Annotated in this window: 43 protein-coding genes (1 of these 43 running past the window's edge); 22 read left to right on the forward strand and 21 right to left on the reverse strand. The window is 74.0% G+C overall.

Going from position 1 to position 57671, the window contains the following annotated elements:
* Window positions 1-208: 208 nt before the first annotated feature.
* From AB0C78_RS23150 to AB0C78_RS23180, 7 genes are all read left to right on the forward strand, one after another.
* Entirely contained in the window at window positions 209-895 is a 687-nt protein-coding gene (locus AB0C78_RS23150; RefSeq protein ID WP_360751109.1) for a dihydrofolate reductase family protein, read from the forward strand.
* A gap of 7 nt (window positions 896-902) precedes the next feature.
* The gene (locus AB0C78_RS23155) at window positions 903-1337 is read left to right on the forward strand and encodes a deaminase (RefSeq protein ID WP_360751318.1); all 435 of its coding nucleotides are present in this window, start codon (window positions 903-905) and stop codon (window positions 1335-1337) included.
* 122 nt (window positions 1338-1459) lie between these two features.
* Window positions 1460-2893, forward strand: coding sequence for an aldehyde dehydrogenase (locus AB0C78_RS23160; RefSeq protein ID WP_360751111.1), 1434 nt, complete (start codon window positions 1460-1462; stop codon window positions 2891-2893).
* Between the two features lie 185 nt (window positions 2894-3078).
* Window positions 3079-3993, forward strand: a complete 915-nt coding sequence (locus AB0C78_RS23165; protein WP_360751113.1) for an ABC transporter ATP-binding protein — start codon at window positions 3079-3081, stop codon at window positions 3991-3993.
* Between the two features lie 12 nt (window positions 3994-4005).
* Window positions 4006-4740 carry an ABC transporter permease gene (locus AB0C78_RS23170; protein WP_360751116.1) on the forward strand — a complete coding sequence of 245 codons (735 nt, stop codon included), beginning with the start codon at window positions 4006-4008 and terminating at the stop codon, window positions 4738-4740.
* 1 nt (window position 4741) lies between these two features.
* Window positions 4742-6001, forward strand: a complete 1260-nt coding sequence (locus AB0C78_RS23175) for a sensor histidine kinase (RefSeq protein WP_360751118.1) — start codon at window positions 4742-4744, stop codon at window positions 5999-6001.
* Entirely contained in the window at window positions 5998-6666 is a 669-nt protein-coding gene (locus AB0C78_RS23180; protein WP_360751120.1) for a response regulator transcription factor, read from the forward strand. Before AB0C78_RS23175 ends, AB0C78_RS23180 begins: the two co-directional genes overlap by 4 nt.
* Before the next feature lie 298 nt (window positions 6667-6964).
* Here AB0C78_RS23180 and AB0C78_RS23185 read toward each other — a convergent pair whose 3' ends face one another.
* The 3 genes from AB0C78_RS23185 to AB0C78_RS23195 all read right to left on the reverse strand — a co-directional run bounded on the left by AB0C78_RS23185 (window position 6965) and on the right by AB0C78_RS23195 (window position 14474).
* Window positions 6965-7879 (reverse strand): AMP-binding protein, encoded by a 915-nt coding sequence (locus tag AB0C78_RS23185; RefSeq protein ID WP_360751122.1) that lies wholly within the window; start codon window positions 7877-7879, stop codon window positions 6965-6967.
* An 81-nt stretch (window positions 7880-7960) separates the two neighbouring features.
* Entirely contained in the window at window positions 7961-9469 is a 1509-nt protein-coding gene (locus AB0C78_RS23190; RefSeq protein ID WP_360751124.1) for an AMP-binding protein, read from the reverse strand.
* Window positions 9470-9575: 106 nt separating this feature from the next.
* On the reverse strand, window positions 9576-14474 hold the full coding sequence (locus AB0C78_RS23195) for a LuxR C-terminal-related transcriptional regulator (RefSeq protein ID WP_360751126.1): 4899 nt from the start codon (window positions 14472-14474) through the stop codon (window positions 9576-9578).
* A 198-nt stretch (window positions 14475-14672) separates the two neighbouring features.
* Between AB0C78_RS23195 and AB0C78_RS23200 the strand changes: the two genes are divergently transcribed.
* The 6 genes from AB0C78_RS23200 to AB0C78_RS23225 all read left to right on the forward strand — a co-directional run bounded on the left by AB0C78_RS23200 (window position 14673) and on the right by AB0C78_RS23225 (window position 25589).
* Window positions 14673-15878, forward strand: coding sequence for a hypothetical protein (locus AB0C78_RS23200; protein WP_360751128.1), 1206 nt, complete (start codon window positions 14673-14675; stop codon window positions 15876-15878).
* Between the two features lie 2 nt (window positions 15879-15880).
* Window positions 15881-16717 (forward strand): hypothetical protein, encoded by an 837-nt coding sequence (locus AB0C78_RS23205; RefSeq protein ID WP_360751130.1) that lies wholly within the window; start codon window positions 15881-15883, stop codon window positions 16715-16717.
* A complete protein-coding gene (locus AB0C78_RS23210; protein WP_360751132.1) occupies window positions 16710-17366 on the forward strand; it encodes a hypothetical protein in 657 nt (218 codons plus the stop codon). The genes AB0C78_RS23205 and AB0C78_RS23210 overlap by 8 nt, the downstream gene beginning before the upstream one ends.
* Window positions 17363-20473 carry a chromosome partitioning protein ParA gene (locus tag AB0C78_RS23215; RefSeq protein WP_360751134.1) on the forward strand — a complete coding sequence of 1037 codons (3111 nt, stop codon included), beginning with the start codon at window positions 17363-17365 and terminating at the stop codon, window positions 20471-20473. Before AB0C78_RS23210 ends, AB0C78_RS23215 begins: the two co-directional genes overlap by 4 nt.
* A gap of 41 nt (window positions 20474-20514) precedes the next feature.
* On the forward strand, window positions 20515-23874 hold the full coding sequence (locus AB0C78_RS23220; protein ID WP_360751136.1) for a hypothetical protein: 3360 nt from the start codon (window positions 20515-20517) through the stop codon (window positions 23872-23874).
* 65 nt (window positions 23875-23939) lie between these two features.
* Complete coding sequence (locus AB0C78_RS23225) at window positions 23940-25589, forward strand: serine/threonine-protein kinase (protein WP_360751138.1); 1650 nt, start codon at window positions 23940-23942, stop codon at window positions 25587-25589.
* A gap of 60 nt (window positions 25590-25649) precedes the next feature.
* Here the strand turns inward: AB0C78_RS23225 and AB0C78_RS23230 are convergent, their stop codons facing one another.
* The 8 genes from AB0C78_RS23230 to AB0C78_RS23265 all read right to left on the reverse strand — a co-directional run bounded on the left by AB0C78_RS23230 (window position 25650) and on the right by AB0C78_RS23265 (window position 33948).
* A complete protein-coding gene (locus AB0C78_RS23230; protein WP_151544726.1) occupies window positions 25650-26498 on the reverse strand; it encodes an ATP-binding cassette domain-containing protein in 849 nt (282 codons plus the stop codon).
* Window positions 26495-27547: an ABC transporter permease gene (locus AB0C78_RS23235; RefSeq protein WP_151544727.1), complete on the reverse strand. Its 1053-nt coding sequence runs from the start codon at window positions 27545-27547 to the stop codon at window positions 26495-26497. Before AB0C78_RS23235 ends, AB0C78_RS23230 begins: the two co-directional genes overlap by 4 nt.
* The gene (locus AB0C78_RS23240; protein ID WP_360751141.1) at window positions 27544-28494 is read right to left on the reverse strand and encodes a sugar ABC transporter substrate-binding protein; all 951 of its coding nucleotides are present in this window, start codon (window positions 28492-28494) and stop codon (window positions 27544-27546) included. The genes AB0C78_RS23235 and AB0C78_RS23240 overlap by 4 nt, the downstream gene beginning before the upstream one ends.
* Window positions 28495-28606: 112 nt before the next feature.
* Window positions 28607-30457, reverse strand: a complete 1851-nt coding sequence (gene iolD, locus AB0C78_RS23245) for a 3D-(3,5/4)-trihydroxycyclohexane-1,2-dione acylhydrolase (decyclizing) (protein ID WP_360751143.1) — start codon at window positions 30455-30457, stop codon at window positions 28607-28609.
* Window positions 30454-31314 carry a 5-deoxy-glucuronate isomerase gene (gene iolB / locus AB0C78_RS23250; protein ID WP_360751146.1) on the reverse strand — a complete coding sequence of 287 codons (861 nt, stop codon included), beginning with the start codon at window positions 31312-31314 and terminating at the stop codon, window positions 30454-30456. The genes iolD and iolB overlap by 4 nt, the downstream gene beginning before the upstream one ends.
* Window positions 31311-32252, reverse strand: a complete 942-nt coding sequence (iolC, locus tag AB0C78_RS23255) for a 5-dehydro-2-deoxygluconokinase (protein ID WP_360751149.1) — start codon at window positions 32250-32252, stop codon at window positions 31311-31313. The genes iolB and iolC overlap by 4 nt, the downstream gene beginning before the upstream one ends.
* The gene (locus AB0C78_RS23260) at window positions 32249-33100 is read right to left on the reverse strand and encodes a TIM barrel protein (protein WP_360751151.1); all 852 of its coding nucleotides are present in this window, start codon (window positions 33098-33100) and stop codon (window positions 32249-32251) included. Before AB0C78_RS23260 ends, iolC begins: the two co-directional genes overlap by 4 nt.
* Window positions 33097-33948 (reverse strand): Gfo/Idh/MocA family oxidoreductase, encoded by an 852-nt coding sequence (locus AB0C78_RS23265; protein ID WP_360751154.1) that lies wholly within the window; start codon window positions 33946-33948, stop codon window positions 33097-33099. The genes AB0C78_RS23260 and AB0C78_RS23265 overlap by 4 nt, the downstream gene beginning before the upstream one ends.
* Window positions 33949-34404: 456 nt before the next feature.
* On the opposite strand from AB0C78_RS23265, the gene AB0C78_RS23270 reads away from it, so the two are divergent.
* Window positions 34405-35919, forward strand: coding sequence for a nitroreductase/quinone reductase family protein (locus tag AB0C78_RS23270; RefSeq protein WP_360751157.1), 1515 nt, complete (start codon window positions 34405-34407; stop codon window positions 35917-35919).
* Between the two features lie 114 nt (window positions 35920-36033).
* Here the strand turns inward: AB0C78_RS23270 and AB0C78_RS23275 are convergent, their stop codons facing one another.
* Window positions 36034-36507 (reverse strand): VanZ family protein, encoded by a 474-nt coding sequence (locus AB0C78_RS23275; RefSeq protein ID WP_360751160.1) that lies wholly within the window; start codon window positions 36505-36507, stop codon window positions 36034-36036.
* Window positions 36508-36746: 239 nt separating this feature from the next.
* On the opposite strand from AB0C78_RS23275, the gene AB0C78_RS23280 reads away from it, so the two are divergent.
* Entirely contained in the window at window positions 36747-38390 is a 1644-nt protein-coding gene (locus AB0C78_RS23280) for a GMC oxidoreductase (RefSeq protein ID WP_360751163.1), read from the forward strand.
* 157 nt (window positions 38391-38547) lie between these two features.
* Here the strand turns inward: AB0C78_RS23280 and lon are convergent, their stop codons facing one another.
* Entirely contained in the window at window positions 38548-40944 is a 2397-nt protein-coding gene (gene lon / locus AB0C78_RS23285) for an endopeptidase La (protein WP_360751166.1), read from the reverse strand.
* Between the two features lie 165 nt (window positions 40945-41109).
* Here lon and AB0C78_RS23290 point away from each other — a divergent pair, with 165 nt between their 5' ends.
* On the forward strand, window positions 41110-41577 hold the full coding sequence (locus tag AB0C78_RS23290; RefSeq protein WP_360751168.1) for an NUDIX hydrolase: 468 nt from the start codon (window positions 41110-41112) through the stop codon (window positions 41575-41577).
* A 39-nt stretch (window positions 41578-41616) separates the two neighbouring features.
* Window positions 41617-42264, forward strand: coding sequence for a hypothetical protein (locus tag AB0C78_RS23295; protein ID WP_360751170.1), 648 nt, complete (start codon window positions 41617-41619; stop codon window positions 42262-42264).
* A 6-nt stretch (window positions 42265-42270) separates the two neighbouring features.
* Here the strand turns inward: AB0C78_RS23295 and AB0C78_RS23300 are convergent, their stop codons facing one another.
* Window positions 42271-43551 (reverse strand): alkyl sulfatase dimerization domain-containing protein, encoded by a 1281-nt coding sequence (locus tag AB0C78_RS23300; protein WP_360751173.1) that lies wholly within the window; start codon window positions 43549-43551, stop codon window positions 42271-42273.
* Window positions 43552-43562: 11 nt separating this feature from the next.
* Window positions 43563-44843: an MFS transporter gene (locus AB0C78_RS23305; protein ID WP_360751175.1), complete on the reverse strand. Its 1281-nt coding sequence runs from the start codon at window positions 44841-44843 to the stop codon at window positions 43563-43565.
* Window positions 44844-44950: 107 nt separating this feature from the next.
* Here AB0C78_RS23305 and AB0C78_RS23310 point away from each other — a divergent pair, with 107 nt between their 5' ends.
* Window positions 44951-46213, forward strand: coding sequence for a helix-turn-helix domain-containing protein (locus tag AB0C78_RS23310; protein ID WP_360751177.1), 1263 nt, complete (start codon window positions 44951-44953; stop codon window positions 46211-46213).
* Between the two features lie 771 nt (window positions 46214-46984).
* Here AB0C78_RS23310 and AB0C78_RS23315 read toward each other — a convergent pair.
* From AB0C78_RS23315 to AB0C78_RS23330, 4 genes are all read right to left on the reverse strand, one after another.
* Window positions 46985-47908, reverse strand: coding sequence for a helix-turn-helix domain-containing GNAT family N-acetyltransferase (locus AB0C78_RS23315; protein WP_360751179.1), 924 nt, complete (start codon window positions 47906-47908; stop codon window positions 46985-46987).
* Between the two features lie 89 nt (window positions 47909-47997).
* A complete protein-coding gene (locus tag AB0C78_RS23320) occupies window positions 47998-48351 on the reverse strand; it encodes a DUF3817 domain-containing protein (protein ID WP_360751181.1) in 354 nt (117 codons plus the stop codon).
* Between the two features lie 89 nt (window positions 48352-48440).
* On the reverse strand, window positions 48441-48797 hold the full coding sequence (locus AB0C78_RS23325) for a hypothetical protein (RefSeq protein ID WP_190865303.1): 357 nt from the start codon (window positions 48795-48797) through the stop codon (window positions 48441-48443).
* A 70-nt stretch (window positions 48798-48867) separates the two neighbouring features.
* On the reverse strand, window positions 48868-50163 hold the full coding sequence (locus AB0C78_RS23330; protein WP_360751183.1) for a citrate/2-methylcitrate synthase: 1296 nt from the start codon (window positions 50161-50163) through the stop codon (window positions 48868-48870).
* Between the two features lie 67 nt (window positions 50164-50230).
* On the opposite strand from AB0C78_RS23330, the gene AB0C78_RS23335 reads away from it, so the two are divergent.
* The 4 genes from AB0C78_RS23335 to AB0C78_RS23350 all read left to right on the forward strand — a co-directional run bounded on the left by AB0C78_RS23335 (window position 50231) and on the right by AB0C78_RS23350 (window position 56167).
* Window positions 50231-51472 carry a hypothetical protein gene (locus AB0C78_RS23335; protein WP_360751185.1) on the forward strand — a complete coding sequence of 414 codons (1242 nt, stop codon included), beginning with the start codon at window positions 50231-50233 and terminating at the stop codon, window positions 51470-51472.
* Between the two features lie 50 nt (window positions 51473-51522).
* Complete coding sequence (locus AB0C78_RS23340; protein WP_360751187.1) at window positions 51523-52902, forward strand: SWIM zinc finger family protein; 1380 nt, start codon at window positions 51523-51525, stop codon at window positions 52900-52902.
* Window positions 52899-55550, forward strand: a complete 2652-nt coding sequence (locus tag AB0C78_RS23345) for a DUF6493 family protein (protein ID WP_360751189.1) — start codon at window positions 52899-52901, stop codon at window positions 55548-55550. The genes AB0C78_RS23340 and AB0C78_RS23345 overlap by 4 nt, the downstream gene beginning before the upstream one ends.
* A gap of 74 nt (window positions 55551-55624) precedes the next feature.
* The gene (locus AB0C78_RS23350; RefSeq protein ID WP_360751191.1) at window positions 55625-56167 is read left to right on the forward strand and encodes a methylated-DNA--[protein]-cysteine S-methyltransferase; all 543 of its coding nucleotides are present in this window, start codon (window positions 55625-55627) and stop codon (window positions 56165-56167) included.
* Here the strand turns inward: AB0C78_RS23350 and AB0C78_RS23355 are convergent.
* Together AB0C78_RS23355 and AB0C78_RS23360 are read right to left on the reverse strand one after the other, a co-directional pair.
* Window positions 56151-56756: a Uma2 family endonuclease gene (locus AB0C78_RS23355; protein ID WP_360751193.1), complete on the reverse strand. Its 606-nt coding sequence runs from the start codon at window positions 56754-56756 to the stop codon at window positions 56151-56153. The two genes, AB0C78_RS23350 and AB0C78_RS23355, sit on opposite strands and share 17 nt — an antisense overlap.
* Window positions 56757-56912: 156 nt before the next feature.
* Window positions 56913-57671, reverse strand: partial view of an oxidoreductase gene (locus AB0C78_RS23360; RefSeq protein ID WP_360751195.1) — the 3' portion only. 156 nt of this gene lie beyond the right edge of the window; only the last 759 of its 915 coding nucleotides appear in the window; its start codon lies beyond the right edge, outside the window; its stop codon occupies window positions 56913-56915.

A 57671-nucleotide genomic window follows, 5' to 3' on the forward strand; every position in this document is an offset into this window, starting at 1 on the left:
TGATTGGGCGAGCGCGAACTCGCTTCGCGAGCTTCCCGGTGGGGCTCGCCTTCGGCTTCGCCCCACCGGTCAGATAGCGCGCTCGCGTGACGGCTCGGGTCGCTGCGTCCCCGTCCAGCCGGGCTCGCCTTCGGCTTCGCCCGGCGTGCGGACGGGGGTTGGTGCTTGGGTGGCTTGGGGGTGGTGGGGGAGGTTTTAGGCTTGGGTGGTGGGTGATCGTCCTTACGTGCTGCTGAGCTGCGCGATGTCGGTCGACGGGTACATCGACGACGCGGCGCCGGAACGGCTGCGGCTGTCCAGCGCCGCGGACTTCGACCGCGTCGACGCGGTGCGCGCTAGCTGCGACGCGATCCTCGTCGGCGCCGGGACCGTCCGGGCCGACGACCCGAAGCTGCTGATCCGCTCGCAGGCGCGGCGGGAGCGGCGGGCCTCGCGCGGGCTGCCGCCCGACCTCACCAAGGTGACGCTGACCTGGAGCGGCGACCTCGACCCGGGCGCGCGGTTCTTCACCACGGGCGAGTCGCCGAAGCTGGTGTACGCGCCGTCCGGCACGGTCGCGGAGCTGGCGGGACGGCTGGACGGGCTGGGCGAGGTCGTCGACGCGGGCGAGCCGCTGGAGCTCGCGGCGGTGCTGGCCGACCTGTCGGCGCGGGGCGTGCGGCGGCTGATGGTGGAGGGCGGCGGCGCGGTCCACACGCTGTTCCTGACGTCGGGCGTGGTGGACGAGCTGCAGCTGGTCGTGGCGCCGTTCTTCGTCGGCGACCCGTCGGCGCCGCGGTTCGTCCGGTCGGGGGTGTTCCCGCAGTCGCCGGAGCGGCCGATGCGGCTGGCGGAGATCACCCGGATCGGCGACCTCGCGCTGCTGCGGTACCTGGCGGGGAGCGAGCGTGGCTGACGCGATCATGGACGACGCCGGGTGGCTGGCGCTGGCCTGCGACCTCGCGACGCTGTGCCCGCCGTCGACGACGGCGTTCTCGGTCGGCGCGGTGATCGTCGGCGCGGACGGCCGGGAGATCGCGCGCGGGCACTCGCGGGAGGCCGACCCGCACGACCACGCGGAGGAGGCGGCGATCGCCAAGTCCGGCGGGGTGCTGCGCGGCGCGACCGTCTACAGCTCGCTGGAGCCGTGCGGGAACCGCGCGTCGCGGCCGCGGCCGTGCGCCGAGCTGATCGTCGCGGCGGGGGCGCGGCGGGTGGTGTTCGCGTGGCGCGAGCCGTCGCTGTTCGCCGCGGGCACCGGCGCGGAGATCCTCGAGGCGGCGGGCGTGGAACTGGTGGAACTGCCGGAGCTGGCGGGCGCGGCGCGGGAGCCGAACGCGCATCTGCTCGCCGGATGAGACTCTAGTCTCATTTCCCTTGCCAACCCCCCTCGACCGCGTGCAATGCTGAGCCAAGCAAGCATTCGGTCAGCGGATGCGCTCCGGACTCTCCGCGGCACCCCGGCAGGAGGCACTTCAGCATGCGCGAGCACGATCGGCTGTTCATCGGCGGCGAGTGGACGGCACCGGCCGGCACCGGCACCATCGACGTCATCTCCCCGCACACCGAGGAGGTCATCGGCCGGGTGCCCGACGGCACCGAGGCCGACATGGACGCGGCCGTCGCCGCCGCCCGGCGGGCCTTCGACGAGGGCCCCTGGCCGCGGATGACCCCGGCCGAGCGCGCCGAGAAGGTCGGCAGGCTGTCGGCGATCTACGCCGAGCGGCAGCAGGAGATGGCCGACCTCGTCACCGCCGAGATGGGCTCGCCGATCCTGTTCTCGGTGTTCGGGCAGGCCGCGATCCCGCAGATGGTGCTGCAGTACTACGTCGACCTCGCCGGCACCTACGCCTGGGAGGACGAGCGGCCCGGCATGCTCGGCCCGGTCACCGTCACCCGCGAGCCGGTCGGCGTCGTCGCGGCGATCGTCCCGTGGAACGTGCCGCAGTTCACGCTGATGCTCAAGCTCGCGCCCGCGCTGATCGCCGGCTGCACCGTCGTCGCCAAGCCGTCCCCCGAGACGCCCCTCGACAGCTACCTGCTGGCCGAGTGGATCAAGGAGGCGGGCATCCCGGACGGCGTCGTCAACATCGTCCCGGCGGGCCGCGAGGTCGGCGCCTACCTCGTCGCGCACCCCGGCGTCGACAAGGTGTCCTTCACCGGCTCCACCGCCGCCGGACGCAAGATCGGCGCGGTCTGCGGCGAGCAGCTCAAGCGGGTCACCCTGGAGCTCGGCGGCAAGTCCGCCGCGATCGTGCTGGACGACGCCGACCTCGCCTCCACCATCGAGGGCTTCAAGATGGCGTCGCTGATGAACAACGGCGAGGCGTGCGCCGCGCAGACCCGGATCCTCGCGTCCCGCCGCCGCTACGACGAGGTCGCCGACGCGCTGGCGACCATGGTCGGCGGCCTCACCGTCGGCGACCCGGCCGACTACTCCAGCGAGATCGGCCCGCTCGTCGCCAAGCGGCAGCAGGAGCGCGTCGAGAACTACATCCGGATCGGCCAGGACGAGGGCGCCAAGATCATCACCGGCGGGCTGAACCGGCCGCACGACCGCGGCTGGTACGTCGCCCCGACCGTGTTCGGCGACGTCCGCAACGACATGCGGATCGCCCGTGAGGAGATCTTCGGCCCGGTGCTCGTCCTGATCCCCTACGAGGACGAGGAGGACGCCGTCCGGATCGCCAACGACAGCGACTACGGCCTCGGCGGCTCCGTCTGGACCGGCGACGTCGACCACGGCGTCGAGGTCGCCCGCCGCATCCGCACCGGCAGCTGCGGCGTCAACCTCTACAGCCTCGACCCCAACACCCCGTTCGGCGGCTTCAAGAACAGCGGCCTCGGCCGCGAGCTCGGCCCCGAGGGCCTGAACGCCTACCTGGAGCACAAGTCCATCCCGCGTCCCGCCTGACGCCCTCCCCCGGACCCGCGTGCCGTCCCGTGAGCGCCTTCACGGGACGGCACGCGACGTCTCAGCCCCATCCACCGATCGGCTGATGCGGCGGATCAGCCGCCGCGTGACCGGTCGGTCGATGCCCAGCCGAGGGCCGCTCCGCGAGCCTTGAGGTCGTAGCGAGACGACCTGAGGAGCACGCGTTGGCGATCATCGAGGTGGACGGCCTCACCAAGCGGTACGGCGGCCGCACCGCCCTGGACGGGGTGTCGTTCTCCGTCGAGGAGGGCGAGATCTTCGGCATCCTCGGCCCGAACGGGGCCGGGAAGACCACGGCGGTGGAGTGCCTGGAGGGACTGCGCCGCCCCGACGCGGGCACGGTCCGCGTCCTCGGCCTCGACCCGCAGGCCGACGGCCGGGAGCTGCACCAGCGGATCGGCGTCCAGCTGCAGCAGACCGGCCTGCCCGGATCGATCCGGGTGCGGGAGGCGCTGGAGCTGTACGCCTCCTTCTACACATCACCCCGCGACCCCGCCGAGCTGCTCACGCAATGGGGCCTGGAGGACAAGCGGAACACGCGCGTCCGCAGCCTGTCCGGCGGGCAGGCGCAGCGGCTGTACATCGCGCTCGCGCTCGTCGGCGCGCCGCGCGTCGCGTTCCTCGACGAGCTGACCACCGGCCTGGACCCGCAGGCCCGCCGCGCCACCTGGGACCTCATCCGCCGGATCCGCGACGACGGCGTCACCGTCGTGCTGATCAGCCACTTCATGGACGAGGCGGAGGAGCTGTGCGACCGCCTCGCCGTGTTCGACGCCGGCCGCGTCGTCGCTGCGGGCACCCCCGGCCGGCTCATCGAGGACGCCACCGGGGGCGGCGGCCGGATGCGGTTCCGCCCCGCCGGCGAGCTGGACCTCGCGCTGCTCGCCGGCGTGCCCGGCGTCACGGACGTGCGGCGGTCCGGCCGGCACGTCGTCGTCACCGGCCGCGGCGACTTCGCCACCGCCGTCACCTCCGTCCTCGCCCGCAACCACATCGTGGTCGCCGACCTGCGCATCGACCAGCGCACCCTCGACGACGCCTACCTCGCCCTGACCGGCGGGCCGTCCCCCCGCGACTGAAGGAGCCGCAGAATGCTCGGCAAGATCCTGGCCATCGAGTTCCGGATGCGGATGCGCGAGGTCCTCACCCCGCTGTTCGCCCTCGCGCTCCCCCTCGCCCTGCTGTTCGGCTTCGGGCTGATGCCGGACGCCACCAAGCCGTCCAAGGACCTCGGCGGGCAGAGCACCACCGAGTACATGGCCGTCCTCGGCACCGGGATCGCGTTCGCGATCCTCAGCCTCATCATGCTGCCCGGGGTGCTGTCCGACTACCGCGAGCGCGGCGTGCTGCGCCGCATGCGCGCCACCCCCGTCCGGCCGTCGGCGCTGCTCACCGCCCAGCTGGTGATCAACGCGGGGGCGGGCGCGGTGACCGCCGCCGTCATGATCGTCGTCGGTGCGGCGGCGTTCGGCACCCCCGCCCCGCGCGGCTTCGGCTGGTTCCTGCTCGCCGCCGTCCTGTGCCTGCTCGCGCTGCTCGCGCTCGGCTCGCTCGTCAGCGCCGTCGTGCCGACCGGACGGGCCGGCAACGCCGTCGGGTCGCTGCTGTTCTTCCCCAGCATGTTCCTCGCCGGCGTGTACATCCCGTACGACCAGATGCCCCACACCCTGCAGCGGATCTGCGACTTCACCCCGCTCGGCGCCGGCATCCGGTCCATGCGGGACGCCTGGATGGGCCACACACCGCATCCGTACCACTTGGCGATAATGGCGGTGTACGCGGTGGTCGCGACGCTGGCCGCCGCCCGGCTCTTCCGGTGGGAGTGACGTGCCTGACCAGCAGTACGACGTCGACGCCTGGGAGCGGCGGGAGCAGAGCGTCCTGAACGTCGTCCCGTACGTCTCGCTCGGCCTCGCGACGGCGCTGGGCCTGCTGGTGGACCACGGGTCGCCCGGCCGGATCGCGCTCCAGGCGGGGCTGAGCGCGGCGGCGATCGCGCTGGTGACGTACATGGCCGTCCTGCACCGGGACCGGCTGGAACGTCCCCGCGTCGCGGGCGCCTACTACGTCGTGCTGCTCGCCCTGATCGGCGCGCTGATCGCGATGAACGGGATGTACGGGTTCGCGATCATCACGGGGTACATGCACGCGTTCTGGCTCGGGCCCCGCTGGCGGGCCCTCGCCGTGGTCGTCTGCGCCGCGCTCGGCGCCGCGGCGCAGATGGGCGGGATCCTGCACATCGACCGCGGGGCGCTGCCCGTCTACCTGCTGGTCTTCGGGGTGAACGTGCTGCTGGCGGGCGGGATCACCCTGTTCGCCTGGCGCGTCAGCGAGGAGTCCGACCGGCGCCGGGACGTCATCGCCGAGCTCGCCGACGCCAACGCGAAGCTGGAGGCGGCGCTGGAGGAGAACGCCGGCCTGCACGCCCAGCTCCTCGCGCAGGCCCGCGAGGCCGGCGTGCACGACGAGCGGCAGCGGATGGCCGGCGAGATCCACGACACGATCGCGCAGGGCCTCGCCGGCGTCGTCACCCAGCTCCAGGCCGCCCGGCAGGCCCGCGAGCGCGACGGCGACTGGGAACGGCACCTCGACGTCGCGCAGCAGATGGCGCGCGAGGGCCTCGCCGAGGCCCGGCGGTCCGTCCAGGCGCTGCGGCCGCAGTCGCTGGAGGAGTCCGCGCTGCCGGAGGCGCTCGCCGAGGTCGCCGGCCGCTGGACGGCCCTGCACGGCGTTCCCGCCGAGGTCAGGACCACCGGTACCGTACGGATCATGCACCCGGAGGTCGAGGGGACGCTGCTGCGCACCGCGCAGGAGGCGCTGGCGAACGTCGCCAAGCACGCCGGCGCGTCCCGCGTCGCGCTGACCCTGTCGTACATGGGCGACCTGATCACGCTGGACGTCCGCGACGACGGCGCCGGGTTCGCGCCCGACCGGGTCGCGCCGTCGGCCGACGGCGGCTACGGCCTCACCGCGATGCGCCGCCGCGTCGCCCGCGTCGCCGGGACGCTGGAGATCGAGTCCGAGCCGGGCGCCGGCACCGCGATCTCCGCGAGCGTCCCCGCCGTCCCGATGGGGGACGCCGGATGACCGGCGGCACGATCACCCTGCTCATCGCCGACGACCACCCGGTGGTGCGCGACGGGCTGCGCGGCATGTTCACCGGCGAGCCCGGCTTCGAGGTGCTCGCCGAGGCCGCCGACGGCGCCGAGGCGGTCCGGCTCGCCGAGACCCTCCGCCCCGACGTCGTGCTGATGGACCTGCGGATGCCCGGCACCGACGGCGTCACCGCCATCACCCGGATGGCCGAGCGCGGCCTGCCCGCCCGGGTGCTGGTGCTGACCACCTACGACACCGACAGCGACGTGCTGCCCGCGATCGAGGCGGGCGCCACCGGCTACCTGCTCAAGGACGCCCTGCAGGACGAGCTGTTCCGCGCGGTCCGCGCCGCCGCGCGCGGCGAGTCCGTGCTGTCGCCGTCGGTGGCGACGCGGCTGATGAACCGGATGCGCACCGCCGCCACCCGTCCAGCCGCGCCCCGCGGCGACGAGCCGCTCAGCCCCCGCGAGCTGGAGGTCCTCGGCCTGATCGCGCGCGGCAGCACCAACCGCGAGGCCGCCGCCCGGCTGTTCATCAGCGAGGCCACCGTCAAGACGCACCTGCTGCACATCTACGGCAAGCTCGGCGTGAACGACCGCGCCGCCGCAGTAGCCACCGCCTTCACCCGAGGCCTACTCCCCCCCAACTCCCCCTAACCCCACCCCCGCACCCCGCCGCACCGCACTCCGCATCCCGGCCACCCCGCATCCCCGCCCCGGCTGCGCTGCACCCCAACGCCTTGGCCGCACCGCACCCCACGCCCTGGCCGCACCACACCCCACACCCTGGCCGCACCGCACCCCACACCCTGGCCGCACCGCACCCCACGCCCTGGCCGCACCGCACCCCACGCCCTGGCCGCGCTGCAACCGCATCGCGGGGGGCGCTGCGTGGCTGTGTTTTCGGCCGTGGAGCGGCGCGGGTTGCGCAGTGCGTGGGGCGTTGGGTCCGGGGTCAGGGTAGGGGCGCGACGGTCCAGCCGTGCCGGACGCGGCAGGCGCGCGCGGCCTCCGCCGAGAGCGGCCCGGCCACCAGGATCCGGACGCCGGGCATCGGGACGGCTCCGTGGTCGAAGGCCAGCGCGCGCAGCTTGGCGGGACTGACCACCGCGGCGGTCGCCTCGTACCGGAGGATCGCCTCCAGCAGGTCGCGGGCGTCCGGCTCCGGCACCCCGGCGAACGCGGCTCCCTGCACGAGGCACAGGTCGACGAGGCCGACCCACGTCCGCACCGGCACGTCCGCACCGCAGCAGACCAGGACGTCGTCCTCCCCGAGGGCGACGGCGCCGCCGAGGCGGTAGAGGTCCGCGAGCCGGTCGGCGTGCGTGACGTCCTCGCGCGGGCCGGTGAGCCGCAGGGACGCGTCGCGCAGCGGGTCCGGGGACGGCGCCTCGCCGGGCCCGGCGCCCGCGTCCAGCAGGCGGCCGAACGGGGTGGCGCCCGGCACGTCCCCGAACGCGAAGACCTGCCGCACGTACGAGTCGTCCGCCGCGGGCAGCGACCGCGCTGCGGTCTCCTCGCCCGTCAGCAGGAAACGCGCGCCCGCCTCGTTCATCATCGCGGCGAGTTCCTCTGCGGACGCGTCTGGCGGCAGCGGCGCGGGCACGGCCCCGGCCGCGCCGACCGCGTGCACGGCGAGCGCCAGGTCGCAGGCGTCCGTGAGGTGGATCGCGCCGACGTCGCCGCCGCGAACCCCGTGCCGGCGCAGTCCCTGCGCCGCCGCGGGCACCGCCTCCGCGAACCGTGCGCGGCGGAGCGCCCGTCCCCGGTCGACGACCGCCGTCCGGTCCTCGCCGCTCATCGCCGCCAGCACCGTCCGCGTCACCGTCGCGTCGGCGACTCCCACGCCGCCGGTCTCTCCGTCCAGCATGCGGCCGACCGTACGCGCCGCCCTCATCCGGTCACATCCGAAGACCTGTGTAGACACATGTGTAGCCGCCTCGGTGAAGGGTCAGGTGAACGGGCCGAGGCCGGCGCGTTCGAGCAGGGCGCGGCGCTGGACGCGGCCGCCGGGGTCGCGGGGGATCTCGTCGACGAGGTGCACGGCGACGACTCCGCGATGCCCGGCGACGTGGGTGTCGAGGTAGGCGAGCAGGTCGGCCACGGAGGTCTCGTCGGTGACGACGGCGAACGCGTGCGGCGCCAGGCCGAGGTCGTCGTCGGGGACGGGCGCGACGGCGGCGTCGGACACGGCGGGATGCGCGGCGAGCACCGCCTCGGGTTCGCCGGGCGGCTCGGGCCGGGCGCGGCCCACCCGGCCGAGCACGAACACGCGGCCGTGGTCGTCGGCGAACGCGGAGTCACCGGTCGGGAGCCAGCGGACGGGGACGGCGGCGGTCGGCGCCACCGGGAGCCGCACGCACAGCTCGCCCGGCTGGTAGGACGGCTGGCCGGCGCCGGTCCGCGGGTGGACGACGGACCACCTGACGCCGGGCAGGCCGCGCCCGACGGAGTCCAGGGTGCCCTCCTCGGCGGCGCGCAGGTTGAGGTGCGTGATGCCGGCGGCCTCGGCGAGCCCGTAGGCCTGCCTGACCGGGCAGCCGAGCCGGGCCGCGGCGGCGCGCGCGTCCTCGGCGGCGAGCGGGCCGCCGGCCGCGACGACGGCGCGCAGCGTCCCGAGGTCGTAGCGGCCGACCGTGCGGTCGCGGGCGAGCGCCTCGACCAGGGGCGGCGGCAGCACCGCGACGGTCGCGTGCCACCGCTGCAGCGCGCGCAGCAGGTCGTGGCGGCCGCCGCCGGTGAAGGCGACGACCGTGGCGCCGAGCCGGAGGGCCGGGTTGAGCACCCCGTTCAGCCCGAGGACGCCGGTGAGCGGCAGCGCCGTCAGCACGGTGTCGGCGGCGCCGATCATGCCGGCTTCGGCGACCCGCACCAGTCCGGCGACCATCTCCGCGTGGGTGAGCCGGACCGTCCGGACCGGGCCGGGCGGGCCGCCGGTGCAGGCGACGAGCGCGGGGTCGCGGGACGCGTCGACGCGGACCGCCGACGCCGAGGCCCCGGTGAGCAGCGCCGAGAACGGCTCGGTGCCGGGTTCCGCGCCGAAGCAGAACAGCCGGCGGTCCTGCCCTCGGACGTCGCGGGCGAGCCCCGGCCAGGTGATCACCGTTCGGGCCCCGGCGGACTCCAGCAGGTGCGCGGTCTCGGCGGCGGGCAGCCCGCCCACGGGGAACGGGACGGCGCCGGCGGCGGTCACCGCGTGCAGCGCGAGGGCGAACTCGGGACCGCCCGGCAGGTGCAGGCCCACCACGTCCCCGGGGCGGATCCCTTCCCGCGCGAGCCCCGCCGCCGCGACGCCCGTCCGCGTGGCCAGCTCGCCGTACGTCAGCGACCGGCCGGACGACGCGTCCGCCACGGCGGGCCGGGAGGTCTTGGCGGCATCGGACCCGGCCCCGCCGAACACGGCCCGCGTCACGGTCGCACCGGGATACGCGGCGGCCGCGCCCACACCGTTGGAGATCATGCACCGACGCTATGTTGGACGCCGCGTCCAGCACATGCACCGGACTACGCAGGCAAGGTCGTATTCAGCACCCCCTCACCCACTCCGGGGTGTGTACACACCCCCCTCAATCCTCGGCGGGCAGGGTCTCCACGACCCATGCGGCGATCTGTGCACGGGACGAGTAGCCCAGCTTGGTGAGGATGTTCGTCACGTGCCGCGCGACGGTCGCGGGACTGATCACCAGCTCGTCCGCGATCCCGCGATTGGTCAACCCCCGCGCCACGAGCCGCGCGATCTCCCGCTCCCGCACCGTCAACGTGCTGGGCGGCGTGGACGGCCGAGCACGCCCACCCCCCTCCAACTCCCGTCCGCTCCCCTCACGTACTCCCTCCACCGAACTCCCCAGCGCCCCCGTTAGCCCCCCACCCGGCACCCACTGACCGCCCCCCTGCGCCCCCGCAACGCCAGACCCACCTCCACCCCCGAAAGCAGAGCTCGACGCACCTCCACGTCCGAGATGAGTCGTCTCTTCCGCCCCCCGCACCGCACTCGACGACGACCGCCCACTACCTGCTCCCTCCCACCCACTACCCGGCCCCTCCCAGCCGCGGTCTCCCACATCTCCCCCTCGCGCATTCCGGAACCCCGTCTCCTGCACCGCCGCCGACTCGCCCCCCATGCGCTGCCGCCCACCCTCTTGCCAATCAACCTCCTCCGCGCCAACCGCCCCCGACGCCCGTCCGCCGCCAAATGACACTGCCGTCGCCGCCCCCTCCACCACGTCCGCTGACCCCTGCGCCTCGGCCGTCGCCCCCTCAGAAACTCGCCCGCCAGACTCCCGCCAACCGCCTTCCTGCGCAGAGTCCGTCCCCCGCTTCCGCGCACCCCAGAATTGCGAAGCTGCTGCCGACCCCCGCGCCACCCCTGCAGCCTTGCTGCCCAAGCCTTGGCTCCCACCCTCCTGTCGACCAACCTCCCGCGCACCGACCACACCCGGCTCCTGCGAGTCCCCGAACCACGACGCCGTCGCCGCCCCCTCCACCACGTCCGCTGACGCCTGCGCCTCGGCCGTCGCCCCCTCAGAAACTCGCCCGCCAGATTCCCGCCCACCGGCCTGCCCCGCAGAGGCCGCATCCGGCTGCCGCTCGCCCCCGACGGGTGACGCGGCTGGCCCCTGCGGTCCCTCCGCCCACCCATCGTCCAAGCCTCGTCGCCCAGCCTCCTGCCAGTCGGCATCCGACGCAGTGGCGCCCTGCTCGCCCACACCACCAAACGACGACGCCACCTCGGCCGCCGCGCCGCCGCGAACGCGCCGGCCGGACTCCGGCAAGCCGGCGTCCCGCCCACGGGCCTCGCCCGAACTCCCCACATCACCGAACGACGACACCGCCACCACTGACCCCGGCGCCTCGGCTGGCTCACCGCCGCGAACCCTCCGACCGGACTCCTGCTCGTCGGCATCCGGCGCGTCGGCCACGCTGGGCTTCTCCGCGCCACCGAACGTCGACGCCGCCATTGGCCCCGCCGCCTCGGCCGCCCCGGTCGCCTCGCCGCCGCGAACCCGCCGGCCGGAGTCTGGCCAGTCGGCATCCGGCGCGCCGGACACGCCGGACTCCTCCGCGCCACCGAACGTCGACGCCGCCATTGGCCCCGCCGCCTCGACCGCCTCGACCGCCTCGACCGCCTCGGCCGCCTCGCCGCCGCGAACCCGCCGACCGGACTCCTGCCAGTCGGCATCCGGCCCGCCGGACACGCCGGACTCCTCCGCGCCACCGAACGTCGACGCCGCCATTGGCCCCGCCGCCTCGACTGGCTCGACTGGCTCGCCGCCGCGAACCTGCCGGTCGAACTCCTGCCCGCCAGTGCCAGGCGCATGGGCCTCGCCCGGACTTCCCACATCGCCGAACGACGACGCCACTGAACTGGGCGCCTCGGTCAGTTCACCGCCGCCGCGAACCCACCGGTCGGACTCCGGCCAGTCGGCATCGGGCGCGCCGGACACGCCGGACTCCTCCGCGCCGCCGAACGTCGACGCCGCCGCTGGCCCCGCCGCCTCGGCCGGCTCAACCGGCTCGACCTGCTCGCCGCCGGGAACCTGTCGATCGGAGTCCCGCCTGCCGCTGCCGGGCGCATGGGCCTTGCCCGGACTCTCCACGCCACTGAACGCCGACGTCGCCGCTGGCCCCGCCGGCTCGGTCGGCTCGATGCTGCGAACCCGTCGGTTGGAGTCCCGCCGGCCGGTCCCGGGCGCATGGACCTCGCCCGGACTCCTCACGCCACCGAACGACGACGCTGCTGAACCGGGCGGCTCGCCGCCGGGAACTTGTGGGCTGGAGTCCGGCCGGCCAGTGTCGGGCGTATGGGCCGCGCCCGGTTTCTCCGCGTCGCCGGACGGCACCGCCGTCGGGTTGGCTGACTCAGCGTCTGGGACCTGTCGGCCGGGCTCTGGTCTGTTGGCTTGTGGTGTGTCGGTTGTGCCCGGCTTGCGCGCGCCCCAGAACCGGGACGCCGATGCCTGCGGCGCTTCGGTCGGCTCACCGTTCGAGGCTTGTCGGGTGGGCTTCTTTGGTCGGCTCGGGTCCAGCTTCTGTCGGACGGGCGTCTCTTGCTTGTTCTCGGTCTCGGCTGGTCTTTGTGATGCGGTTGGTTGCTTGCGAGCGGGCTTCTGGTTGGGGAGTGCGGGTGATCGTTCGTGTTCCGGTGTCGGTGGTGACTGGTCTTGGATTGCGCCGGTTGCGTGTGCTGCGGGGGTGTGGGGTGGGCGGCTGGAGTCGTCGCGGGTCTGGGGAGCGGCTGGGGGTTTGGTGTCTCGGGTGGGGCGGGGGGCGGGGGTTTGGGGGTGGTTGGTCGCGCGGGTATGCAGGGCGTAGTCGACCGCGTCGTCGGGCGGCATCGCGCGGCCTTCGCCCCAGAACTGGGCGACGAGGGGTTCGCCGAGGCGGCGGCGGATCGGTTCGAGCATGCGTTCGCGGCGGGCGCCGGCGCCGGGCTGGCGGCCGGTGGCCTCGCGGAGCGCGGACGCCGCGCCGGCGAGCGTGACCGCGCCGCGGGCGTCGCCCTCGACGGCGGCCAGTTCGGCGAAGGCCTCCAGGGCGCGGGCGATGTCGAGGCGGATGCCGGACGAGCGGCTCAGCGACAGGCTTCGCGACAGCGCATCGCGCGCGGACGCCGTGTCCCGCTGTTCCAACGCGACGCGGCCGATGCCGGCGAGCGCCCTCGCCATCTCCGGGCGCGCCCCGATCTCCGCCAGGATCGGCAGGACGTCGGCGTAGTGGGCGCGGGCCGCGCCCGGGTCGCCGCGGAGCTCCGCCAGCCGGCCGAGGCCGATGATGGCGTGCGCGGCGCCCCAGAGCTGTCCGATCTCCCGCATCACCGCGGCGCCGGCGTCCAAGTGCTCGCGGGCCTCGCGGAGGCGGCCCCGGCGGATCAGCAGGTACCCGCGGGTTATCCGGGCGTAGGCGCGGACCCATTCCCGGCCGGGTCCGGCGGCGATCGCATCGGCCTCGTCCAGCCGCGCGGCGGCGTCCTCGAACCGGCCGGCACGGGCCAGCGATTCGGCCAGCGTGACGAGGGCGGACGCGGTCGCGAGCGGATCGTCGGCGTCCCGGCACGGGCCGAGCGCCTCCTCGGCGTACCGCGCGGCCTGCGCGAAGTCGCGGCCGCCGACGGCCAGCTGCGCGCGGCCGGCCAGCGCCGCGCCCAGGGTGCGCGGGTCGGCGCCGGACGCGTGGGCGAGGAACCGGTCCGTCCAGTCGGCCCATTCGGCGACGCGTCCGCGGACGATCCAGAAGGTGCGCAGCGCGGTGCACAGCCGCAGGCCCTTGGCGATGTCCCCGCGGTCCAGCGACCAAGTGAGCGCGGCTTGGACGTTCCCCAGTTCGGCGTCGTACCGGCGGAACAGCGCGACCCGGTCGGCCCATGCGCCGGGCACCTCCGCCAGGGCGAGCCGTCCGTCGTGCTCGGCGGCCTCCAGCACCGTGTCGCGGTGCCGCATCCGGAACTCCGCGTCCTCGCCGGCCTCGGCGAGGCGTTCGGCGGCGTACTCCCGGATGCTGTCGAGCTGGTGGAACCGGATCTGCCCCGCCATCTCCCCCACGACGGCCACCAGGGACTTGTCGACGAGCGCCGTCAGCAGGTCCAGGACGTCCTCGGCGGGGAGCGCGCCGTCGGCGCAGACGTGCTCGGCCTGTTCGAGGGTCCAGCCGGCGAACACCGACAGCCGGCGCAGCAGCGTCCGCTCCCGGTCGCCGAGCAGGTCGTGGCTCCAGTCGATCGCCGCGCGCAGCGTCCGCTGCCGGGGCGGCGCGGTCCGGTCGCCGGCGCTGAGCAGCCGGAACCGGTCGGCGAGGCGGCCGGCGATCTGCTCGACCGACAGCACCCGGACGCGGGCGGCCGCGAGCTCCAGGGCCAGCGGCATGCCGTCCAAGGCCCGCGTGACCTCCTCGACGCCGCCGGTGACGTCGAATCCGGGGCGGGCGGCGCGAGCACGGTCGGCGAACAGGCGTACCGCCTCGTGCGGCTCCAGCGGCGGGACCCGCCAGACGTTCTCGCCCGCCATCCGCAGCGGCTCGCGGCTCGTCGCGAGGACCCGCATCCGCGGGCAGCGGGCCAGCAGCAGGCCGGTCAGCTCCGCGCACTCCTCGATGACGTGCTCGCAGTTGTCCAGGACGATCAGGACCGACGGCCCGCGGAGCGCGTCGGCAAGGGTGTCGGCCGTCCGGCGGCCCTCCTCCTCCGCCACGTCCAGCACCGCCGCGACGCGCCGCGCGACCGGTTCGGGCGTGCCGTCGGGGCGGACGCCGGCGAGTTCCACGAGCCAGACACCGTCGGGATGGGCGTCCAGCATGGTCCGGGCGACGTGCAGGGCCAGCCGCGTCTTGCCGATGCCGCCCGCCCCGCACAGCGTGACCGCCCGCATGCCCTCGAGGAGGCGGCGCAGGTCGGCCACGTCGCGCTCGCGGCCGACGAAGGCGTTGGGTTCGGCGGGGAGGTTCGTCCTCAGGGGAGAGCTCGGCTCGGTCATGCCCCTCCTGCCGTGTCCGAAGAGTCCGGCCCGCTGCGTTCCGTGCCCTGGTGCGGCGCGCGGCCCGGGAAGTCCGGGTCGCTCTGTGAGTGTGTCATCGCTGTGCGTGCGCCGTCTGCGGTTTCGGGGCCCCGTTTTCGCGGGCGGCCCCGCCGCCGATTCCACCTTGGGCGCCGCGGGGCCGTACCGTAGTGCGCCGTGTCCACCGCCTCCGAGAACGCGGCCGCCAGCCTCGACGACGTGCTGGTCGGCGAGGCCGTGCTGGGCGTGTACCGGCAGATGTTCGCGGCGCTGGCGCGCGACAGCGGCGCCGTGGTGGACGATCCCGAGCTGGTCGACGTCGCCGAGACGCTGCTCGCCGCGTTCGCCGGCGCGGGCGAGGACGGGCTGAGCCGCGAGCAGATGCGGTACGTGTGCCGCCGGTACCCGTCGGAGGTGTTCGAGAACCGGCTGCGGGTGCTGAAGGGGCTCGGCGCCGTCCGGGAGGTGTTCCCCAAGCCGAACCAGCTGCGCTACCGGGCCTCCTTCACCAGCGTGGTGGGGCTGATGTTCGTCCGCCGCATGATGCTGGACGGCGGGCAGAGCGAAATGCACCGGCTCCTCGCGCTGGAGCAGCTGAACGTCGCGGACCCGCGGATGACGCCCGAGCAGGCCCGCGACGGAGCGGAGGGCCTGGCGCGCGCGTTCCGGCTGTGGAGCGTCGAGCTCGTCACCCTCACCAACGGGACGATCGAGGAGCTGCGGGAGCAGGCCCCGAAGCTGTGGGGCACCGAGGAGATCCTGCTGCGCGCGGAGCGGCTGCACGGGGCGATCCTGCGGCGGTGGCCGCAGCTCGACCGCACCTGCACGGACCTGCGCGCCGCCATCTACGCCTACGGCGACGCGTCGCGCCGGGCGGCCGCGCGCCTGACGGACTCCGCCGGCACGACCCGCAATCTCACCCTCCTCCCGCCCGAGACGTGGCGCACCTTCGCGCGCACGGCGGGCCGTGAGGAGCTCGCGGCCGTCCTCGACGGTTTCGTGTTCGACGCGGCCGCGCCGTGGCACGAGCCGTCCGCGGTCGTGACCGCCGTCGAGGACGGGCCTCGGGCGACCCCGCCGCGGCCGGCTCCGCCGCGGCCGTCCGTGCCCGACACGGGCCTGTCGGACGACACGGGCTCCGACGTCACGGCGATGGAACGGCTGCGCGCCATGGCGGAGGAGGTCCTGCGCGGACGCGACCGGGTCGCCGTGCACGACGTCCTCGCGCAGGACTGGGTGACCGCACGCCGCACGCTCGCCGACCTGTCGTCGGCTCACCTGCACCCCGAGCTCCCGTACCGGCTGGTCTGGTCGGACGGCCTGGACGTCCGCCCCGACGGCGCGCCCACCTGGGTGACGCCGGGATGGTTCGAGAGGACGTGACCGTGGACCCGCAGGTTCTCGCGCGGGCCCGCGCCCGCGTGCTCGGCGCCCCGTCGGTCGCCGCGGCCGATCCGGTGCCGGCGGGCACGTCCGCGGCCACGGACGGGGACCGGGTGTGGCTGCTGCCGGTCTGGCCGGACGGCGCCACGCCCGCGCTTCTGGAGGAGTACCAGACCGCGCCCATGCCGCTGGACCGCGCGGGCCAGGCGCGCCGCGTGCTCGCCGCCGCGCTGCGCTGCTGCTGGATCCGGCTGGACGACGCGCCGTGGCCGGGTGCGCCGGCCACGGTCGCGGCCGTCCTGGACGTCTACGCGGGCATGTCCCGAGGGGACGCGGACCTGGCGCGCCGCTGGGCCACCGGCGAGCTCCGCCGTCTGGCCGACACCGGGTGGCTCCTTCTCGACGAGGGCTCTGGAGACAAGGGCGGCATCGTCCGTCCCGGCCCCCGGGTCTCTCTCTGGGCGGAGCACACTCTGTCGTCCCTGCGCTCCCTGCTGCACCGCCTCCCCGAACCGCCGCCGGAATCGCACGTCCAGGATCCGCTTGAGGCGCCCCCGGCCGTCCCGTCGCCCCGAGCCGCCGAACCGAGCGCCGGCGAAGGACCGGCGGCGGAGCCTTCGGGGTCGGGAAGAGAACCTGCGTCATCCGCGCCTCCTGTGGTGTTCCGATCACCTTCCGTGAACGAGCCTGCCGCAGCCCCGCCACCACCGGCGGAAAAATCTTCAACTGTGGATAACTCGCCGTCGCACGGCTCAGACGAGGCCGAGCCGGGCCCGGGCGAGGCGGTCCCGGACCCAGGCGAGCCGCGTGAGGAAGACCCCGGGAGCCTCGGTGAGTGACCTGTTCGAGGGGCTGCTGCGCGGTTATGACGAGCGGCGGCGGGCGGAGCTCGTCGCGGCGTACATGGCGGTGGAGCATGCGGCGGAGCCGGTGCCGGAAGTGCGGTTCCCCGCGCTTCGGGAACCGGCGCTGCGGCGGACGGTCGAGGAGATGCTGGCGCTGAGCGGCCGGACGCTGGTCAGGTCGGAGCAGACGTCGTGGATCTCGGGCTACCGGGACGACGTCGCGGCGGAGCTGGCGAAGGACGAGGAGTGCGTGCCGCCCGTCCAGGAGCGGGCGGTGCTGACGCTGGTGCTGATCCATTCGGTGGCGATCCCGCGCGCGGCGGGGCTGCTGGAGGACGACTCGTGGCTGTCGCCGTACCCGACGCCGGTGGAGGAGCTGAGGCGGCGGACGCAGCTGCCCGTCGGGGAGCTGGACGCGGCGCTGCGGCGGCTGCGGCTGGCGGGCCTGGTGGCGCAGGTCAAGGCGGGTGCGGACGACTCCGGCGGGTTCGTGCCGGGGCCGCAGTTCCACCGGCTGACACCGGCGGCGCGCCGCCGACTGCAGGAGGAGCTGATCCTGGCCGCGGGGCCGGACTCGCCGCTGGCGGCGGCGATCCGGGCGCGGCGGCGGGGGCGGGAACGCGATCAGGGGGAGAGCGAATGACGGCCGTGCTGGAGCCGCTGGTGCCGGGGCCCGTCCGGGACGCGGAGAACCTCGTCGGCGACCGGACGCTGGTGGCGGTGCAGGCGGTGAACATCTCGCGGCTGTCGACGCATCCGGTGCCGACCGTCCCGGGGACGCTGATCGTGGTGGCGGGGCAGGGCCCGAAGGACTCCAACGGGGCGGGCAAGTCGTCGTTCATCGCGGCGATCACGGCGCTGCTGGGCGACGAGCAGTGGCGGTTCGCGTCGGGGGCGCGGGCGGTGGCGGAGCTGCTGTTCAACGCGGAGCTGGCGGCGCAGGGCGACAGCCAGTGGGCGAGCGCCGACCACGGCTACATCGTGGGCGTCTTCGACTACGCCGACCCCGCCGAGACCGAGACCGAGGAAGAAACCGAAGCCGAGACCGCGCTGACCGTGTGGCTGCGGGTGAACGTGGACGCGCCGCATCTGGAGATCCGCTGGCAGGAGGGCGTGTACCTGGCGTCGGCGCCGTCGGAGGCGGGGCGGGTCGCGCTTGCCGACCGGTTGTGGGCGAGCCTGCCGCGCAGCGCGGGCCGCCGCGACCTGGTGGCGAAGGACCTGAGCCGCGTCCTGTACGGCGGTCGGGTGCGGTGCGTGTCGTTCCTGTCGACGTCGGTGCGGTCGAAGGTCGCGACGAACCTGCTGTCGCAGCCGCTGAACGAGATCAGCCCGGAGCGGATCTTCAGCGCGATCGCGGCGCTGACGGGTCTGGACCGGGAGCTGGAGGCGGAGCGGAAGTCGCGCGCGGAGGAGCACCGGGAGCGGGCGAAGGCGGCGGAGGCGGCGGACCGGCTCGCGGAGTGGGAGCTGGAGGCGGCGTCGCTGCTGAAGACGTTCGACCGGCGCGACCGCGCGCGCGAGGAGGTGGCGGCGGCGCTGCGGCATTGGCGGACGCGGCAGGCGCGGCTGCTGGCGGACGCGGCGGAGACCGACGCGGCGCACGCCGCCGAGCAGGAGGGGCTGCGCGCGGAGGCGGAGGAGCTGGCGGCGGCGGCGAAGGCGGCGGAGCGGGAGATCGAGCAGCTCACCGGGGGCGCGCTGGACGCGCGGCTCGGTGAGGCGAGCGCGGCGCTGGCCGAGCTGAAGGGGCAGGCCGACAAGCTCGGCGCGGACAAGGCGGTCGCCCGCAACCGGCTGGAGGAGCTGCGGCGGCAGGTGTCGGCGCTGGAGGAGCGGCGGCGGGAGGCCGACGGCCGGGACGGCGCCGCCGCAAAGGCGGAGCTGGCGGACGCGGAGGCGCGCCGGGACGAGGCGCAGCAGGAGTTCGGGATGGCGCGCGGCGCGGTCGCGCGGGCGGAGCGGTCGCTGGCGGAGGCGGAGGCGGGCGAGAGCAGCGCGCCCGCGCAGATCAGGGCGCTGGCCGCCGCGGGGATCGCGGCGGTGGGGCTGCTGGACGCGGTGGAGCTGGCGGCGGACGTCCGGGACCGCTGGGAGGCGGCGCTGTGGCCGTACCGGGAGGCGGTCGTGGTCGGGACGTCCGATCTGGACGCGGCGGCGGACGCGCTGAAGGGGCTGCCCGGTTCGATGATCGTCCCGGCGGACGGGGAGCTGGACCCGGGCGGTGAGCCGGTGGCCGGGCATCCGGAGGGGGTCCGGTGCGCGCTTCCGCTGACGCGCTTCTTCGGCGCGTTCGAGGGCGATGGGAAGGGCGTCGTCATCGTCGGCGGCTTCCCGGAGCCGGTGACGGGGCGTGTGGCGCGCGTGCAGGCGGCGCGGGCCGCGGTGGAGGCGGCGAAGGAGGCGCTGGAGAACGCGCGGCAGGCGACGTCCGATGCCGCCGCTGATGTCGCGCGCGCGGGGCGGCGGCTCGCGGGCGCGCAGGCGGCGGACGAGCTGGACGCGGTCCACGAGCGGATGGCGGAGTTGCGGGCGCAGCTGGAGGAGCTGGCGAGCAGCGAGTCGAAGCTGGGGCCGCGGCTCGGTTCGGCGGAGCAGACCGTCCGGCGGCTTCAGGCCAAGGCGGATACGCGCGCGCTGGAGGTGGACCGGCTGCGCGGCCGTAAGGAGGCGCACGAACGGGACCGCGACCGGGTGCGGCGCAAGGCGTCGGAGCTGGCGGACAAGCGTGCGGCGCTCGGCATTGAGGAGCTGGAGAAGGAGTGGGGCGGGTCCCGGGACGGCGCCGCCGAGTGGCTGTCCGGCCTCGACGACGACGAGAAGACGTGGACGCCGGCCGAGTGGTGGCACACCGCCGAGAAGCATCTGTCGGAGGCGATGCGGCGGGTGTTCCCCGAAGGCCCGTCCGATGAGGACATGCCGGAGGAGACGCGGTTCCTGCTGCGGGAGCGCGCCGACGGCGAGGGCCGCCGCACCGACCGGGAGCAGACCACGTTCCCGCGTCTGGCGAAGTCGCTGGAGGGCTATCTGCGCCGCCAGGAGGACTACGAGAGGCATCAGCGGCGGCAGATCGAGGTGCAGATGTCCGGGCGCCGCGCCGACCTGGAGAAGGCGCGCAAGGGCGCGATGGAGGCGGCGGGCGCCGCGGAGGCGCACCGGACCGCGCTGACGGCGGCGATCCGGGCGCGGCTCCAGCGGGTGGCGGAGGAGTTCGAGAAGCTGGACGTGACGTACGGCGGCTATGGCGCGACGCTGGAGTTCCCGACGCCGGAGCAGCCGGGCGATCCGGAGCAGGAGTGGCGGTGGCGGGTGACGCCGAAGTGGCGGCGCTCCGACGGGCAGCGGTACGTCCCCTACAACCGGCGCGCGAACACCGCGCTGATGGACGAGAAGGCGGTCAAGCTGGTGTGCGCGGCGGCGCTGGCCAGTTCCGGCGGCGGGCGGCTCTGCCTGGTGCTGGACGAGCTGGGCCGCAACCTCGGCAAGGAGCACCGCAAGGAGGCCGTCGCGCTGTTCCGCAAGATCGGCGAGACGCACGGCATCACGGTGATCGGCGCGCTGCAGGACGACATGGAGCCGTACGCGATCGACGCGTGCGGGCAGTACGTGAAGCTGCGCCGCTCGTCGGACACGATGCCGTACAACGAGCCGCCGGTCGTCGTGGGCTATGACGAGCACGAGCCGCGGGTCCGGAAGCTGGCGGAGACGATCACCCGGGCGCGGGCGGAGGTCCCCGGCGAAGCGCCGTAAATCATGTGAAGGCGGGCAGCGGATCCGGCAGGATGCGCGGCATGCGCGCTGACGAGCTCCTGACCGAAGTCGAACCGCTGTCGTTCGGGGAGCGCTGCCGCCGTCTGGCGGACCTGCGCGGGTCGGCCGGCACGCCGGAGCTCGCGGCGCTGCTCGGCGAGCTGGCGGCCCGCGGCCACTACGAGCGGTCGGTGGGCTTGTTCGTCGCGTCGGCCGTGCGGGACGAGGCGTCGCTCGCATACATCGCGCGCGCCATGGGCGACGCGGACGCGGAGCTGGCCTGCTGGGCGATCCGGCTGGCCGTCAAGCACGGGGTGGGCCCGGAGCCGTTCCTTACAGGGCTCGATGACGCGCCCGCGGCGATCCGGTCGCAGATCTACGACGCCGTCCGCAAGCGGCGGCGTACGGACCTGGCGGACGCGCTCGTGGGGCCGGTCGCGGACCGCTGGGGTGTGGAGGAGGCCGCCGCGCTGCTGCCCGCCTGCAGTGCGGAGGTAGTGGCGGAGCGGATCGACGCGTTCGCGCGGGCCGTCCCGAACTGGGCGTCGCTCGGCGGCGCGCATCCCGGCGTCGTGCTGGACCACGCGGAGCAGCGGTTCGCGGAGGCGGCCGACTGGCTGCGGGCCGGGCTGTGGGGACGGTACGGCCCCGGCGTCGCGGCAGCGGTGGACCACGACCCGGCGCGCGTCGTCGGACTGCTGGAGCGGTTCGGCGGCGACCCGGACCTGCCGTCCGCGCTGGAGCCGAAGACCGGCGTGCTGCTGGAGGCCGAGCCGGTCCGGATGATCGAGCTGCTGACCTCCGAGCGGTACCGGCGCTCGCTGCATCGGGTGCTGTGGCGCAGGTCCGTCCGGGACAGGCTCGCGGCGCTCGGCGACGGCGACGTGGCGCGGGTGGCGCGCGCCGTCCGCGAGGACGACAGTGCGCTCCGCCTGCTGCTGAAGGCGTTCCCGCCGTCGCGCCGCGAGCACGTGTTCGACGCCGCGATGGCAGGGGTGGACCTGTCGGCCGCCGAACTGGACGAGTCGCTCCTCGACGTCCTCCCGCGCGCGCTCCGGGTGCGGGAGGCGCGGCGGATGCTGCGGGTGCGGCGGGTCGCCGAGACGCCCGCGCGCTACTGGAGCATCAGCGCGTTCCTGCCGTACGACGAGGGCCTGCCGGTCCTGGAGGCATTGACCCGCCGCCCCGACGCCGACGACCGCGCGACCGGATACGCCCTGCTCATCGCGTGCGCGGGCCGCAGCCGCGACCCGGACACGCTGACCGCGATGCTGGAGTCGCTCGTCCGGCTCCGCAACGAGCAGGATCCCGTCCGGTACTCGGCGCTGGACGCGCTCGCGAAGATCCCGGAGGGCCTGCTGCGCGACGAGCACGCGGCGGCGGTGGGGAGGTTCGCCGACGACGCGCTCGCCGCCCGCGACTGCTCGTACATGACCCGCCAGGCGCTCGGGCGGATCGCCGCCGCGTTCTGCCGGCAGGGCGCGATCCGCGACGACGCCGACCTGGTCGTGTTCGGGCTGGGGCTCGTCGAGCGGCTCATCGGCCATGCCGGCGCGGTGTTCCTCGGCCGCCTCGACCACGTGCTGCGGCACGGGCAGGAGTTCCGGCTCGCCGAGACGCTCGCGCCCCACCTCGACGCCGCCGCCCGCCGCGACGACCACCGCCTCGCGCTGCTGCTCGTACGGGCATTGGGCCGCCGAGCGCACCATGTCCCGCGGCTGCAGGACGCGCTGGAGGCCGCGCTCGACGCGCGCAGCGACGCCGTCCTCACACAGGCCATCGGGCTGTGGCTCGCTCCCCCGGACACCCGCGCCGACCGCGTCGGGCGGGTCGTCGCGAAGGACGCGTCGGCCGTCGCGGTCCCCGCCGTCCTCGCGGCGATCGCCCGCGACCGCACCGACCTGCTGCACCTGGTCCTCGGCGGGACGACGCCGCCGGGACGGTTCCAGCGCGCGGACGTCACCTACGTCCCGCACATGACGGCGGCGTGGATGCGCCGGTGGACGTCCCGGCAGCGCGACGCCTACCTCGGCCTGCTCGCTCGCATCGCCGGCAACGAGGAGCAGACGGGCGACGCGCGGGCGAGCGCGATCCGGACCATCGGCACGGTCCCCGGCGTGGACGCGGCGCGGCTGCGCCCCTACCTCGACTCCGACGACGACCTGATCCGCCGCACCGCGCTGACCGCCGTAGCGTGGACCGCGTCGCCGCAGGCCGTCCTGCCCGACCTGCTCGCGCACGCCGCCACCGACCACGCGCACGTCGCGATGTACGCGATGACCCGCGCGGCCCGTTTCGTCCGTCCCTCGGAGCTGGCGGCGCTCCTCGGCCCCGCGCTCCGCGAAGGCAAGATCACCGCACGCAAGGAGGCGCTGCGGATCCTGCTGCACAACCGGGTGCCGGACGCCCTGGACCTGATCGCCGCCGCCTGGGACGACCCCGGCCAGCACCGCGACGTCCGCGCCGCGATCGCCTCGGCCGTCCGCCCGTACCTGGCCGAGCCGGTGGCGCGGCGGATCCTGACCGAGGCCGCCGGCGGCCCGCGCGACCTGGCCCGCCAGGTGCTCGGCACGCCGCCGCTGGCCGTCGAGGAGCGGTTCCGCGGTTTCTGCGCCTCGCTGGTCGTGCGGGTGGCGGGCTCGGGCGACACCGAGGCGCGAGACGCCGCGCTGCCGTACGTCCCGCAGTGGGCGCAGTGGGCGCCGGACGCCCCGGCGCTGCTCGCCGGCCTCGTCACCGACCTCGACACGGCCCAGGGCTGGAGGCCCGCCCTGGACGCGCTGGTCCGCTGCGTCGTCGCAGGGTTCGGTGCCGCGGAGTTCGGCGCCGCCGCGTCCGCCCTGGCCACCGCGCCCGACGAGCCCAGCGCGGACGCCGAGCGGGACCTGCCCGCCTTCCAGCGGCTGTCGGAGCTGGTCGGCGCGGTCCGCGGCGCAGCGGGCCGCGACCGAGAAACCGCCGAGCGCGCTATCGCGGCCCTCGACGGCCGCCTCCCCCGCGACCTCGCCTGCGAGCTGGAAGCCGCCACGCTCCGCTGGGACGCGCCCGGCATCGCCACCGCCCTGGACGCCCTCGCGGACCGCTGCACCGGCGGCGTCTTCGCGGCCCAGCAGGTCGCCGAGTCCCTCGTCCCGTGGGCGGACGACACGTGGCTCCAGTTCGCGGAGTACATGTCCCTCCCCGCCGGCACGCCGGATCCCGAAGCGGTCCTCCCCCACGCGGAACGCCTCGCGGCGCGCGGCGACCTCGCCGGTGGCCTGTTCGCCGCCGCGCTCGCCGGCGGCCACGCTCCCCGCGCGGGCTGGCCCGAACCCTGGCGAGCCCTCCTGCGCACCCTGCGCACCCACCCCGACCCCGACGTCGCCTACACCGCTCGCCACATCCACACCGCCGAGGAGTGACCAACCTTCCGGGCGGGTCCCGCGTCACACGGGAGGGATCACCGCGACGAGTCTGAGGAGCGGCCGTGGCGCAGTGGCGTGTTCCGGAGTTCGAGGAAGTGCGGGAGCTGGGGCAGGGCGCGCAGGGACGGGTCGTGCTGGCACGGCACAAGGTCCGCGGTACCCCGGTCGCCATCAAGTACCTCACGGCCGGCGCCGCTCCGGAAGCGCGCGACAGGTTCCGGGACGAGGCCCGCATGCTCGGCCGCGTCGACGACCCCAACGTGGCCCGGCTCTACCGGCTCGTCGAGCACGGCGACGACCTCGCCATCGTCATGGAGGCGGTGGACGGCGTCCCGTTCAAGGAGATCCTCCGCAGGCACGCCCCGCTGGAACCGGAGGCGGCGCTCACCGTGCTCAAGGGGTCGCTGCTCGGCCTCGCCGCGGCGCACGCCGCCGGGGTCGTCCACCGCGACTACAAGCCGGCGAACGTGATCGTCCCGGCGGACGGACGCAGCAGGCTCATCGATTTCGGCATCGCGGTCGTGGCGGGCGGCGCGTCCGCCGAGGGCACGCCGCTGTACATGGCACCCGAGCAGTGGCGCGGCGAGCCCGCCACGCCCGCGACCGACGTGTACGCCGCGACATGCGTGTTCTACGAGGCCCTCACCGGCCGCCGCCCGTACGGGAACGGCGACCGGGCGTCGATCAGGGCCGGCCATCTCGGCGAGGCCGTGCCCGCCGGCGACGTCGCGGAGCCGCTGCGCCCGCTCATCGCCCGCGGCATGGCCAAGGACCCGGCGGACCGTCCGGTCAGCGCCTCGGCGTTCGTCGGGCACCTCGACGAGGTCGCGGGCGGCGCGTACGGGCCGGACTGGGAGGCGCGGGGCCTGCGCGTCCTCGCCGGGGCCGCCGTCGCGCTGGCCGCGCTGTTCCCGCTGGCCGCCGCCGGGCTCGTCCCGGCAGGTGCGGGCGCGGCGGGCGCGGGCGCCGCGGCCGGAGCCGGAACGGCGGGGGCCGCGGCGGGGTCCGGCGGAGTGCTCGCGGCCGTCGGCACCAAGGCGGCCGTGGCCGCCGCCGCGACCGCCGTCGCCGGCACCACGATCGGCGGAGCCGCCGCCTACCGCGCCGCCCAGCCCGACCACTCGTCCCGCCCCGTCACCGCCGCGACCACGGCCCGCCCGAAGCCGTCCGGAGTACCGCTGCGGCTCGGCCGGCTGACGCTCACGGTGCCGGCGGGCTGGCGCTCGAGGAGCCTGGGCCTCACGAAGCAGGACACCGCGAACCACAACGTCACCACACCGGGCGCCTGCCGGATCCCGAAGGACGGGCTGCGCGGATCCCCCTCCTGGACGTTCTGCCCCGCGATCCTCGTGATCACGAAGCCGTGGTCGAACGACGGCAGGACCGGCTGGCAGACCTTCAACCGCACTCAGCCGTGGGCCCCCGAGACGGACGTGTCGCACATCTGCCCGCCCGACACCGACCTGTACTACGGCGGCGGCGACTTCGAACTCGTCCGCAGCGGATTGCGGCCGATCGGCGGCCGGAACGCCGAGTACCGCGAGTGGCGCCTGAAATGCATCCGCCTGACCTCCGGGCCCGAGATGATCCAGAGGACCGGCGTGTCGTTCGTCCAGCGATGGTGGTACCTGCCGCAGTCGAAGTTCCTGATCGTCGACGAGTGGAACACCCCGAACCTGGACGCGATCCTCGCGAACGCCACCTGGACCTGACACCACCTGGAGCTGACGCCACGGCGGGCCGTCCGTCCCGCGGCCCGCCGTGTCCCGGGGTCAGTCGGACTTGCGGAGGTGGTCGGCGCCCTCCGCCAGTTCCTTCGCGGCGCGGCTGCCCGAGCCGGACACGGCGGCGTCCAGTTCGTGGGCGAGCTCCTCCAGTTCGGCGCCGCCCGCCATGAGCGCGGTCAGCTCCTCGCGGGTGATCTCCTCCTTGGTGCGGTAGCCGATCGGGCGGCCGCGGTTGAGGATCAGGAAGCGGTCGCCGACCGGGTAGGCGTGGTGCGGGTTGTGGGTGATGAAGATGACCGCGAGGCCCCGCTCGCGCGCCTGCACGATGTAGCGCAGGACGGTCCCGGCCTGCTTCACGCCGAGCGCGGCCGTCGGCTCGTCCAGCACCAGGGCCTTCGCGCCGAAGTAGACGGCGCGGGCGATCGCCACGCACTGCCGTTCGCCGCCCGACAGGGTGCCGATGGGCTGGTCGACGTCGCGCAGGTCGATGCCCATCGCCGCCATCTCGCGCTTGGCGGTGCGGCGCATGAACGTGATGTCCATGCGGCCGAACCCCTTGCGCTTCTCCGAGCCGAGGAAGAAGTTCCGCCACACCGGCATCAGCGGGACGACCGCGAGGTCCTGGTAGACGGTCGCGATGCCGCGGTCGAGCGCGTCGCGCGGCGAGGAGAACGCCACCGGCTCGCCCTGCACCTCGTAGGTGCCGAGGTCGTGCCGGTGCAGCCCGGCGACGATCTTGATGAGGGTGGACTTGCCGGCGCCGTTGTCGCCGAGCACGCAGGTCACCTCGCCGGCGGACGCCTCCAGGTCCACGTCCCGCAGCGCGATGACGTTGCCGTAGTTCTTGCCGACGCCGGCCAGCCGGACGAGCGGCGCGTCCTTGGGGTCCGTCATGCCGACCGCTCCACTCTGCGCCGCACGATCAGGTTGACCACGGTGGCGATGAGCAGCATCGCGCCGAGGAAGAACCGGAACCAGTCCGGGTTCCACTCGGCGTACACGATGCCCTTGTTCACCATGCCGAAGATGAACGCGCCGATCGCCGCGCCGATCGCCGACCCGTAGCCGCCGGTCAGCAGGCAGCCGCCGATGACCGCGCAGATGATGTAGTTGAACTCGTTGCCGACGCCCTCGCCCGACTGGACGGTGGCGAACGCGAACACCAGGTGCATCCCGGAGAACCAGCCGCAGAACGCCACGCCCATGAACAGGCCGATCTTCGTGCGGGCGACGGGGACGCCGACGGCGCGGGCGCTGCCGGCCGCGCCGCCCACCGCGAAGATCCAGTTCCCGGCGCGGGTGCGCAGCAGGATCCAGGTCGCGATCCCGACGAACAGCAGCCACCAGAACACGGTGATCTTGACGTTGACGCCGCCGACGTCGACGTCGGACGCGAACACCTTCCGCGCGCTCTCGAACCCGTCCATGTCCCGGACGGAGTCGGACGCGACGTTCCCGGTGACCGCCTTCGTCACGCCGAGGTTCGCCCCGGCCAGCATGAAGAAGGTGGCGAGGGTGACGATGAAGCTCGGCAGGCCCGTCCTGATGTACAGCAGGCCGTTCAGCGCCCCGATCGCCAGCGTCACGACGAGCGAGATCGCGACGCCGACCCACAGGTTCAGGGTGAGCTGGTAGCTGACCAGCGTCGCGACGAGCGCCGCCGTCGTCACCATGACCCCGGCGGACAGGTCGAACTCGCCGCCGATCATCAGCAGCGACACCCCGACCGCCATGATCCCGAACGTGGAGCTCGCGTACAGCACCGTCGAGAACGAGTCGGCCTGCAGGAACGCGTCGGCGACCAGCGAGAAGAACACGAACACCGCGACCGCGCCGAGCAGCGCGCCGAACTCGGGCCGGCGCAGCAGCCGCCGCAGCGGCGACTCCCGCGCCAGCCGCTCGTCCGGCACGGCCGCGGGCGGCCCGGCGACCGCCTGCGTCACCGCGTCCCCCGGACGGCGAAGCCCTCCAGCGAGGCGGCGTTGTCCTTGGTGACGATCGCGGGACCGGTCAGCACGGGCCGCCCGCCGCCGAGCACGTTGCCGTTGGTCTTGTAGAGCCACAGCTCGTCGACGGCCTCGTAGCCCTGCAGGTAGGGCTGCTGGTCGACGGCGAACTGGATGTCACCGGACTTGATCGAGGCGATCAGGTCCTTGTTCAGGTCGAACGTGGCGACCTTGGCCTTGCTGCTCGTCTCCTTGACCGAGTCGACCGCGGTCGCGGCGAACGGGGCGCCGAGCGTCAGGATCCCGTCGATGCTCTTGTCCGACTGGAGCTTGGCGGTGATGGACGACTTGACCTGCGGCATGTCGCTGCCCTGCACATACAGGTTCTGCAGCTGGCCGGAGAAGGTCTTCTTCGCGCCGGCGCAGCGGCTCTCCAGGCCGACGTTGCCCTGCTCGTGCACCACGCACAGCGCCTTCTTCACGCCGATCTTCGCCAGCTCCGTGCCGGCCGCCTCGCCGGCGATCGACTCGTCCTGGCCGAAGTGCGCGAGCGCGCCGAGCTTCGCCGAGTCCTCCGCGCCGGAGTTGATCGACACGACGGGGATCTTCGCGGCGGTGGCGCGGGCCAGCACGTCCTTCATCGCGTCGGGCTTGGCGAGGGTGACGATGATGCCGTCGACCTTCTGGTCGATCGCGGTCTGGACGAGCTGCGCCTGCTTGCCCCCGTCCGGGTCGGCCGAGTACAGGAACTGGACGTTGTCCTTGGCGGCGGCCGCCTTCGCTCCCTTCTGAACGATGTCCCAGAAGGTGTCGCCGGGCGCCGAGTGGGTGACCATCGCGATCTTCAGCCGGGGCCCGTTCCCGCCGGTCGCCTTCTCCTCGCCCTTCTTGCCGCCGGAGCTGCTGCACGCGCCGAGCGCCAGCATCCCCGCCACGGCCAGCACCGCCAGCCTCCTGACGGGTGCACGGCCCTTGAACGACGTTCGCGCGAACACGCCTTTCATACGGACGCTCTCCGATTCTCCCCCGAGAAAGTGAGCCGGGACAGAGAGTTGATCACAGATGGCGGCGGCGCGACCAGACCTCCTTCTCATACCGGCCGCGCGCCTCGCGGGTGGAGCCGAGCGCGGAGACCTCGGCGACCGGGACGTCCCACCACGCCTCGCTGCCGGGCGCGTCGATCAGGGGGTCGGTCTCGATGTGCACGACGGTCGTCCGGTCGCTCTCGCGGGCACGGCGCAGCGCCTCGCGCAGCTCCTTGACGCCGGACGCGCGGAGCACGTCGGCGCCCAGGCTGGCGGCGTTGGCGGCCAGGTCGACGGGGAGCCGCTCGCCGTCGAGCCCGGTCCCGGTGCGGGCGCGGTAGCGGGTGCCGAACCGCTGCGCGCCGACCGACTCCGACAGGTTCCCGATCGAGGCGAACCCGTGGTTCTGGACGAGCACGACGACCAGCTTGACGCCCTCGGCGACGGCGGTGGTGAGCTCCTGCGCCATCATCAGGTACGACCCGTCGCCGACCATGACGTACACCTCGCGGGACGGGTCGGCCATCTTCACGCCGAGCCCGCCGGCGATCTCGTAGCCCATGCAGGAGTAGCCGTACTCGACGTGGTAGCCCTTGGGGTCGCTCGCCCGCCACAGCTTGTGCAGGTCGCCCGGCATCGAGCCGGCCGCGCAGACGACGACGTCGCGCGGGCCGCTCACCTCGTTGACGGCGCCGATGACCTCCGACTGGGCGGGCAGCGGACGGTCCTGCGGGGCGTACGCCTCGTCCACCGCGGCGTTCCAGCGGGCCATGAGCGCGGTGGCTTCGTGCCTGTACGCGTTGGGGACGGAGTAGCCGTCGAGGGCGGCGTTCAGGCCACGTATGCCTTCGCGGGCGTCCGCCACGACCATCGTGCCCGCGAGCTTGGCCGCGTCGAACCGCGCCACGTTCACGTTGACGAACCGCACGCGCGGGTTGGCGAACAGGCTGTGGGACGCGGTGGTGAAGTCGCTGTAGCGGGTTCCTATGCCGATGACCACGTCGGCTTCCCGCGCCAGGGCGTTCGCGGCCGTCGTACCGGTCGCGCCTATGGCGCCGACCGAATGCTCGTGGTCCCAGGGAAGGGCGCCCTTTCCCGCCTGCGTCTCCGCCACGGGAATGCCGGTGCGTTCGGCGAACGCGCGCAGCTCGTCGGTGGCGCCGGAGTAGATGACCCCGCCGCCCGCCACGATGAGCGGGCGTTCGGCCTTCTGGAGGATCGCGCACGCCTCGTCGAGCGCGGCCGGTTCCGGAAGCGCGCGCGGGATCCGCCACACGCGCCGCGCGAACAGCTCCTCGGGCCAGTCGTACGCCTCCGCCTGGACGTCCTGGGGCAGCGCCAAGGTGACGGCCCCGGTTTCGGCAGGATCGGTGAGCACGCGCATCGCAGCCATGAGCGCACTGGGCAGTTGCTCAGGACGGTTGATGCGGTCCCAGTATTTCGACACCGGCTTGAAGCAGTCGTTGACGGAGACGTCGTAGGAACGGGCGTCTTCAAGCTCCTGCAGCACCGGATTGGTTGGACGCGTGGCGAAGATGTCACCCGGCAGCAGCAGCACCGGCAACCGGTTGATGGTCGCCAGCGCCGCACCCGTCACCATGTTCGTCGCACCAGGCCCGATGGACGTCGTGCACGCGAATGTCGACAACCGGTCGTTCATCCGCGCGAACCCCGACGCCGTATGCACCATCGCCTGCTCGTTACGAGCCATGTAGTACGGCATCTCCTCGCCGTACTCCAGCAACGCCTGCCCGATCCCCGCGACGTTCCCGTGCCCGAAGATGCCGAAGCAACCCGGGAAGAACCGCTGTTCCTCGCCGTCCCGCTCCGACCACTGCGCCGCGAGGAAACGGACGACGGCCTGCCCGACCGTGAGCCTCATGAGCGTCCCTTCGCCGAGGTGAGCGGCAGCCGCGGGTCGACGGCCTGCCCTTGCCAGGTGCCGCGGACCCACGCGTGCGCGGGATCGTCGCAGATCCGCCACGCGCGCTCCGGCGACGGCCCGGCCATCACGTTCAGGTAGTACAGGTCGTGGCCCGGCGCCGCCATCGACGGGCCGTGCCAGCCGTGCGGGATCAGCACGACGTCCCCGCCGCGCACCTCCGCCAGCACGTCGATCGGCCGGTCCGGCGTGCCGTAGACGCGCTGGTAGGCCATGCCGCCGTCGCCGGCGACCTCGAAGTAGTAGATCTCCTCGAGGACCGCCTCGTCCGGCCCCTCCTCGTCGTGCTTGTGCGGCGGGAACGACGACCAGCAGCCGCCCGGCGTGAGCACCTCGCACGCGATCAGCTTCTCGGCGAACGGGAACCCCTCGGGCGTGCCGAAGTTGTTGACCTGGCGGCTCGCCGGTCCCGCGCCGCGCAGCTCGACGGGCACGTCCTCGGCCGGGCCGTAGCGGGGTTCGAGGCGCGCCTGGCAGCGGGCCGCGGCGAGCGCGAACCGGCCCTGTCCCCGGACCGTCACCCGCGCGTCGCGCGGCACGTACGCGAAGTCGCTGACCCGGCTGAAGACGTCCGCGCGGCCGTCCAGCTCGAACCGCTCGCCCTCGCACTCCACCGCGCACGACCCGGCCAGCGGCAGGACGATCATCTCGAAGTCGCCGGTGCCGAAGGTGTGCCCGCCCGGGTCGGGCAGGTCGAGGACGCGCAGCGCGGTGTGCGCCCAGCCCGCCGACTCCGGCGTCACGACGACCCCGTACGGCCCCTCCGCGGCGGAGCCCGCCGGCAGGTGGTGCTTCATCCGATCGCCCCTTCCGCCAGCAGCGCCTCCACTTCGGCCTCGTCCGGCATCGCGGCGGAGCAGGCGATGCGGGACGCGACGATCGCGCCGGCCGCGCCCGCGAACGCGATGATCCGCTCCAGGTCCCAGCCCGACAGCAGGCCGTGGCAGACCGCGCCGCCGAACGCGTCGCCCGCACCGAGCCCGTTCGCCACGTCCACCTTGACCGGCGGCACCCGCACCGTCTCCTCGCGCGTCGCGGCGAGGACGCCGTCCGGCCCCATCTTCACGATGGCGAGCTCCGGGCCGCGGGCGAGGATGGCGCGGGCGGCCGCCTCCGGCTCCCGCTCCCCCACCGCGACCTCGCACTCCTCCAGGTTGCCGACGGCGACCGTCGCCCGTTCCAAGGCCTGGCCCGCCCAGTGCGGCGCCTCCCCCGGGTCGTCCCACAGCATCGGGCGGTAGTCGAGATCGATGACGGCGTGGCCGGTGTGCGCGCCGAGCGCGAGCAGCGTCGCCTCGCGGCTCGGCTCCTGCGACAGGCCCGTCACCGTCGCCCAGACGATCCGGGCCCGCCCGATCGCGTCCATGTCCAGCTCGTGCGGACGTATCTCCAGGTCGGGGGCCTTCGGATAGCGGTAGAAGTACAGCGGGAAGTCGTCCGGCGGGAAGATCTCGCAGAACGCCAGCGGCGTCGGCAGCCCGGGGACGGACGTGACGAACCGGTCGTCCACCCCGTACTCCTTGAGCGCCTTGTGGACGTACCGGCCGAACGGGTCGTCCCCGGTCCGCGTGATCACCGCGGTCGTGCGCCCGTACCGGGCCGCCGCGACCGCGACGTTCGTGGGGCTCCCGCCGAGGTACTTCCCGAACGACTCGACGTCCTCCAGCGGCCTGCCCACCTGGTCCGGGTAGATGTCGACGCTCACCCGCCCCATCGTGATCAGGTCATGGCTCATCGGGCCGCCTTCGCGAGGTAGTCCAGGCTCCGGCGGACGTCGTCGTACGGTCCGGCGCCCGGCGCGGGCTCCTCCGCCAGGACGGCGTCCTGCTCCATCACGTACCAGCCTCCGTATCCGGCGCCCTCCAGGGTCGCGATGATGCCGGAGATGTCGACGTCGCCCTCCCCGAGCGGCCGGTAGAGGCCGTCGCGGACCGCGTCGGAGTAGGCGACCTCGCCGCCGAGCACCCGGGCCGCGAGCGCCGCGTCGACGTCCTTGAGGTGGACGTGCGCGATCCGCGCGGCGGCGAACCGGGTCAGCCACGCCGGGTCGGTGCCGCCGACGAGCAGGTGCCCGGTGTCCAGGCACAGCGGCACGCCGGACCCCGACAGCACCCGCTCGACGTCCGCGCGGGTCTCCACGACCGTCCCGACGTGCGGGTGCAGCGCCGCGAGCCGGCCGCGCCGGGACGCCCGCGCCGTGATCGCGTCGAGGTTGGACAGCAGCGTGGCCCAGGCCCGGGTGTCCAGGGCGGGCCGCCCGTCGTAGCCGGCGAGTCCGGTCGCGGCGGCCAGCACGAGCACGCCGCTCATGCCGTCGAGCGCCCGCTCGATCTCCGGCATCGGGTCGTGGTCCGGGTCGTGCAGGACGACCGGGACGAACGCCCCCACGAGCCCCAGCCCGTACGACGACAGCAGCGCCTCGCGCTCGTCCCGCGACGCCGGCAGGAACCCGTCCGGGCCGAGTTCGGTGGCGGCGAGCCCGAGGTCGCGCATCTCCGCGAGCACGCGCGCGGGCGCCATCTGGTGGCCCCAGCCGGGCACCTCGCACACGCCCCACGAGATCGGCGCGCCCGCGATCCTCATCGCCGCACCTCCTCGGCCCCGACGATGCGGCCCTCGCGCATGGACAGCTCGCAGGCCTCGGCGAGGTAGAACGCCTCCAGGGCGTCCTCGGGCGGGCAGGGGTTGGCACGCCGCCCCGCGACGACATCGACGAAGGCGCGCAGCTCGGCGTCGTAGGCGTCGGAGAACCGTTCGAGGAACCCGGCATAGGGGTCGCGGGGCTCCTCGTCGTGCTCGGGCACCGCGGTGACGGGCGTCCGCTCGTCGAGGCCCGCGACGATGCTGTCCTTGGAGCCGAACAGCTCCAGGCGCGCGTCGTACCCGGCGGCGTTGTAGCGGGTGGCCGACACCTGCGCGAGCGTCCCGTCGTCCAAGACGAGCAGCGCCGACCCGGTGTCGACGTCGCCGTTCTCGCGGAAGAAGTCCTCGCCGCGGTTGGCGCCCGACGCCATGACCCGGACGACGTCGCGGCCGGTGACGAACCGGATCAGGTCGAGGTCGTGGATGACGCAGTCGCGGAACAGCCCGCCGGACGTCGGGACGTACTCGGCGGGCGGCGGCGCGGGGTCGAAGCTGCACGACCGGACGGTGTGCAGCCAGCCGAGCCGCCCGGACGCGAGCGCCTCGCGGGCCGCCGCGTTCCCGGCGTCGAAGCGGCGCTGGAACCCGACCTGGACCGGAACTCCGGCCTTCTTCGCGGACGCGACGATTTGGAACGTTCCATCAAGATCGGAGGCAAGGGGCTTCTCGCAGAAGACGGGCAATCCGGCCGAGAGCGCCCGCTCCACCAGATCGGCGTGCGCGTCCGTCGCCGCCGCCACGACGAGCCCGTCCAGCCCGGCGGAGAACAACTCCCCCACCTCGTCCACGGCCCGGACATCCGTCAAACCCGGCGGCCCCCCAGGAGCGCTCATCCGCGTCTCTGCGGGGGGACGACCCCCCGCACCCCCCGGCACAGGCAGCCTGACCACCGCCTTCCGCTCCGCTGGCGCTCCGCTCCAGGCGCCGGTCAGGCGAGCCGCGAGGGCGCGGGCGCGGGCGGCGTCCGCGTCGGCGACGACCAGCGCCTCCACCTCGGGCAGTTCGCACAGGGCCGCGGCGTGGCGCGCACCGATGCGCCCCGCGCCGGCCAGTCCGATCCTCATGGAACCCCTCCCCGGTCGGCGGTCCAGGTGAGTCCCGAGTGTGCTGGAGCGTTCCAGGGGCGTCAACGGCCGGGCGTGCGCGCCGCCGGTAAATGAAGTGTCCGAAACCCGGCCGACTAGGCTGGCGGCGGCCCGGACCCGGGCTGTCGCACCGCCAACACCAAGCGCTAGTTTGATGCCATGCGGGTCCTCGTCACCGGCGCCTCCGGGTTCGTCGGCTCTCACACCGTCCGCGCCCTGCTCGCCGCGGGCCACCGGCCGCGCGCGCTCGTCCGCGACCCCGGCAAGACCGTCAAGGTGCTCCAGGCCGTCGGCGTCCACGCCGAGGAGGTCGAGCTGCTGCCGGGCGACATGCTCGACGCCGCCGCCGTGGCCGACGCGCTGGACGGCTGCGACGCCGCGATCCACGCCGCCGCCGCGATCGGCGTCACCGGACCCCACCGCGACCTCGTCGAGGTCAACGTCACCGGCACCCGCAACGTCATCGGCGGCGCGGTCGAGCACGGCCTGTCCTCCATCGTGCACGTGTCCACGATCGGGATCTTCGTTCCCCCGTCCGGCCCCGTCATCACCGCCGGCGCTCCGCTCGCGAGCCCCCGCACCGGCTACGGCCGCTCCAAGCTGGAGGCCGAGGACTACGTCCGCGGCCTCCAGGACGGCGGCGCGCCCGTGACGATCGTCTACCCCGGCGGCGTCTGCGGGCCCGACCAGCCCCACCTCGACGCGCTGAACGAGGGGCTCGCCGCCGCGCTCGGCAAGCTGTGGCCGCTGCCCGGCGGCGGCGTGTCCGTCATCGACGTCCGCGACCTCGCCACCGCCCTGGCCCGCACGGTCGAGTCCCCGGACGGGCCGCGCCGGTGGGTGCTCGGCGGCCACTACCTCACCTGGCCGCAGTACGCCGACCTGTGCGACGCGCTGACCGGCGTGAAGTGCCGCCGGGTCCGGGTGCCGAGCGGCGCGATGCTCGCGCTCGGCTCCGCGCTCGACGCCGCCAAGCGCGTCCGCCCGTTCGACTACCCGCTCACCCGCGACGCCGCCGAGTTCATGGTCACGCTCGTCCCGACCGACGACCGCCCGATGCTCGACGCGCTGGACCTCGCCCTGCGGCCCGTCGAGGAGACGGTCGCGGACGCCCTGCGCTGGCTGGCCGGGAGCGGACACCTGAACCCCCGCCGGGCCGGCCGGCTCGTCCCCGAGGAGCGGAAGATGGCCCAGCCGACCCTGATCCAGCGGACCCTGGGGCCGCTGTTCCAGCGGATCTCCGGCGCCCGCTGGTTCGCCAAGGTCGGACCGAAGATCGTCCCGCCCGTCGACCGGACCCTGCACAGGCTCACCGGCGGACGCGCCATGCTTGGCCAGCTCCTTGTCCCGAGCCTCGTCCTGACCAGCACCGGCGCGGTCAGCGGCCTGCGCCGGCAGACGCCCCTCGCCTGCCTGCCCGACGGCGACGGCTGGCTCGTCGTCGGCTCGAACTTCGGCCGCGAGAAGCACCCGGCCTGGACCGGCAACCTCATCAAGAACCCCGACGCCGAGGTGAGCTTCCGCGGGGCGACCACCCCGGTGACCGCCCACCTGCTGGACGACGCCGAACGCGCCGAGGCCTGGCCGCGCCTGACCGCGGTCTGGCCCGTCTACGACCGCTACGTGGAACGCGCCGACCGCCAGCTGCGCGTGTTCCGCCTCTCCCCGCGCTGAACGCGCCGGCGCCGGCGGGCTCCGCAGTCAGGCGCCGTCGACCATTCGCGACATCGCCGTTCCATAATGCTTCGACAATAGGAGCCGAGGCGCGGGACGAAGTCGCGCCTTTTATCAGGAGCCGCGCAGGGTCTTCGAGAGGCGGCGGCCCAGCAGAATGTAGGCGATCATCACACCGGCGACGTTGAGGATGACGTCGTCGATGTCGAAGGCGCGGCCCATCACGACGGCGCCCTGGACGGTCTCGATCGCCAGCGAGAACGCGCCGGTCAGGAGGGCGAGCCGGACGGGCCCGCGCAGGGACTTCCAGACGATCGGCAAAAGGACGCCGAGCGGCGCGAGCAGCGCCAGGTTCCCGCCGATCTGCAGGAAGGCCTCCTTTGTCGGGCGGTCCATATAGAAGCGGAGCGAACGTCCGGGATGGAGGTTCCCGCCGGCCTGGCCATGGTCGTGGACGGGCGTCAGCGTGAGCCGGAAGGCGAAATAGAAGAAGACGCCGAGAACGGCGAGCGCGACCGTCACCACGCACGCGCGAAAGACGAGGACGTACCAGGGCACCTTTTCGCCGCGTTCCGCCGGCTGCCACATCTCCACCAACATCTCGCGCTGGTCCCCCGTTCCGCCGCCGGCTATGCCGCCCCGCGGATTACGGGCGCGGTTCCCGGGTCCCGGCGGCGGGTTATGGAGTGTCCGAATTGCGCCGGAACCGGCCGTTGACAGGACTGACCAAGCAAGCGCATGATTCGCCGTGATCGGAGTCACATCCGATCGCGGGTGCCCGGCGCGAGGCCCCCTCACGGAATGTCATCAGTGAGAGAGGTTGCGTCATGGCCGGTCACGGGCGGCAGCATGCCGCCGATTCGGGAATCACCCGCCGCCGGTTCCTCACCGGAGCCGGGATCGCGGCCGGAGCGCTGCTCCTGCCCTCGTGGCGGACCGCCGCCGCTGCCGCGCCGAGCAACGCGATCGCGGACGGCGACCACGTGCCGGCGCTGGTCATCGGCAGCGGGTACGGCGGCGCGGTCGCCGCGCTGCGGCTCACCCAGGCGGGCATCGCCACCCACATCGTCGAGATGGGGCAGAGCTGGACGACGCCCGGCCCGGACGGGAAGGTGTTCAGCTCGCTGCTCAAGCCGGACGGGCGGTCCTACTGGTTCCGCACCCGGACCGACCAGCCCGTCGGGTACTTCCTCGGCGTCGACGCCAACAAGAACATCGACCGGTACGCGGGCGTCCTGGACTCCGAGGCGTTCGCCCACACGCGCGTCTACCAGGGGCGCGGCGTCGGCGGCGGCTCGCTGGTGAACGGCGGCATGGCCGTCACGCCCAAGCGCGCGTACTTCGAGGAGATCCTGCCGTCGGTCAACGCGGACGAGATGTACGGCACGTACTTCCCGCGCGCGAACGCGGCGCTGGGCGTCAACGGCATCGACACGTCCTGGTTCGAGTCCACGAAGTGGTACAAGTTCGCGCGGGTCGGGCGGGACAGCGCCCAGGCCGCAGGCTTCGGGACCACGTTCGTCCCGAACGTCTACGACTTCGGCTACATGAAGCAGGAGGACGCCGGCACGAAGCCGAAGTCGGCGCTCGCGCAGGAGGTCATCTACGGCAACAACTACGGCAAGAAGTCGCTGGACAAGACCTACCTCGCCGCGGCGGCCGCGACCGGGCGGCTGACCATCAGCCCGCTCCACACGGTCACCGGCGTCGCGCCCGCCGCGGGCGGCGGCTACACGGTCGAGATGACGCAGATCGACACGGCCGGCAACACCGTCGCACGCAAGACCGTCACGGCGGACCGGGTGTTCTTCGCGGCGGGCAGCGTCGGCACGCCCAAGCTGCTGGTCGCCATGAAGGCGCAGGGCCGGCTGCCGAACCTGCCCGACGCGGTGGGCGCCGGCTGGGGCAACAACGGGAACGTGATGGTCGCCCGCGCCAACCACGTCTGGGACACCACCGGCGCCGACCAGTCCACCATCCCCGCGATGGGCATCGACAACTGGAGCGACCCGAACGGCCCGGTCTTCGCCGAGATCGCCCCGTTCCCGGCGGGCACGGAACTGTGGGTCAGCCTCTACCTGGCGATCACGAAGAACCCGAACCGGGGGACGTTCACCTTCAACTCCGGCACCGGCAAGGTCGACCTGTCGTGGCAGTCGTCCTGGACGCAGCCGTCCATCGACGCCGCCAAGCGCGTCTTCGACAAGATCAACAGCAAGGCGGTCACCGTCTACCGGTCGGACATGTTCGGCGTCAACAAGGTCTGGGGCGACGACTTCGTCTACCACCCGCTCGGCGGCTGCGTCCTCGGCCAGGCCACCGACGGCTACGGACGGCTGCCCGGCCACCCCGGCCTCTACGTGATCGACGGGTCGCTCGTCCCGGGCAGCACCGGCGTCAACCCGTTCGTCACCATCACCGCGCTGGCCGAACGGAACATCGAAAAGATCATCAAGACCGACCTCACCTGAACGGTGCCTGGAGCGGAGCGCCAGCGGAGCGGAAGGCACCGTTCAGGTGCTCTTACCCGGGGGGGTGTTGGGGGGTCGTCCCCCCACAGGAAGGCTCACCTAGAACGCGGGACGCCCGCACCGGAGGTTCCGGTGCGGGCGTTGCGCGTTCGCCGGGTCAGACCGCGACGGGGGTGGTGGCCGGCTCCAGGGCCAGGTCGAGCACCTCGCGCACGTCGCTGACGGCGTGGACGGTCATGGTGTCCAGCACCTCGGCCGGGACGTCCTCGAGGTCCGGCTCGTTGCGCTTCGGCACGATCGCGGTGGTGATGCCGAGCCGGGACGCGGCCAGCAGCTTCTGCTTCAGGCCGCCGATCGGCAGCACCCGCCCGGTCAGGGACACCTCGCCGGTCATCGCCACGTCCGACCGGACCGGCCGCCCCGACAGCAGGGACGCCAGCGCCGTCGTCATGGTGATGCCCGCGCTCGGGCCGTCCTTCGGGATCGCGCCGGCGGGCACGTGGACGTGCACGCCGCGGTCCTTCAGGTCGCCGACCGGCAGCTCGAGCTCCGCGCCGCGCGAGCGCAGGTAGCTGAGCGCGATCCGCGCCGACTCCTTCATGACGTCGCCGAGCTGGCCGGTCAGCGTCACGCCGGTGTCGCCGGTCTCCTTGTCGGCCAGCGACGCCTCGATGTACAGGACGTCGCCGCCCGCGCCGGTGACCGCCAGGCCCGTCGCGACGCCCGGCACGCCCGTCCGCCGCTCGGACCTGCCGAGCTCGACCTCCGGGGTGAACCGGGGACGGCCCAGGTAGGCCTTCAGGTCGTCCGCGCCGATCGCGACCGGCAGCGTCGCCTTCTCCAGCGCGACGTTCGCGGCGACCTTCCGCAGCACCCGCGCGATCGACCGGTCCAGCGACCGGACGCCCGCCTCGCGGGTGTACTCGGCGGCCAGCAGCCGCAGCGCGTCGTCGCCGAACGTCACCTCCGACGGCTCCAGCCCGGCCTTGTCGAGCTGCCGCGGCAGCAGGTGGTCGCGGGCGATCGTGACCTTCTCGTGCTCGGTGTAGCCGTCCAGCTGGACGAGCTCCATCCGGTCGAGCAGCGGCCCGGGGATCGCCTCCACCACGTTCGCGGTCGCGAGGAACAGCACGTCGCTGAGGTCGAGCTCGACCTCCAGGTAGTGGTCGCGGAACGTGTGGTTCTGCTCGGGGTCGAGGACCTCCAGCAGCGCCGCCGTCGGGTCGCCCCGGTAGTCGGCGCCGACCTTGTCGACCTCGTCCAGCAGCACGACCGGGTTCATCGAGCCCGCCTCGCGGATCGCCCGGACGATCCGTCCCGGCAGCGCGCCCACGTAGGTGCGCCGGTGGCCGCGGATCTCCGCCTCGTCCCGGACGCCGCCGAGCGCGACGCGCACGAACTGCCGTCCCATGGCCCGCGCGACCGACTCGCCCAGCGAGGTCTTGCCGACCCCGGGAGGACCGGTCAGCGCCAGGACGGCGCCGCTGCGGCGCCCGCCGACGACGCCGAGGCCGCGGTCCTCGCGGCGCTTGCGCACCGCCAGGTACTCGATGATGCGCTCCTTGACGTCGTCGAGGCCGGCGTGGTCGGCGTCCAGGATCTTCCGCGCGCCCGCGATGTCGTAGGCGTCCTCGGTCCGCTCGTTCCACGGGATGTCGAGGACGGTGTCCAGCCATGTGCGGATCCAGCCGCCCTCAGGCGACGCGTCGGACGACCGCTCCAGCTTGTCGACCTCCTTCAGCGCCGCCTCGCGGACCTTCTCCGGCAGGTTCGCGGCCTCGATCCGGGCCCGGTAGTCGTCCTCCTCGTCCGCCGGGTCGCCGTTCAGCTCGGCCAGCTCCTTGCGGATGGCCTCCTGCTGCTGCCGCAGCAGGAACTCCCGCTGGGTCTTCTCCATGCCCTCCTGGACGTCCTTGCGGATCGTCTCCGCGACGTCCAGCTCGGCGAGGTGGTCGCGCGTCCAGCCGATGACCAGCTCGAGCCGCTCGACGACGTCGACCGTCTCCAGCACCTCGACCTTCTGCTCGGTCGTCAGGTACGGGGCGTACCCGGCGTTGTCGGCCAGCGTCGAGGGGTCGTCGATCTGCTGCACCACGTCGACGACCTGCCACGCGCCGCGCTTCTGCAGGATCGCGCTGACCAGGCCCTTGTACTCCTTGGCCAGCTCCTGCGCGCGCCCGTTCGCGGGCGGCGTCTCGATCGCGGTGCCCTCGACCCACAGCGCCGCGCCGGGCCCCGTCGTCCCGGTCCCGATCCGCACCCGCTGGACGCCGCGGACGACCACGCCGGGCTCGCCGCCCGGCAGCCGTCCCTCCTGCTCGATGACGCCGAGGGTGCCGACGCCCGCGTACTGCCCGTTCACCCGCGGCACCAGCAGCACCCGCGGCTTGCCGGCCGACCGGATGCCGGGCCCCTTGGGCTGCGCCACCGCCTTCGCGGCCTCGACGGCCGCCCGGACCTCGCCGCTCTCGGACAGGTCGAGGGGCACCACCATGCCCGGCAGAACGGCCCCGTCGTCCAGGGGCAGCACCGGCAGCGTCAGGGTCTCGCTCATGCTCAGCTCCAAGTCCATCGTCGCGGCCCCCTCGGGAGGGACCGTCCCGGTCGCCCGGGAACCCAACACCAAGTTGAGTCATACACACTCAAGAAAACGGAGCAGCTATTAATTTCCTCAGCAACGTTCGCTCTCAGCGATCAACGTCCGCCTACCCTCGACCCCATGAGCCGGGCCCTGGCGACGGACGCGGACGGCAACGCCCTGACCGCGTTCCTGCCTGCCGTATCCACGTCCAACACCCCCGACGACGCCCCGATGCCCGCAGCCCTGGTCGCCGTCCGTCACGGGACGTCCGTCCTGTTGGTCTTCGACCGCCACCGCCGCCAGTGGGAACTCCCGGGCGGCCGGATCGAGCCCGGCGAGACGCCCCTGCAGGCGGCCGTCCGGGAACTCCACGAGGAGACCGGCCTCCACCTCCCCGCCCTCACCCTCGCCGGCCACGCCCGCTTCCGCCTCGTCGCCCCGCCCCGCGACGAGTACGCCGCCATCTACACCGGCCAGGTCCCCACCCGCAACCACTTCATCCCCAACCACGAGATCAGCGCGATCCGGTGGTGGGACCTCACCACCACGCCACCGGCCGATTCCCAGCCGTTGGACACCGCCCTCGCCCGGCTGGCCGGTCGATAGGGTTCCGGAGTCTCCGTCCCCCCGACGAGGAGTCGTCTGATGGCCGGTCACCGCCGCACGCATGCCGTCCTCGCCGGCGCCGTCCTCGCGGCGGCTTTCCTGAGCGGCTGTTCGAGACCGGAGGCGCACTTCCCGGTCGCCGCGTCCACACGTCCCGCGCCCGCGTCCTCGCTGAGTTTCCGGCCCGGCGAGGTGCAACGCGTCCCCGATCCCCGGACCCTGCTGTCGCCGGGGCTCCGCAAGGATCTGCGGTTCGCCGCCGACGAGGACTCCGAGTGCAGGCAGGAGCAGGCGAACACCTTCATCGACCGCTGGAGCTGTTACCTGTACACACCCCATCGGCGCACTTGGGACAAGGACCTGACGGCGTTGGGCATCGAACTTCACCATCCCGCTATGACCGAGAACGCGACCGCCTATGCGACAGAGATGTTCGCCGACATGAAGAAGTACAGGAACACCGGCAGCTGGGATCCGGTGCCTCTCGGCGACGAGGGCTTCCAATCACCACTGGACCGCTCCATCGGTCACAGCGACGTCTTCTTCCGCGTCCGCAACGTGACCGTGCTGGTCTCGACCGCACCCGGCGACCAGGACAAGGCCGACACCCGGGCCGCCGAGCTGCGGCGCCGGGCCTGGCGGGTCGCCTCCGAACTCGCCCGTTCGATCGCCCGGCTCGCCGGGTAGGGGCGGTCAGGAGATCAGTTTGCCCACGGTGGTGGGGGTCTCGGTCTGGCCGGTGGCGCGGCGGGACTCGTCGGCGGCCCACTTGAAGACGCCGGTGGCCATGAGGGACGGCTCGGACTCGGCGCGGGCGGCGTAGACCTCGGCGCGGGCCTCGTGCAGGGACGCGTCGTCCGGGTCGGCCTGGACGGCCATCTCGGCGAGGTGGGCGGCGAGGCGCAGGTCGCCGTCGGCGGCGGCGCGGCGGGCCGCGTCGGCGACCTTGGCGGCCCCGCCGGCGAGGGACGCGACGGCGCGGGCGAGGTCGGCGTCGCGGGCGGGCTTGAGGTGGGCGGGGTTGCCGTCGTACCAGCCGCCGTACATGCGCCACAGGTTCCGGACGATGAACTCGGGCTCGTCGTACTTGGCCTGCAGGTAGACGCGGTCGGACAGGTGCGCGGGCGGGGCGACGGCGTGCACGATGTCGTCGAGGCGGCGGCCCTCGTTCAGCATGGCGAGGGTCTGGTCGATGATGCTCTCGAGCCATTCGGCGGTCTCGGTGAGGGCCTGCGCGACGCGGTCGGCGCCGAAGACGGGGGCGCCGTGCGACGGCATCATGATCTCGGCGCCGAGGGCGGCCATGCGGCGCAGGGCGTGCGCCCATTCGCGGGGGTAGCGCTGCACCTTCTGCGGGTTGCCGCAGTTGGGGGTGAGCCAGATGAACAGGTCGCCGGGCAGGAGCAGCTTGTACTCGGGGACGTAGGCGACGGTGGCGTCGTCGGTCTCGCCCTTGGCGTGGAAGAGGTCGAAGGTGAGGCCGGCGCGGGTGACGGTCAGCGCGTCGCGGTAGGTGACGTCGGGCTGCCGGTACTCGGTGGGCCAGCGCAGGCCGGGGGCCTGGAACTGGCGCTGGTTGATGACGGAGTTGTAGCCGGCGGTGAGGACGTACCGGTCGAAGCGGTCGCGGACGAGCTCGTGCGCGACGACCTGGGGGCGCGGTCCGTCCTCCGCGTCGAACGGGCCCATGCCCATGACGTGGTCGATGTGGCCGTGCGAGTAGAACGCGAGCGTGAGCGGGTCGGACGTCCAGGCGCGGACGCGGTCGTGCAGGCTCACGGCGGTCATCTGGTTGCCGGTGTCGAACAGCATCAGCTCGCCCTGGCTCCGGAAGGCGATGACGTTGCCGAAGCCCGGCTGCCAGCCGAGGCCGTCGGCGATCTCGATGACGCCGGAGCCGCCCATGCCGGTGTGGACGATGCTGTCGTCGGCGGCGCCGCGCCAGACCCTGTCGGCGTAGTCCTTGATGTCCATGGTTCTTCCTTTCAGTGGGTGAGCACGGCGGAGGCGGGCGCCGGGTCGAGCGCGGCGCGGTCGCGGGACGGGCGGATCAGCGCGGCGGCGAGCAGCCCGCCGCAGACCATCAGGGCGGCGCCGAGGTCGAAGGCGTGCTGGAAGCCGGCCGCGCGGGTCGCGGCGGCGTCCACGATCGCGCCGGTGAGCAGGGGCCCGAACGCGCCCGCGGTGGAGGCGATCGCGGTGACGATGCCGAGCAGCGCGCCGCGCCGGGACGCGGGCACGAGCTCGGACAGCGCGGCCTGCATCAGCCCGAAGAACGCGTTCCCGACGGTGAAGGCGATCATCATGACGAGGATCAGCGCCGCTCCCCCGCCGACCCGGGTGACCAGCAGCGTCGCGAGGCCGGAGACCACGACGGCGGCGCCACCGAGGACGCCGCGCGCGGACCGGCTGGTCCGTCCGGCGCGCATCATGCGGGTGGAGGCGTAGCCGATGGCGAGCATGAACGCGATGCCGACGACCTGTGTCCCGGCGGCGATGAGGCTCGCCTTCTCCAGCGCGATGCCGTGCACGCGCTGGAGGTACTGCGGCAGCCAGGTGACGGCGACGGCCATCGTCCAGAACCCGGCGAATCCGGCGGCGAGGCCGCCGAGGACGGTGCCGCGGGTGAGGAGGCGCCGGTACGGGACGCGCGGCTCGTCCGGCGCGGGCTCCGCGCGGGACGCGTAGGGGCCCTCGCCGCCGAGGCCGAGCCAGGCGAGCGTCCACAGGACGCCGAGGACGCCGGTGAGGGCGAACGCGGCGCGCCACCCGAACCGGGTGACGACGACCGCGAGCAGCGGGGCGCCGATCGCGACGCCGGCGGCGCCGCCGACGGTGAGCAGGCTGCTCGGCAGGGCGCGGTCGCGGTCGGGGAACCAGCCGAACGCGGTGTGGTTGGCGGTCGCGAACGCGGGCCCCTCGGCCGCCCCGAGCGTGACGCGGGTGACGAGCAGGGCGCCGAGCCCGGCCGCGGGCAGCCCGATGACCAGCTGGGACACGCTCCACACCACGACGAGGACGGTCAGCAGCCGGCGCGCCGGCACCCGGTCGGCGAGGAACCCGACGACGATGCCGGACACGCTGAACAGCAGGTAGAACGCGCTGCCGATGGAGCCGAACGCGGTGTCGGACAGCCCGAGGTCGTCGCGGATGTGCTTGCCCGCCAGCCCGAGGACGGTCTTGTCCATGAAGTTGATCATCATGAAGAGGACGAGCAGCGCCAGGATCGTCCGGGCGCGGCGGGTCGGCGCGGGCGGTTCGGCCATGCGGCGGGGCTCCGTTCGGGCGGCGGGGTGGTACGGATCACCCTCCTGCGGGCCGGTGCGCCGCGACAACCGGCGCTTCTCCCGCGTTCGTCCGGTTCGGCTGTGACATGTCACAATCGGCGCGGGAGGTCGTCATCGAGAGGGACCGGGTGCGGCAGGTCGCGGCGGATCTGGCGGCGCGCTGCGAAGGGCAGGTGAACCGGCTCGCGCGGGAGCTGACGCAGCGGCGCTTCGCCGCGATCCCCGACTACGCGGACCTGCCGGCGGACATGCGCGACGTGGAGATCGCGGCGACCGCGCGGTACGCGATCCGGCAGTTCCTGCGGATGGCCGAGGGCGCGCCGGTGGACGAGGACGATCTGCGGCTGTTCCGCGAGCGCGCCGCGCAGCGCGCCGAGGAGGGCATGCCGCTGGCGAACCTGCTGGCCTCGTACTACATCGGCGCCGAGGTCATCTGGGACGCGCTGGTCGCCGAGGCCCGCCCGGACGAGCTGGCCGCGCTGCCGATGCTGGCGCGGCTGCAGCTGCGCGGCACGAACCGGGTCGTCGTCGCGGTGACGGAGGCGTACCAGGCGGAGCGGGCGGCGATCCTGGACGAGCGGCGCGAGGCCGTCCGGGAGGTGGCGCGGGCGCTGCTCGCCGGGGAGCCGGCGCGCGCGACGGCGGACCGGTTCGGGATCCCGCTCGCGGACGCCTACCTGGTGCTCCACCTGCGCTTCGCCGGCGCGGGCGACGGCCAGGCCGCCGGCGCGACGGCCGGCACGACGGCGGGCGCGGGTATCGCCGAGCGCCGCGTGCTGCGGCGGATCCGCGCGGGGCTCGAAGGGTTCGGCGAGGGGGCGCCGCTGATGCTGCAGGACGAGCGCGGGGTGCACGTCCTGCTGCCGTCGGCCGCCGCGGCACGGCTCGCCGACCTGGAGCGGCTGCTCACCGCCGCGGGCACCGCGGCCGGGCCCGTGATCGCCGGCGCGGCCCGCTCCGAGGGCACGGCGGACGTCCCGGACGCGTCCCGGCGGGCCGCCCGGATCGCCGGCATCGCGCAGGCGGCCGGGCGCCCCGCCGGCGTGTACGAGCTGGGCGACGTGCTGCTCGACTACCACCTCAGCGGTCCCGGCGACAGCGGCCCGGCCGTCGGCGCCGCGCTGGACCCGCTCGACGCCCACCCCGAGCTGCTGGACACGCTCCGTGCGTTCCTCGACGCGGACATGGACCGGCGGAGGGCGGCCGCCGCGCTCGCCGTGCACCCCAACACCGTCGACAACCGGCTCGCCCGCATCGCCCGCCTCACCGGCGCCGACCCGCGCACCACGCGCGGCGTGCTGCTGTGCGCCGCGGCGCTCACTCTCCGTGGCCGGGGCGGCCGGGCGTAGCGGACCGTCCGCCTGTCACCGGGCAATGCGCTGGCAAAGACCGCTTCGCGATCACGATTCTTTGCGCACCCCCGGTTTACGCCCGCATGACGTGCGGGTACTTACCGCAACGAGTTCGTGACACAGGGTGAACGTCAAGCTCCTGGGACGGCAAAGTCCCAGGTCGGACCGGGGAGGTGGGCGATGAAGGGCACGCAGCGTGAGCACCGCCCCGCCGGTCCCGCGCACCGTTCGCCGCACGGCCCGGCCGGAGCGGCCGAGGGCGTTCCCGTGACCGGCCGGCAGGGCGCGCGGCGTCCCCCGACGCGCGCCCTGCCGGCCGGTGACGGCGACACACCTCGGGTCCTCGGCCGCACCGGACCGGACCGGGCCTCCCGTCGCGACCGCCATCGGGCGCCGGTGCCGTACGCCCCCGCGGCGCCGGCGCCCCTCACCGCCGGGCCGGCGGCCCCGCCGACCTGTGCCGCCGGCCCGGCCCCAACGCCCCCGTCCGTCCGGGCGCCCGTGCGGCGCCCGCCCCTCGAAGCCGGACGGGCCGTCACGCCCCCGTCCGGCCGGGCACGGGAGGGAGGTGGGAATCAGCCCCGATCCGAGCCGGCGCCATGCCGGTGCACCAGGCGGCCGGAACTCCGTCCGACCCCCGTCCCGGCCGCCCTCACGCAGTAAGGGATCGCTGCGGAGCCGAGCCCGTGAAGGCAAGAGCGCCTTCACGGGCCTCGGTTCGTTCCAGGCCCCCGCGCCGGGACGAACCCGCAGTCAGTCGCGGGCAGGTCAGAGCTTCTTGCGCCAGACCTGACCGTGCACCACGTCGCCGAAGCGGGCGACCGGCGGCTCCTCCTCTTCGAGGAGGAACCCGGCCCGCTCGTAGATCCGGTGCGCGGGCCGCTGCAGCGCCGTCGTCCACAGCATGATCTCGCGGTACCCGGCGTCGGTCGCGAACCGGACGCACTCATCGACCAGCGCCGCGCCGACGCCCAGGCCGCGCGTGCCGGGCTCGACGTGCAGGAGGCGCAGCTGGGCGACGTCCTCCTCGCGCCGGACGCAGAACACCGCGCCGACCCGTTCGCCGCCGACCTCGGCGATCCACGCGCTCTCCCGCTCGGGGTCGTGGTCCTCGACGTAGCCGGCGACGACGCGGGCGACGAGCGCCTCGTAGGTGCGGTCCCAGCCGCACTCCTCGGCGTAGAGGGCGCCGTTGCGCTCGACGACCCACCCGAGGTCGCCGGGGCTCAGCGGGCGCAGGACGGCGCCGTCCGTGCGGACGCGGTCGCCGAGGATGCCCTGCACGGTGCGCATCGCACCGAGGAGGCGGCGGCGGTCGTCGCCGGTGAGGCCGTCCAGCAGCGCGCGGATCTCGGCGCTGGACCGCTCGTCGAGCATCGCCTGCACCTCGCGGCCCCGGTCGGTGAGGCGGACGACCTGTCGGCGGGCGTCGCCGGGCGCGCGTTCCCGGACGACGAGGCCGTCGTTCTCGAAGCGGGTCAGCATCCGGCTGAGGTAGCCGGGGTCGAGGTCGAGGGCGCGCCGCAGCGCGAGCACCTCGGTGTCCTCGCGCTGCGCCAGCTCGAAGATCACTCTGGCCTCGGTGAGGGAGTAGGGCGAGCGCACCAGGCCCTCGCCGAGCACCCCGATCACCCCGGTGTAGAACCGGTTGAACGCGCGGACCGTGCCGACGTCCGCCGCCGTCGCCTCCATGCTCGCCCTCCCACGTTTGACTCAGTCAAACGTTACTCCCGGACGGGCCCGGAGATCCAGCCCCGCACGGGGCGGAACGCGGGAGGGGGTCAGGCGCGGGACGAGTCGGCGCCGGACGGCTCGGGCTCGGCCGCCGGAGCCGCGGGCCGCACCTGGCGGGCCTCCGTGACGATCTTGCGCTCGACCCAGAACGTCATCAGCGGCACGACGCCGCCGAGCACGATCAGCACCATCTTGGTCAGCGGCCAGTCCGCCCGCCGCCACACGTCGTAGGCGGCGACGAGGTAGACCATGTAGAAGAGCCCGTGGACGGGCGCCACGATGCCCGCCATCGCGGGCATGTCGGTCGGACCGTACTTGAGGATCATGCCGATCACCAGCAGCACCAGGAGGCTGCCGACGAGCAGGGCGAGGATCCGGTACCGGGTCACCGCGCCTTCCACAGTTCACACCCTTTCATCGGCCGGCCGCATCCGGCGGCCCGCTCACGTCGCACGGCCCCGCGGCGGTCCGGGGGCGCCCGGCGGCGCGGTCAGCCGCGCCGGTCGGTCTGGGAGTTGAGCCGCGCGAGGTAGCGGTTGTAGGCCGCCAGCGCGGGGTCCTCCTCCTCCTGCCGCCGGATGATCTCGCGCTTGACGGCGGCCTCGGCCGGCTCCTCGATCACCTTGGGCGCCGGGGTCACGCCGGCCTTCTCGTCGCGGATCATCTTGACCCACATCACGATCACGAAGATCGCGAAGATCGGCCATTCGAACGTGTACGCCCAACTGCGGTCGTTGCCCTCCTGGGCGCGGTCGTACTGCCACCAGCCGAAGCCGATGAACGCGCCGCAGAGCACGACCGCGATCGCATGCAGGCCGAGCCAGGCCGGGGTGAGGAACCGTCGCACGTCATCGAGCGTACCCCCGGTCCCGCGCCGCCCGTGCACAACCCCCGGATGGCCGCGGGCGCCTCGGCGGTCAGCCCGGACGGCCTGGCCGGCGCGGTGCCGGGGCGGCGTCCGGAAGCGGCGGGCCGGTGTAGACGGCGCGGGGGCGCAGCGGGTGCGCGCCGCCGTACTCCTCGATGGCGTGCGCGAGCCACCCGGCGGTGCGGGCGACCGCGAACACGGCCTCGCCGGCGCCCGGGACGAACCCGGCGACCGCGCCGAGCGCCGCCACCGCGAAGTCGATGTTCGCGGAGGGCAGCCGGCGCCGCGCCGCCTCGTCCAGGACGGCCTCGGCGGCGGCGAGCCGCGGGTGCCCCGGGGCCGCCGCCCGGACGAGGTCCAGCAGCAGCGTCGCGCGGCCGTCGCCCGACTTGTACACCACGTGCCCGAACCCGGGGATGCGCTCGCCGCCGCGCAGCCGCCGCCCGACCACCTGCGCGGCCGACTCCGGGTCGGCGACCTCCGCGATCAGCCGCTCCGCGCCGTAGGACGCGCCGCCGTGCAGCGGCCCGCTGAGCACGCCGAGCCCGGACGCGACGACCGCGTACGGGTCGGCCCGCACGGACGCGGCGACCCGCGCCGCCAGCGTGGAGGCCGCCAGCTCGTGATCGGCCAGCAGGATCAGCGCCGCCTCCAGCGCCCGCAGCGTCCCCGGCTCCGCCGGCCGCGCGCACAGCCTCCCCCACAACCGCTCCACCACCCCTGCCTCGTCGACGCGCGGCGAGTCGTCGTCATGGGGGTCGTCGTCATGGAAGCCGTTCGGGGCGGGCGGGAGGGCTTCGACGAGGCCGGCGATGAGGGAGCGGGCGGTGTCGGTGACGCCCTCCGGGTCCAGGTGGTGGCGCCGCGGGTCGGCGGCGGCCAGCGCGGTGACGATGACCTGGAGGCGGTCCATCGGGAGCAGGCCCTCGGGCAGCCCGGACTGCGCGGCGACGGCCGCCGCGACGCCCTCGTCCGGGGCCCGCCACGGCGCCTCGCCCGCGTCGTCGCGGCCCGTCCAGAGCCAGCCGGCGACGTCCTCGAACGAAGCGTGCTCGGCGAGGCCGAGCACGTCGCGGCCCCGGTAGTAGGGGCGGTCGGCGCCGAGCGCGGTGATCGCCGACTCGATCGCCAGCTCCCCCGGGCCCGGCCCGCGGCGGGGCTTGCCGCGCCTGGCCAGCTCCTCCACCTGCGCGGCGTCGAACAGGCTGCGCCGGCCGTCCGGGGCGTGCCGGCGGCGCAGCACGCCGCGGCTGACATAGGCGTACAACGTGGCGGGCTTCACACCGAGCCGCTCGGCGGCCGCCGCCGCGTCGATCCACCCGCCCACCTGGTCGTTCTCGCCCATGCATACTCCATCGACATTGATTTTCGTCAATATTGATACATATGGATCCGGCTGTCAATCTGAGGGCATGCCACAGATTCACTTCCTCGACGTCACCAACCGCGACGGCGTCCAGACCGCCCGGACCGGGCTGTCCAAGTTCGGCAAGACGATGGTGAACTTCTACCTGGGGCGGCTCGGGGTCGCGCAGTCCGAGATCGGCTTCCCGTTCCTGTTCCACGAGATCCCCTACGTCCGGGCGCAGATCGCGCTGGCGGAGGCCGGGGCGTTCGGCGATCTGCGGCTCTCTGGCTGGTGCCGGGGCGTCCCGCAGGACGTGGAGAAGGCCGTCGCCGTCCGGGCCGGCGGGAAGGGCCTCGCCCACTACAACCTGTCCATCTCCACGTCCGACTACATGCTCGCGAACAAGTTCCGGGGAAAGCTGGACCGGGACGCCGTCATCCGCGAGATGACCGCGGCCGTCCGCGCGGCCAAGGCGGGCGGCGCGCGGACCGTCGGCGTCAACGCCGAGGACGGCTCCCGCACCGACGACGGCTTCCTCACCGAGTTCGCGCTCGCCGCCAAGGAGGCCGGCGCCGACCGCGTCCGCTACTGCGACACCATCGGCGGCGACACCCCCGACCGCATCCGCGAGCGCTTCGCCAAGCTCGCGTCCGCGATCGGCATCCCCGTCGAGACGCACTGCCACAACGACCTCGGCCTCGCCGTCGCCAACTCCATCCATGGCGCGCTCGGCGACCTGCAGGCCGGACAGGACGCCTGGATCAACACGTGCGTCAACGGGATCGGCGAGCGGTCCGGCAACGCCGACCTGCTGTCGACGATCCTCGCGTTCCGGCACGCCTTCGACCCGCAGGTGAACGGCGCCGAGATCGGCGACCCGCTCGACCTGTCGTGGGCACGCCGCTTCGCGCTGTGGGCGAGCTACGCCTTCGGCCAGCCGCTCCCCTACAACCAGGTCGGCGTCGGGCGGAACGCGTTCGCGCACGAGTCCGGCATCCACGCCGACGGGGCCCTGAAGGACCACGGCAACTACGAGCTGTACGACGAGGAGACCCTCGGCCCGTTCCCCGACGACTGGCACGCGCGGCCGGGGCGCGTCGTCCTGACCGGCGAATACGGCGGCAAGGCCGGGTTCCGGCACGTCATGGACGGTCTCGGCGTCGAGCCCGCCGACGAGGAGCTGGCGTTCAAGCTCGTGCAGCTCTGCAACGCGCAGACGGGCCGCCCCCTCACCGACGACGAGCTGCGCCTCATCGCCGGATACCCCCGCGAGCTGGCCCTCCTCTTCCCTGGGGCCATCGACTGATTCGCCGCTTCCACCGCTTTTGTCGCTAGCGATCTCTACCTTGTGGAGGCATGGCGAGCAGCGCGACGGCACAGGCGTACTCCTACACGCGCCCCTCCGGGCTGGACGGCGGTCTCCTCGGACTGTCGACGTCCGGAGGGACGACGAGCACCGGGCCGCGGGCCCATCCGCACTTCTTCAGCGGCGTGCTCACCCAGGCGGCGCCGGCCGCGGCGGCGCTGATCGCGCTGGCCGACGTGGCGCGGACCCGCTACCACCAGCCGCGCCCGACCGGCTTCCGCGACCCGGTGGTCACCTGCAACGGCGACCGGCTGCGGATGGAGTCGTTCTCTGCCTGCGGCGGCGTGTACGCCCGGCTGGACGTGCTGGAGCCGGCGCTGGACGGCGACGTCCTCGAACGCGGCACCACGAACGTGGACGTCAACGGGCCGCTGCGCGAGGCCCTCGCCCGCGTCGGCGGATCGGACCCGCTGCATCTGGCGGTGGGCGCCGACGAGATGGCGGTGACCACGCTGGACGGCGCGGTGGTGGAGAAGAAGGTGCCGCTGCCGGAGCGGTGGCTGCGCGGGTTCGCCGAGGTCCAGGTGATCACCGCCGGGTTCGACCCGCGGGCCGAGCTGAAGGGGCCGGACGCGGTGCGGTTCCTGCGGTCGCTGCCCGCCCGTTCGCGCGGGGCGCTGTGGGCGGTGCCCGCCGGGCGGACGCTGCGTCTGTCGTCGCGTCCGGCATCCGGCGCGGTGTGCCTCGCCGGCGCGGACCGGCTGCGGACCATGCTGCCGCTGCTGCGGTTCGCCCGGGCGCTGCGCGTTTACGGGCCGTCCGTCACCGCCGGCAGCGCGCCGGTGTCGAGCGTGTGGGAGCTGGAACTGCCCGGCATGCGGTACTTCCTGACGCTGTCACCGGAGGTGTCGCGGGGCTTCTCCGGCGAGGGCGCCGTCCTCGACGCCCTCGCGACGGACGAGGCCGCCGGCGACGCCGACCTGATCGGCGCGCTGCTGTCGTTCGAACCCCGCGTGGACCCGGGCCTGCTCGCCGAACGCTCCGGCCTGCCGCTCGACCGGACGAAGGCGGCGCTGACACAGCTCGGCACGTCCGGACGCGTCGGCTTCGACACCGCCGAGGCCGCGTTCTTCCACCGCGAACTGCCCTACGACGCGGCGCGCGTGGCGGCGCTGAACCCGCGTCTGCGGTCGGCGCGCGCGCTGGTCGAGAACGGTGCCGTCCGCTTCACCGGCGATGACGCCGCGGTCGTCACCACCGACGGCGGCGACCGCGAGGTCCGCTTCGAGGGCGACCGCGCCACCTGCACGTGCCCGTGGTGGTTCGATCACCGGGGCGGGCGCGGGCCGTGCAAGCACGTCCTCGCGGCCACGATCGTCCGCCGCGACGGCGAGGCGGTCGCCGCGCTGGACGCGGAGGCGGCGCGATGAGCTGGGACGCGATCCGCGCCGCGATCGACGCGAAGGACACCGGACGGGTGATGGCGCTGGTCGCCAAGCTCGACGCGACCGGCCGCAAGGAGGTCGCTGACCGGCTCCCCGGAAAGCTGAAGGAGATGCGCGACGCCGCCCAGTGGGGGGAGTTGGAGAAGGGCTACCACCAGCCGCTGATGATGGCGGGCGCGGGCACGATCGGCGGCGCCGCCGCCGTCGCGGCCTGGCTGTGCCGCCGCGAGTTCGACACGTGGTGGCTGCGCTTCCACGGCAAGGAACTGCGCCGGGATCTGGACGTGGTCACCGCCGCGCGCCCCGCCGAATGGCGCGCCGACGTCGCCCGCCGCATCGCGGAGCGCATCCGGATCACCGACTTCGCGGAGTCCGTGCTGCCGCGCTGGCACATGGCGGCGGGACTCGCCCTGTCGGCGGGCGCCGAGCCGCCGGCGGCGGACGGCTTCGTCGTGCTGTGGGCGAGCGGCGGCGCCGACCCGAACGCCCTCGCCGACGACCCGTTCCTGGACGCGCTCGTCCCGCGCCTGTTCGAGGCCGACGGCGTCGGCGCCGCCCTCGCGTTCGACCGGAGCACCGCGGAGTGGGCCAAGGACCGCCGGACCTGGGCGGACGCGCTGGCCGAACTCGCCGCCACCGGACGGGTCCCGCGCGGCACGCTGATCGACGGTTGCGTCCGGCGGTTCCTGCGCGGCGGCACGCCGCACGAGCAGCGGTGGTTCGCGCAGTTGCACGAGCTCTTGGAGCCCACGGACGCCGAGGTCGCCGCGCGGGTGCGGGACTACGCCCGGCTGCTGCCGTCCGCGCCGTCGACGATCGCGGACCTGGCGCTGCGGGCCGTCCGCCGGGCCGACGAGCTGGAGATGGTCGGCGAGCCGCTGTTCGAGGAGGCGGCGGGCGCCGTGCTGTTCCGGCCGGAGAACAAGCTGGTCCGGGCCGGCCTGACCTGGCTGGACCGGACGGCGCGCAAGCGCGGCCGCGTGGACGCCACGCTCCGCGCCGTCACCGCCGTGTTCACGTGCGACTCCCTCGACCTGCGGGAACGCGCCGTCAAGATCGCCGTGAAGCATGCCGGGAAGGCGTCCGCCGAGGCGGGCGAGCAGGTCCGCGGCGCCGCGTCGGGGCTCCCGGGGCCGCTCCGCGAGACGATCGCCGCCGCGTTCGGCGACGTGGAGGCCGAGGCCGCGTTCCCGCTCCCCGTGGGACCGCCGCCGTTCGTCCCGCGCGAGATGCCCGCCCCGATCGGCTCGCCCGCCGAACTCGCCGAGGAGTTCGCCGTCCTCCTGCACACCGAGCATCCGGACTGGCTGGCCGTCGAACGCTTCGTCGCCGCGCTCGTGGAGTTCGCCTACCAGGACATCGACGGCACGAGGGACGCCCTGCGGCCCATCGTGGAGAAGCGGGCGCCCTGGTTGACGAACGCGGACCGGCTGGGCCGGCACCACGAGCAGGATTGGACGCTGTTCTCCGTCCGCTGCCTGTTCCTCCCCAAGACCCCCAACCGCCTGGTCGAGGCCCTCGCCTCGCTCGTCAAGGGGTGGTCGCGCAAGGGCGAAACGATCTTCGATCCGCAACTGGACCGGTTCCTGGTCCTGCGCGGGCGCGAGATCGCCGCCGCCGTCGGACGGGTCCCGGTCCTGCCGGCCACCCCGACCACGGCCGACGGGCACGTCGATCCCGGCGTGCTCGTCGAGCGGCTCGAAAGGCTCGAAGCCGCGGGCACCGAACCCGGACGCGCCGAACTGGCGCAGGCGATGCTCCGCGTCCCGCGCGAGATCGACCCGGCCGCTGTCACCCGCGCCAAGGGCCTGGTCTCGCCGGCGGGCCAGGCGATGGCGGCATGGCTGGCCGCGGGCCCGCAGCCCGACCCGGACGTCCGGTGCGAGGTCCTGGCGGAGCCGATCGCGACGGTCGGCGACCGCAGGCTCCGCCTTCCGTCCCGGATCCTCTCCGTCGTCTCCTTCCCCGGCGACTCCGACATCGCGCGCCTGTGCGCCTTCCCCGAGGAGGGCTGGCGGGACTTCGGGCAGCCGAAGTACTCCCACACGTTCGCCTGGTGGCCGGGCGTCACGCCGTCCCACCGGGAGATCGCCGCCGCGCAACTCGTCCCCTACCAGGCCGGCCTGACCGACGAGGGCTGGCTGCAGGGCCCGACGATGCTGGCGATCGCGGAGGCGGACGGGCCGTCCGGAGCCGCCACCGGGACGCTGCTCGCCTGCACGCTGGCCAACGCGCACGAACGCCACCGCGCCGACGCCGTCGACGCGCTGCTCACGCTGAGCGCGCGCGGCGTCCTGCCCGCCGCCGAGACCGGCGTCGCGATCGGGCGGCTCGCCGCGTTCGGCCGCGTCAAGCTCGGCCGGGTCGCGAAGGCCCTGGGCGCCGCCGCCGACGCGGGCGCGCACGCCGACGTCTGGACGATCATCGCCGCCGCGCTGCCCGAGATCCTCGCCGGACCGGGCGGCCACGGGGTCCGCGGCCTGCCCGACCTGCTCGCCCTCGGCACGCGCACCGCCGAGACGACCGGCGCGCGCGGCGAGATCCCCGCGCTCAAGGCCGTCGCCGGGCGCGGCGGGTCCAGCCGGCTGGTCAAGGAAGCGGCCCGGCTGCACCGCGGCCTCACCGCAACCTGACGGGCCGCCGCGGTGTTGAAGAGAATGTCGGACTCGGATGGCACGCTGAACGGACCGGAAGGGAGCGCCCGACGATGACCGAGACACTCGCGTTCGGCACGGTCGACACCGTGCTGGGACGGCTGCTCGTGAGCGAGACGGAGACGGGGATCGTGTCGCTGGACTTCCGCGACACCCCCGCCGCCCGCGAGCGGGCCGCCCGCAAGACCGGCCTGCCGGTGGTGGACGCCCCCGGCCGCCTCGACCCGGCGCTCGCGGCGCTGCGCGACTACTTCGCCGGCGACCTGAAGACGTTCGAGCTGCCGATCGACTGGCGGCTGACGGGCGACGTGCAGCGGCAGGTGCTGACCACCCTGTACGAGACCGTCCGCTACGGGCAGACGATCACCTACGGCGCCCTCGGCGACCGGAGCGGCACCGAGGTGCACGCGCAGGTCATCGGGCAGGTGATGGGCAGCAACCCGATCCCGCTGATCGTCCCGTGCCACCGCGTCGTCGCCTCGAACGGCCTCGGCGGCTACAGCGGCGGCTCGGGCGTCGAGGTGAAGCGCTGGCTGCTCACCCTGGAGGGCTCGATCCCCGCCACCCTCGACTGGGACATCACCCGCGCCCCGTGACCTCCCGCCGCCGCGGCCCGACGAGCACGGCGGGATCGAACGACACCTCGAACGGCTCCGCGATCCGCAGCGTCCGCCCCGCGCAGACGCGGTCGGCCTGGACGTACTCGCCGTCCTTGAGGAGGAGCACCTCCACGCAGGGCGCCCCCTCACCGATCAGCTCGACGCGCAGGAACGTCGGGATGCCCGCCGCCGCGTACATCCGGGGCTTGTCGGTGAAGTCGCGCCGGCGGTTGCTTCGCCCGGGGCTGACCACTTCGGCGACGAGGTGGATGTACTGCGGGTCGAGCGCCACCGTACCGGCGAGCATTGGCTCCGCGTCGGCGACCACGACGTCGGGGATCGCCCCTTCGCCTGCGCAGGGAACGTTGGCCCCCTCCGTGACCTCCATGTCATCCGGCGCGGCGTCGTCCAGGATCCGGACGAGCCGCTTGGTGCAGATCTGATGATTGGTCGCGGCGAGGGGGCTCACGACGTAACTCCCGTCGATCAGTTCGACGCGCTGCCCGTTCTCCGGCAGCGCCAGCCAGTCCTCGACGGTGAACCCATCACGATCAGGCATCGGTTCGGCGGGCATTGCGAGTGCCACGCCTCATCACCTCCATAGGCCCAGTGTGTCATGGGGGGACATCGACGTTCGATCACACTGGGCGTTCACTTGATTACGCCGAGAACTCGGAAGTTAGCAGCCCGAGGATCAGCGCGTCAGGCGAACGGCGACCTAGGACATCACGAGCCCGCCGCGTCAGGCGGGGGCGGGGGTGTAGGTGACGCCGGTGAGGGTTTCGGAGACCTGCCAGAGGCGGTCGCCGAGGCCCGCCTTGGCGGCCTGTGGCGGCGTGACGACCTTGACGGGGCTGCCGCGGAACTGCAGCAGGCGCGGGCCGTAGCAGGCGCCGCCCTCGACGCCCGGCGCGGTCGCGGCGTACAGGGACGGCAGCGCCCCGGCCGCCGCCGGCTGCGCCACCACCGCGTTGCTGAGCACCATCGCCTTCTCCATGACGGAGTTGCCGGACATCTTCGGTCCGGCCTCCTGGAGGTTGGTGGCGGCGTAGCCGGGGTGGGCGGCGGCGCTGGTGATCTCGGGGACGCGGCGGTCCAGCTCCCGGGCGAAGACGAGGTTGGCGAGCTTGGCCTGGCCGTAGGCGCCCCACTTGCTGTAGCGGCGCTCGCCCTGCAGGTCGTCGAAGCGGAACCGGCCGCTCCACGCGACCCCCGACGTCACCGTGACGACCCGGGCGGACGCGGCGGCGCGCAGCGCGGGCAGCAGCAGGCCGGTGAGCGCGAAGTGGCCGAGGTGGTTGGTGCCGAACTGCATCTCGAAGCCGTCGGCGGTGGTGCGGCGCGGCAGCGCCATGACGCCGGCGTTGTTGACGAGGATGTCGAGCGGCGCCTCGCCGTACCGGGCGGCGAACGCGCGCACCGACGCCAGGTCGGCGAGGTCGAGGGAGCCGAGGGTGAGGTCGGCGCCGGGCGCGGCGGCCCTGATCCGGTCGAACGCGGC

The organism is Actinomadura sp. NPDC048394 (genome assembly GCF_040651755.1).
Classification (GTDB): domain Bacteria; phylum Actinomycetota; class Actinomycetes; order Streptosporangiales; family Streptosporangiaceae; genus Spirillospora; species Spirillospora montaniterrae.

Coding starts and splice junctions, on each gene's coding strand:
- AB0C78_RS23155 (WP_360751318.1), top strand. CDS start 903: ATGGACGACGCCGGGTGGCTGGCGCTGGCCTGCGACCTCGCGACGCTG.
- AB0C78_RS23160 (WP_360751111.1), top strand. CDS start 1,460: ATGCGCGAGCACGATCGGCTGTTCATCGGCGGCGAGTGGACGGCACCG.
- AB0C78_RS23170 (WP_360751116.1), top strand. CDS start 4,006: ATGCTCGGCAAGATCCTGGCCATCGAGTTCCGGATGCGGATGCGCGAG.
- AB0C78_RS23180 (WP_360751120.1), top strand. CDS start 5,998: ATGACCGGCGGCACGATCACCCTGCTCATCGCCGACGACCACCCGGTG.
- AB0C78_RS23185 (WP_360751122.1), bottom strand. CDS start 7,879: ATGCTGGACGGAGAGACCGGCGGCGTGGGAGTCGCCGACGCGACGGTG.
- AB0C78_RS23190 (WP_360751124.1), bottom strand. CDS start 9,469: ATGATCTCCAACGGTGTGGGCGCGGCCGCCGCGTATCCCGGTGCGACC.
- AB0C78_RS23195 (WP_360751126.1), bottom strand. CDS start 14,474: ATGACCGAGCCGAGCTCTCCCCTGAGGACGAACCTCCCCGCCGAACCC.
- AB0C78_RS23215 (WP_360751134.1), top strand. CDS start 17,363: ATGACGGCCGTGCTGGAGCCGCTGGTGCCGGGGCCCGTCCGGGACGCG.
- AB0C78_RS23220 (WP_360751136.1), top strand. CDS start 20,515: ATGCGCGCTGACGAGCTCCTGACCGAAGTCGAACCGCTGTCGTTCGGG.
- AB0C78_RS23230 (WP_151544726.1), bottom strand. CDS start 26,498: ATGACGGACCCCAAGGACGCGCCGCTCGTCCGGCTGGCCGGCGTCGGC.
- iolD (WP_360751143.1), bottom strand. CDS start 30,457: ATGAGGCTCACGGTCGGGCAGGCCGTCGTCCGTTTCCTCGCGGCGCAG.
- iolB (WP_360751146.1), bottom strand. CDS start 31,314: ATGAAGCACCACCTGCCGGCGGGCTCCGCCGCGGAGGGGCCGTACGGG.
- iolC (WP_360751149.1), bottom strand. CDS start 32,252: ATGAGCCATGACCTGATCACGATGGGGCGGGTGAGCGTCGACATCTAC.
- AB0C78_RS23260 (WP_360751151.1), bottom strand. CDS start 33,100: ATGAGGATCGCGGGCGCGCCGATCTCGTGGGGCGTGTGCGAGGTGCCC.
- AB0C78_RS23270 (WP_360751157.1), top strand. CDS start 34,405: ATGCGGGTCCTCGTCACCGGCGCCTCCGGGTTCGTCGGCTCTCACACC.
- AB0C78_RS23275 (WP_360751160.1), bottom strand. CDS start 36,507: ATGTGGCAGCCGGCGGAACGCGGCGAAAAGGTGCCCTGGTACGTCCTC.
- AB0C78_RS23280 (WP_360751163.1), top strand. CDS start 36,747: ATGGCCGGTCACGGGCGGCAGCATGCCGCCGATTCGGGAATCACCCGC.
- lon (WP_360751166.1), bottom strand. CDS start 40,944: ATGAGCGAGACCCTGACGCTGCCGGTGCTGCCCCTGGACGACGGGGCC.
- AB0C78_RS23290 (WP_360751168.1), top strand. CDS start 41,110: ATGAGCCGGGCCCTGGCGACGGACGCGGACGGCAACGCCCTGACCGCG.
- AB0C78_RS23295 (WP_360751170.1), top strand. CDS start 41,617: ATGGCCGGTCACCGCCGCACGCATGCCGTCCTCGCCGGCGCCGTCCTC.
- AB0C78_RS23300 (WP_360751173.1), bottom strand. CDS start 43,551: ATGGACATCAAGGACTACGCCGACAGGGTCTGGCGCGGCGCCGCCGAC.
- AB0C78_RS23305 (WP_360751175.1), bottom strand. CDS start 44,843: ATGGCCGAACCGCCCGCGCCGACCCGCCGCGCCCGGACGATCCTGGCG.
- AB0C78_RS23310 (WP_360751177.1), top strand. CDS start 44,951: ATGTCACAATCGGCGCGGGAGGTCGTCATCGAGAGGGACCGGGTGCGG.
- AB0C78_RS23315 (WP_360751179.1), bottom strand. CDS start 47,908: ATGGAGGCGACGGCGGCGGACGTCGGCACGGTCCGCGCGTTCAACCGG.
- AB0C78_RS23330 (WP_360751183.1), bottom strand. CDS start 50,163: ATGGGCGAGAACGACCAGGTGGGCGGGTGGATCGACGCGGCGGCGGCC.
- AB0C78_RS23335 (WP_360751185.1), top strand. CDS start 50,231: ATGCCACAGATTCACTTCCTCGACGTCACCAACCGCGACGGCGTCCAG.
- AB0C78_RS23340 (WP_360751187.1), top strand. CDS start 51,523: ATGGCGAGCAGCGCGACGGCACAGGCGTACTCCTACACGCGCCCCTCC.
- AB0C78_RS23345 (WP_360751189.1), top strand. CDS start 52,899: ATGAGCTGGGACGCGATCCGCGCCGCGATCGACGCGAAGGACACCGGA.
- AB0C78_RS23350 (WP_360751191.1), top strand. CDS start 55,625: ATGACCGAGACACTCGCGTTCGGCACGGTCGACACCGTGCTGGGACGG.